General features: G+C 72.5%; 11 protein-coding genes (2 of these 11 cut by a window edge). 1 reads left to right on the top strand and 10 read right to left on the bottom strand.

All coding sequences use genetic code 11. The annotated features are described in order from the left end of the window. A protein-coding gene (locus AB5L52_RS44340) for an SDR family NAD(P)-dependent oxidoreductase (protein WP_369368684.1) crosses the window boundary here: on the bottom strand, nucleotides 1–17535 show its 5' portion. It extends 4764 nt beyond the left edge of the window; only the first 17535 of its 22299 coding nucleotides appear in the window; its start codon is at nucleotides 17533–17535; the stop codon falls past the left edge of the window. A gap of 332 nt (nucleotides 17536–17867) precedes the next feature. After that, nucleotides 17868–19298, bottom strand: coding sequence for a cytochrome P450 (locus tag AB5L52_RS44335; RefSeq protein ID WP_369368683.1), 1431 nt, complete (start codon nucleotides 19296–19298; stop codon nucleotides 17868–17870). Nucleotides 19299–19621: 323 nt separating this feature from the next. Between AB5L52_RS44335 and AB5L52_RS44330 the strand changes: the two genes are divergently transcribed. Then, a complete protein-coding gene (locus tag AB5L52_RS44330) occupies nucleotides 19622–20401 on the top strand; it encodes a VC0807 family protein (protein ID WP_369368682.1) in 780 nt (259 codons plus the stop codon). Between the two features lie 118 nt (nucleotides 20402–20519). On the opposite strand, the gene AB5L52_RS44325 is transcribed toward AB5L52_RS44330, so the two are convergent. The 8 genes from AB5L52_RS44325 to AB5L52_RS44290 all read right to left on the bottom strand — a co-directional run. Further along, complete coding sequence (locus AB5L52_RS44325) at nucleotides 20520–21728, bottom strand: NAD(P)/FAD-dependent oxidoreductase (protein WP_369368681.1); 1209 nt, start codon at nucleotides 21726–21728, stop codon at nucleotides 20520–20522. After that, a complete protein-coding gene (gene rfbB / locus AB5L52_RS44320) occupies nucleotides 21725–22747 on the bottom strand; it encodes a dTDP-glucose 4,6-dehydratase (RefSeq protein WP_369368679.1) in 1023 nt (340 codons plus the stop codon). Before rfbB ends, AB5L52_RS44325 begins: the two co-directional genes overlap by 4 nt. Further along, nucleotides 22744–23811 (bottom strand): glucose-1-phosphate thymidylyltransferase, encoded by a 1068-nt coding sequence (locus AB5L52_RS44315; protein ID WP_369368678.1) that lies wholly within the window; start codon nucleotides 23809–23811, stop codon nucleotides 22744–22746. The genes rfbB and AB5L52_RS44315 overlap by 4 nt, the downstream gene beginning before the upstream one ends. Before the next feature lie 46 nt (nucleotides 23812–23857). Beyond that, the gene (locus tag AB5L52_RS44310) at nucleotides 23858–24052 is read right to left on the bottom strand and encodes a ferredoxin (protein WP_351031981.1); all 195 of its coding nucleotides are present in this window, start codon (nucleotides 24050–24052) and stop codon (nucleotides 23858–23860) included. Nucleotides 24053–24136: 84 nt separating this feature from the next. After that, nucleotides 24137–25387: an activator-dependent family glycosyltransferase gene (locus tag AB5L52_RS44305; protein ID WP_369368676.1), complete on the bottom strand. Its 1251-nt coding sequence runs from the start codon at nucleotides 25385–25387 to the stop codon at nucleotides 24137–24139. After that, nucleotides 25384–36336, bottom strand: coding sequence for a type I polyketide synthase (locus AB5L52_RS44300; RefSeq protein ID WP_369368675.1), 10953 nt, complete (start codon nucleotides 36334–36336; stop codon nucleotides 25384–25386). Before AB5L52_RS44300 ends, AB5L52_RS44305 begins: the two co-directional genes overlap by 4 nt. A gap of 88 nt (nucleotides 36337–36424) precedes the next feature. Next, complete coding sequence (locus AB5L52_RS44295) at nucleotides 36425–52150, bottom strand: type I polyketide synthase (RefSeq protein WP_369369077.1); 15726 nt, start codon at nucleotides 52148–52150, stop codon at nucleotides 36425–36427. Between the two features lie 72 nt (nucleotides 52151–52222). Beyond that, nucleotides 52223–57671, bottom strand: partial view of a type I polyketide synthase gene (locus tag AB5L52_RS44290; protein WP_369368673.1) — the end only. Its footprint extends 19364 nt past the window's final position; the window shows 5449 of its 24813 coding nt (coding positions 19365–24813); its start codon lies off the right edge, out of view; it ends in the stop codon at nucleotides 52223–52225.

The raw sequence follows: 57671 nt of genomic DNA, 5'->3' as shown, positions 1-57671 counted from the left end.
CAGCCGGCCGCGGGCCGCGACCAGGCGGCAGGCATCGGCAAGGGACCACACGCCGGCTACGTGGGCGGCGGCGATCTCACCAATGGAATGCCCGAGCAGTAGGTCCGGGCGCACGTCCCAGGACTCCAGCAGCCGGAACAGGGCCACTTCGAGGGCGAAGAGGGCGGGCTGCGCGTACTCGGTGCGGTTCAGCAGGTCCGCGTCCTCGCCGAAGACGACCTCCCGCAGGCTGAACGGGAGTTCCGCGTCCACGGCGTCGAAGGCCTCGGCGAAGACGGGATACGTCTCGTACAATTCCCTGCCCATGCCCAGCCGTTGGGAACCCTGGCCCGCGAACAGGAAGACGGTACGACCACCGCCGGCGACCGCCGTGCCGGTGACCACATGGCCGACGGGCTCCTGGTCGGCCAGTGCCCGGAGGCCCCGCAGGGCCTGCTGCCGGTCGGCTGCCACAACGACCGCGCGGTGCTCCAGCGCGGAACGCGTCTTCGCGAGCGACCGTGCGACGTCGTGGTGCGACAGCTCGGGGTCGGACGACAGGAAGGTCGCCAGCCGCTCGGCCTGGGCCCTCAGCGCTCGGGGCTCCGCGGCGGAGAGGGGCAGGAGGACATTCCTGCCGTCGGTCTCGGTCTTCTCCGTATCCGCCGCCGTATCGGGGGCCTGTTCGAGGATGACATGGGCGTTGGTGCCGCTGATACCGAAGGAGGACACACCCGCACGCCGGGGCCGCTCCCCCGACTGAGGCCACTCCACGTTGTCCGTCAGGAGGCTGACCTCCCCCGCCGTCCAGTCGACATGGGAGGACGGCTCGTCGGCGTGGAGGGTGCGCGGCAGCACACCGTGCCGCATCGCCATCACCATCTTGATCACACCACCCACACCGGCAGCCGCCTGCGCATGACCGATGTTCGACTTCAACGAACCCAGCCACAAAGGCCGTTCACGATCCTGGCCATAGGTCGCCAGGAGCGCCTGCGCCTCGATCGGGTCACCCAACGGCGTACCCGTCCCATGCGCCTCCACCACATCCACATCGGCGGGCTTCAGCCCGGCACCCGCCAGCGCCTGCCGGATCACCCGCTGCTGCGACGGACCGTTCGGCGCCGTCAGACCATTCGACGCACCGTCCTGGTTCACCGCCGAACCCGCCACCACCGCCAACACCCGATGACCACGACGACGCGCATCCGACAACCGCTCCACCAGCAGCAGACCCACACCCTCCGACCACGCCGTACCATCCGCGCCATCAGAGAACGCCTTGCACCGCCCATCCACCGCAAGCCCCCGCTGCCGCGAGAACTCAAGGAAGGTCTCGGGCGTCGACATGACCGTCACACCACCGGCCAGGGCCAGGTCGCACTCACCCGAGCGCAGCGCCTGCGCCGCCAGGTGCAGGGCCACCAGCGACGACGAACACGCCGTGTCCACCGTCACCGCAGGACCCTCGAAACCGAAGGTGTACGCGATACGACCCGACGCCACACTGCCGGTGTTCCCCGTCATCAGATAGCCGCCGGAGTCGAGCTCGCCCGAGCGGAGGAAGGAGCCGTAGTCCTGGGCCATGGCGCCGGCGAAGACGCCCGTACGACTGCCACGCAGCGACGCCGGGTCGATGCCCGCACGCTCCAGGACCTCCCACGACGTCTCCAGCAGCAACCGCTGCTGCGGATCCATCGCCAACGCCTCACGCGGCGAAATACCGAAGAGAGCAGCGTCGAACTCGGCGGCGTCGTAGAGGAAGCCGCCCTCACGGACGTACGTCCGGCCGGGCATGCCGGGCTCGGGATCGTAGAGCGCCTCCAAGTCCCAGCCACGGTCGGCCGGGAACCCGCCAATCCCGTCACCGCCCTCGCTCACCAACCGCCACAGATCCTCCGGCGAACCCACCCCACCCGGGAACCGGCACGCCATACCCACGATCACCACCGGATCGTCGGTGATACTCGTCGGCGCGGGCAGTACGGCGGCGGTGACGGCATCGGGTCCGCCGTCCTCCATCAGCTCCGCGAGCACGAAACGGGCCACATCCGCCGGGGTCGGGTAGTCGAAGACCACGGTTGCGGGGAGCCGCATGCCGGTGGCCGCGTTCACGCGGTTGCGCAGCTCGACCGAGGTGAGGGAGTCGAATCCGAGGTCCTTGAAGGTCTGTTCTGCCTCGACCTGTTGGGTCGACGCGTGCCCGAGGACCGAGGCGGCCTGTGCCGAGACGAAGTCCCGCAGGAAGCGCTCACGGTCTACGACCGGCAGGGCGAGCAGGCGCTGCCGCAGGTCCGTGGCGTCGCCGCCCGCCCCGATCTCGGCCTTGCGACGGCCGCGGGCTCGAACCAGGGCGCGCAGCAGCGCGGGAACGTCCTCCGGCGTCCGTCGGCGCAGCGCCGCGACGTCCAGTTCGACCGGCAGTACGGCGGCCCGTTCCAGCGCCGCTCCCAGATCCAGCACGGTGTCCAGCAGTCCGAGGCCCTGTTCGGGAGCGAGCGGTAGCATGCCGTTGCGTGCGAGGCGCCGCAGGTCCGCCTCGGTCAGTTCGGCGGTCATGCCGGCGCCGGGTGCCCACGGGCCCCAGGCCAGGGCGGTCGCGGGCAGGCCGGAGGCACGGCGGATGGTCGCGAAGGCGTCCAGGAAGGCGTTGGCGGCTGCGTAGTTGGCCTGCCCCGCCCCACCGAACGTACCGGCGACGGAGGAGAAGACCACGAACGCGGACAGGTCCGCGTCACGGGTCAGCTCGTGCAGGTGCTCCACGGCATCGGCCTTCGGCCGCAGGACCCGCGATACGCGCTCCGGGGTCAGTGAGGAGACCACACCGTCGTCCAGGACACCGGCCGTGTGGACCACGGCAGTCAACGGGTGATCGGTGGGGACCGTGTCCAGCAGGGCGGACAACTCATCCCGGTCGGCGACGTCCACCGCCGCGACCTCGACCTGCGCACCCAACTGAGCAAGCTCTGCGGCGAGTTCGCGCGCACCGGGGGCTTCGAGACCGCGACGGCTGGCCAGCAGCAGATGCCGTACCCCGTGCTCGGTGACCAGGTGACGGGCCACCAGCGCACCCAGACCACCCGTACCACCGGTCACCAGCACCGTCCCCGCCGGATCCAGCGCCGTCGGAACGGTCAGCACCACCTTGCCCACATGCCGCGCCTGCGACAGATACCGGAACGCCTCAGGAGCCCTGCGCACATCCCAGCACGTCACCGGAAGAGGCTTGAGCACTCCTGCCTCGAACAGCGCCACCAGCTCGGCCAGCATCTGCCCGATCCGCGCAGGCGCCACATCCATCAGGTCAAACGCCCGATACATCACACCCGGATGCTCGGCAGCCACCGCCTCCGCATCCCGGACATCCGTCTTGCCCATCTCCAGGAACCGGCCACCACCCGGCAGCAACCGCAACGACGCGTCCACGAACTCACCCGCGAGCGAGTCCAGAACCACATCCACGCCACGACCACCGGTCGCCGCAAGGAAGGCCTTCTCGAACTCCGTGTCCCGGGACGACGCGATGTGACTGTCATCCAGACCGAGGCCGCGCAGCGTGTCCCACTTGCCCACACTCGCCGTACCGAACACCTCGGCACCCAAATGCCCCGCCAACTGCACGGCCGCCATACCCACACCACCGGCCGCCGCATGCACCAGCACCGACTCACCAGCCCGAACGCCACCAAGATCGGTCAGCGCGTAGAACGCCGTCAGGAACACGACCGGTACCGACGCCGCCTGAGCGAACGACCAACCCGCCGGAACCCGCGCCACCGTCCGCGCATCCGCCACCACAACCGGCCCGAACGCACCCGGGAACAGGCCCATCACCCGGTCCCCGACAGCCAGTCCCGTCACTCCGGGACCGACCTCGGCCACCACACCCGCACCCTCCAGACCGAAGTCCTTCGCGTCCCCGGGATACATACCGAGCGCGTTCAGCACATCACGGAAGTTGACACCCGCGGCACGTACGGCAATGCGGACCTGTCCCTCCGCCAACTCACTGTCGGCGAACGGCGTCAGAGCCAGCCCGCCCAGCGTGCCCTTCTCCACGATGTCCAGCCGCCATGCGGATTCCCCCGCAGGAGGCGTCAGCGCCGTGCCGTTCGTCGTGCGGGTCAGACGGGGCGCATAGGCCGTGCCGCCGCTCAGCGCCAGCTCCGGTTCGCCCGAAGCGAGTGCCGCCGGCACGAGGGCCCAGGACTCGTCCGCGCCGTCGACATCCAGCAGCGCGAACCGGTCCGGTGCCTCGGCGCGTGCCGCGCGCACCAGACCCCACACCGCCGCCAGGGCCGGGTCGGCGATCGCCTCGTCGAGCGCGACGGCTCCTTCCGTGACGACCACCAGGCGGGCGCCCTCGAACCGCTCCTCCGCCAGCCACTGCTGGACGCGGGCGAGCATGTCGGCCGAGACCGCGTGTGCGGCCTCGGCCGCATCGCCGGTCGGCCGCTCGACCCGCACCAGAACGTCTGCTCCGGACTCGACCGACGTGCCAGGCAGCTCCTTGGAGAGATCATGGGCGTACGCCGGGCCTTCGACGGCCGCTTCGATCGGTACGGGAACCCAGTCGACCTGGAAGAGGTTGTCGGAGTGGCCCGCACCGGCCGCCGTCGCGAGTTCGCCGGCCGCTTCCCGCAAAGTCAGCGACTCCACCGAAGCCACCAGACCACCCACCGGATCCGCCAGCTCCAACGCCACCGCATCCGGCCCCACCGGCACCAACCGCACCCGCAACACACGCGCACCCGACGCCCACAACGACACACCCGCCCACGAGAACGGCAACCGCACCCGCCCGTCCCCGAACACCGACGTGAACATCACCCCATGCAACGCAGCATCCACCAACGCCGGATGCACACCAAACCGACCCGCCAGATCCTCATGCCCCTCCGGCACACCAACCTCGGCAAACACCTCATCCCCACGCCGCCACACACCACGCAAACCCCGGAACACCGGACCATACGACAGACCCAGCCCCGCGAAACGCTCGTACACACCCTCCACCGACTCCACCACCGCACCCCGCGGCGGCCACACACCAAAATCGAAGGAACCCACAGGCGAGGCATCCGAAACGGCGGCCAGCACACCCGTCACATGAAGCACCCACGGATCGGAATCCAGAGCATCCTCAGCACGGGAGTGGATCTCCAATGTGCGCCGGCCCGCATCATCCGCCGCACCCACCCGCACCTGAACCCGGACCCCACCACGCTCCGGCACCACCAACGGCACCGCAACCGTCAGATCCTCAACCCGCTCACAACCCGCCAACTCACCCGCACGCAACGCCAACTCCAGGAACCCCGTCCCCGGAAACACCACCACACCCGCCACCACATGGTCCCGCAACCACCCCTGCGACACCAACGACAAACGACCCGTCAACAACAGACCGTCCCCACCAGCCAACTCCACCGCCGCACCCAACAACGGATGCCCCACCGAACCCAAACCCACCACACCCAGATCCCTGGTGTGCATCGCGGAGGCACTGGGCCAGAAGCGGCGTCGCTGGAACGCGTACGTCGGCAGCTCCACATGTGCCGCGGCAACGGCCGGGCCGGCGAAGACAGCGGTCCAGTCGAGCGCCGCGCCTCGCGTGAACAGCTCCGCCGCTGCAGCGAGCAACGAGTCGGCCTCGGGGCGGTCCTTGCGCAGGGTCGGGGTCAGGAGGAGGTCCTGGCCCACCTCGTCGAGGTTGCCCTGGGCGAGCGCGGTGAGCGTGCCGTCCGGCCCCAGTTCCACGAAGCGGGACACGCTCTGTTCGTCCAGGCGGCGGACCGCGTCGGCGAACCGCACGGTCCGGCGTACGTGCTCCACCCAGTAGCCCGCGGACGTCAACTCCTCATCCGCAGCCGCCTCGCCGGTCAGCGTGGACACGAACGGTATGCGCGGCTCGGCGTAGTCCAGGCTCTCGGCCACGGCTCGGAAGTCGTCGAGCATCGGCTCCATCAGCGGCGAGTGGAAGGCATGACTCACCCGCAGGGCCGTCACCTTGCGGTCCCGGGCGCGGAAACCGTCCGCGATCTCCTCGACCGCCTCGGCCTCACCCGAAATCACCACCGCACGAGGACCATTGACCGCCGCGATGCCCACCCGGTCGTCGAGCAGAGGCAGGACCTCGTCCTGGGACGCCTGCACGGCGACCATCGCCCCGCCGGACGGCAGCGCCTGCATCAGCCGCCCCCGAGCCACCACCAGACGGCACGCATCGGCCAGCGAGCACACCCCCGCCACATGCGCGGCGGCGATCTCACCGATCGAGTGCCCAACGAGAACGTCCGGGCGCACACCCCACGACTCCAGCAGCCGGAACAGGGCCACTTCCAGAGCGAAGAGGGCAGGCTGAGCGTACTCCGTCCGGTTCAGACGCTCCGCGTCCTCACCGAACACCACATCTCGCAGGCTGAAGGGGAGTTCCGCGTCCACCGCGTCGAAGGCCTCGGCGAAGGCGGGATACGTCTCGTACAACTCCCGTCCCATGCCCAGCCGCTGCGAACCCTGTCCCGCGAACAGGAAGGCCGTACGACCGCCGGTCTGTGCGGAGTTCCGTATGACATTGGGCTCGGTACGGTCCTCGGCCAGCGAGCCGAGAGCGTGCAGCAGCTGCGTACGGTCGGCGGCCAGGAGCACGGCACGGTGTTCCAGCACAGTCCGTGTGGTGGCCAGTGTCAGAGCGGTGTCGCTGAGGGACAGGTCGGGCCGGGCCTCGACGAAGGCTGCCAGGCGCTCGGCCTGAGCGACCAGTCCGCCGCCGACCGCGGACAGGATCCACGGCAGGACTCGTGGGAGCGCCGATGCCTTGTCGGTCTCGGTTTTCTCCGTGCCCGCCGACGTATCAGGGGCCTGTTCGAGGATGACGTGGGCGTTGGTGCCGCTGATACCGAAGGAGGACACACCTGCACGCCGGGGCCGCTCCTCCGGCTGAGGCCAATCCACGTTCTGTGTCAGCAGGGTGATGTCTCCGACCGTCCAGTCGACGTGGGAGGACGGCTCGTCGGCGTGGAGGGTGCGCGGCAGCACCCCGTGCCGCATCGCCATCACCATCTTGATCACACCACCCACACCGGCAGCAGCCTGCGCATGACCGATGTTCGACTTCAACGAACCCAGCCACAAAGGCCGTTCACGATCCTGACCATACGTGGCGAGGAGGGCCTGCGCCTCGATCGGGTCACCCAGCGGAGTACCCGTCCCGTGCGCCTCCACGGCGTCGACGTCGGCGGGCTTCAGCCCGGCACCGGCCAGCGCCTGCCGGATCACCCGCTGCTGCGACGGACCGTTCGGCGCCGTCAGACCATTGCTCGCACCGTCCTGGTTCACCGCCGAACCCGCCACCACCGCCACCACCCGATGACCACGACGACGCGCATCCGACAACCGCTCCACCAGCAGCAGACCCACACCCTCCGACCACGCCGTACCATCCGCGCCATCCGAGAACGCCTTGCACCGCCCATCCACCGCAAGCCCCTGCTGCCGCGAGAATTCAAGGAAGGTCTCGGGCGTCGACATGACGGTCACACCACCGGCCAGTGCCAGGTCGCACTCGCCGGAGCGCAGCGCCTGCGCCGCCAGGTGGAGGGCCACCAGCGACGACGAACACGCCGTGTCCACCGTCACCGCAGGACCCTCGAAACCGAAGGTGTACGCGATGCGACCCGACGCCACACTGCCCGTGTTCCCAGTCAGCAGGTAGCCGTCAGCACCTTCCGACGTGCCCCGCAACGAAGCGCCGTAGTCCTGGGCCATGGCGCCGGCGAAGACGCCCGTACGACTGCCACGCAGCGACGCCGGGTCGATGCCCGCACGCTCGAAGACCTCCCACGACGTCTCCAGCAGCAACCGCTGCTGCGGATCCATCGCCAACGCCTCACGCGGCGAAATACCGAAGAGAGCAGCGTCGAACTCGGCGGCGTCGTAAAGGAAACCACCCTCACGGACGTACACCCGGCCCGGCGTGCCCGGCTCCGGGTCGTACAGCGCGTCCAGGTCCCAGCCACGGTCGGCCGGGAACCCGCCGATCGCATCACCGCCCTCGCTCACCAACCGCCACAGATCCTCCGGCGAACCCACCCCACCCGGGAACCGGCACGCCATACCCACGATCACCACCGGATCGTCGCCCACACTCGCCGGCACGGGCAGCACGGCGGTCGAGGTGTGTCCCTCTCCGCCCAGTAGCTCCGTCTTGATGTGTTGGATCAGTGCGGCAGGCGTGGGGTAGTCGAAGATCAGGGTTGCGGGGAGCCGCATGCCGGTGACCGCGTTCACGCGGTTCCGCAGCTCGACCGAGGTCAGTGAGTCGAAGCCCAGTTCCTTGAAACTGTGGTCCGCCTGGATGTCAGCGGCGGAGGCATGGCCGAGTACGGCGGCTGCCGCGCCCTGGACCACGTCGGCCACGAGTCTGTCGCGGTCTGCCGGCAGTGCCGCCGTGAGCTGTGCCTTGAGGTCCTGGTGGTGGGCCCCGGCGGCGGTCACCGCCTTGCGGCGCGCACGCACACGGACCAGAGCACGCAGCAGCGCCGGTACCTCCTCCGCCGCGCGCCGCCGCAGCCCCGCGAGATCGAGGTCGATGGGCAGCATGGCGGCCCGCTCCATCGCAGGGCCCTGCCTCAGCACCGCGTCCAGCAGTCCGAGTCCGCGCTCCGGTGCGAGCGGGAGCATGCCACTGCGTTCCATGCGCCGCAGATCTGCCTCACTCAGCTCAGCCGTCATACCGGCACCCGGCGCCCATGGCCCCCAGGCGAGGGAGACAGCGGGCAGGCCGGAGGAGCGGCGAGTGATGGCGAAGGCGTCCAGGAAGGCGTTGGCGGCCGCGTAGTTGGCCTGCCCCGCGCCGCCCAAAGTGCCCATCACCGACGAGAAGACGACGAATGCCGACAGGTCCGCGTCGCGGGTCAGCTCATGAAGATGGACGACCGCGTCCGCCTTCGGCCGCAGCACCCGCGACACACGCTCCGGGGTGAGAGACGAGACCACACCGTCGTCGACGATGCCGGCCGTGTGGACCACGGCAGTCAGCGGATGCTCCGCGGGTACGGCGCCCAGCACGTCCGCCAGCGTCGCACGGTCCGCGACATCCAGGGCCGCGACCTCGACCTCCGCACCCAATTCGATCAGTTCTGCAGCGAGTTCACGTGCACCGGGGGCTTCAAGACCGCGGCGGCTGGCCAGCAGCAGATGCCGTACCCCGTGCTCGGTGACCAGGTGACGGGCCACCAGCGCGCCCAGACCACCCGTACCACCGGTCACCAGCACCGTCCCCGCCGGATCCAGCGCCGTTGGAACGGTCAGCACCACCTTGCCCACATGCCGCGCCTGCGACAGATACCGGAACGCCTCAGGAGCCCTGCGCACATCCCAGCACGTCACCGGAAGAGGCTTGAGCACCCCGGCCTCGAACAGCGCCACCAGGTCGGCCAGCATCTGCCCGATCCGCGCAGGCGCCACATCCATCAGGTCAAACGCCCGATACATCACACCCGGATGCTCGACGGCCACCGCCTCCGCATCCCGGACATCCGTCTTGCCCATCTCCAGGAACCGGCCACCACTCGGCAGCAACCGCAACGACGCATCCACGAACTCACCCGCAAGCGAGTCCAGAACCACATCCACGCCACGGCCACCGGTCGCCGCAAGGAAAGCCCCCTCGAACTCCGTATCGCGAGAGCTGGCTATATGCGCATCGTCCAGACCGAGCCCGCGCAGCGTGTCCCACTTGCCTGCACTGGCCGTACCGAACACCTCGGCACCCAAGCACCGCGCCAACTGCACCGCGGCCATACCCACACCACCGGCCGCCGCATGCACCAGCACCGACTCACCAGCCTGAACGCCACCCAGATCGGTCAACGCGTAGAACGCCGTCAGGAACACGATCGGCACCGAAGCCGCCTGAGCGAACGACCAACCCGCCGGAACCCGCGCCACCGTCCGCGCATCCGCCACCACAACCGGCCCGAACGCACCCGAGAACATACCGAAAACCCGGTCACCCACAGCCAGCCCGGTCACTCCCGGACCGACCTCGGTCACCACACCCGCACCCTCCAGACCGAAGTCCTTCGCGTCACCGGGATACATACCGAGCGCGTTCAGCACATCACGGAAGTTGACACCCGCCGCACGCACCGCGACACGGACCTGCCCCTCCGCCAGCTCACCGACGGCCACCGGCTTCAGAGCCAGCCCCTCCAGTGTGCCCTTCTCCACGATGTCCAGCCGCCACCCCGACTCCCCAGCAGGCAGAGCGAGTTCACCACCGGACGTGACCCGGCCCAGACGCGCGGCGAAGGCGACTCCGGAGCGCAGGGCGAGCTCGGTCTCGCCGGACTTCAAGGCATCCGCTGCGACCGCCCACGACTCGTCCGTGCCGTCCACATCCAGCAGCGCGAACCGCCCCGGATTCTCCGCACGAGCCGCCCGCACCAGACCCCACACCGCGGCCAGAGCAGGATCAGCTGACGTCTCGTCGAGTGCGACCGCTCCCTCGGTGACGATCACCAGACGGGACTCCTCGAACCGCTCCTCCGCCAGCCAGGCACGCACAAGTTCCAGAGCGCTCAGGACGACGGCGTGTGCGGCCTCCGGCTCACTGCCGACGGGACGCTCGACCCGCACCAGCACCTCACCAGCGACGGCCTCATCCGGCGCGGGCAGCCCATTGCTCAGCGCGGGAACCGGTCCGGCGGCGACCGGCACCCTCACCCAGTCGAGCTGGAAGAGTCCGTCTCGGGAACCGCCGTCCACCGACGCGCTCCCACCGGTCGCCTCGCGCAGCACCAGGGAGTCCACGGAGGCCACCGCGCCTCCGGTCGTGTCCGCCAGTACGAGCGCCACTGCGTCCGGCCCCACCGGAGCCACGCGCACCCTCAGCTCACGCGCACCCGAAGCCCACAGCGACACGCCGCCCCACGAGAACGGCAGCCGCAGGGAACCGTCGGCACCGAACACACCCCGCAGGACGGCGTGGAGAACGGAATCGAGCAGCGCCGGGTGCACCCCGAACCGGGCCGCGAGATCCTCGTGCGCCTCGGGCAGCGTCACCTCGGCGAAGACTTCTTCGCCACGACGCCACATCGCACGCAGTCCCTGGAACGCCGGCCCGTACGACAGCCCCAGCCCCGCGAAACGCTCGTACGCACCCTCGATCGGCTCAGCCACGGCACCTCGCGGCGGCCACACACCGAAGTCGAAGGGGTCGTTCGGCCGCGGAGCCACGTCCTCGCTGCTCACCACACCCGTGGCATGGAGGGTCCACGCCTCGTTCCCCGAGGCGTCGTCGGGACGGGAGAAGACACTGACGCCACGGCGGCCCGATTCGTCCGGGCCGTTGACCAACACCTGGACACGCACACCGCCGTGCTCGGAGAGCACCAGCGGAACGGCGATCGTCAGTTCCTCCACCCGATCGCACCCGACCTCGTCGGCACCACGGAGGACGAGTTCCAGGAAGCCGGTGCCCGGGAAGAGGACCGCGCCGGACACCACGTGGTCCCGCAGCCACGGGTGGGTTCGCAGCGACAGGCGACCGGTGAACACCACACCTTCGGAGTCGGCCGGCGCCAGGGCCGCGCCGAGAAGGGGATGATCAGTGGTGGAGAGGCCGAGCCCGGAGACATCGCCGCCGAGCCGGCCCCCAGCCGGGGTCGGCCAGTAGCCCTTGCGTTGGAACGCGTACGTCGGCAGCTCGACCGAACGGGCCCCGATCCCCGTGAACACCGCGCGCCAGTCCACTTCGGCACCCCGGGTGAACAACCCGGCGACCGTGGCCAGCACCGTACCGGCCTCCGGCCGGTCCTTGCGCAGAGACGGCAGGAACAGCGTCCCGTCATCGTCCATGTCCAGGCACGCCTGCGCGAGCGCGGTGAGGGTGCCGTCCGGGCCAACTTCCACGAACCGCGAGACGCCCTGCTCGGCCAGCGTGCGCACGGCGTCGCCGTAGCGGACGGCCTGGCGGACGTGCCGCACCCAGTAGTCGGGGGTCATGAGCTCGGCCGGTTCCGCGACCATGCCGGTGAGCGTGGAGACAATGGACAGTCGGGGTTCACCGTAGGTCAGGGTCGCAGCCACGGCACGGAAGTCCGCGAGCATGGGCTCCATCAGCGGGGAGTGGAAGGCGTGGCTGACCCGCAGAGCCGTGACCTTGCGGCCTTCGGCACGGAAGCGTCCGGCCACCTCCTCCACCGCTTCCGCCACACCGGCGATCACGACCGCCTGCGGGCCGTTGACCGCGGCAACACCCACCCGGTCATCGAGCAAGGGCAGCACCTCGTCCTCGGACGCCTGCAGCGCGACCATCGCCCCACCAGACGGCAGCGCCTGCATCAACCGGCCACGCGCCACCACCAGACGACACGCATCCGCCAACGACCACACACCCGCCACATACGCCGCCGCGATCTCACCGATCGAATGACCGGCCAGCACATCCGGGCACACACCCCACGACTCCAGCAACCGGAACAACGCCACTTCCAGAGCGAAGAGAGCGGGCTGGGCGTACTCGGTCCGGTTCAGACGGTCCGCGTCCTCACCGAAGACCACCTCCCGCAAGCCGAAGGGGATTTCCGCGTCCACCGCGTCGAAGGCCTCGGCGAAGGCGGGAAACGTCTCGTACAACTCCCGGCCCATACCAAGCCGTTGGGCACCCTGGCCCGCGAAGAGCAGAGCCGTCTTCCCGGCACGCGCGTCCGCGCCCCGGACCAGCCCCGGCACCTCCCGGCCCTCCGCCAGCGCACCCAGACCCGCCAGCAGCTCGTCCCGGTCCGCGGCAAACACAACAGCCCGGTGCTCCAGCACACTCCGAGTCATCACCGAGGCCAGAGCAACCTCGGCCACACGCACACCGTCACCCGCCGCCCCCTCCAGCCAGTCGCACAACCGCTCCGCCTGACCACGCACCGCCGACACACCCGCACCCGAAACCACCACCGGCACCACAGCAAGGCCCGGCCGCATCTCGGCCTCCGAACCCACGGGATCGGCCGACGCGACGGGGGCCTGTTCGAGGATGACATGGGCGTTGGTACCGCTGATACCGAAGGACGACACACCCGCACGCCGGGGCCGCTCCCCCAACTCAGGCCACTCCACGTTGTCCGTCAGGAGGCTGACCTCCCCCGCCGTCCAGTCGACATGGGAGGACGGCTCATCGATGTGGAGGGTGCGCGGCAGCACCCCGTGCCGCATCGCCATCACCATCTTGATCACACCACCCACACCGGCAGCCGCCTGCGCATGACCGATGTTCGACTTCAACGAACCCAGCCACAAAGGCCGTTCACGATCCTGACCATACGTGGCGAGGAGGGCCTGCGCCTCGATCGGGTCACCCAACGGCGTACCCGTCCCATGCGCCTCCACCACATCCACGTCGGCGGGCTTCAGCCCCGCACCGGCCAGCGCCTGACGGATCACCCGCTGCTGCGACGGACCATTCGGCGCCGTCAGACCATTGCTCGCACCGTCCTGGTTCACCGCCGAACCCGCCACCACCGCCACCACCCGATGACCACGACGACGCGCATCCGACAACCGCTCCACCAACAGCAGACCCACACCCTCCGACCACGCCGTACCATCCGCGCCATCAGAGAACGCCTTGCACCGCCCATCCACCGCAAGCCCCCGCTGCCGCGAGAACTCCACGAACATCTCCGGACCCGCCATCACCGTCACACCACCGGCCAACGCCAGATCACACTCACCCGAACGCAGCGCCTGCACCGCCAGGTGCAGGGCCACCAGCGACGACGAACACGCCGTGTCCACCGTCACCGCAGGACCCTCGAAACCGAAGGTGTACGCGATACGACCCGACGCCACGCTCAAGGTCGTACCGGTGAGGACGTAACCGTCGGACTCCTCGACGGCGTCGCGCAGACGGGCTCCATAGCCCTGTTCCACGAGCCCGGCGAAGACGCCGGTACGGCTGCCACGCAGCGACGCCGGGTCGATGCCCGCACGCTCCAGGACCTCCCACGACGTCTCCAGCAGCAACCGCTGCTGCGGATCCATCGCCAACGCCTCACGCGGCGAAATACCGAAGAGGGCAGCGTCGAACTCGGCGGCGTCGTAGAGGAAACCGCCCTGACTCACATACGTATGGCCAACCCTGCCCGGCTCCGGGTCGTACAGCGCGTCGAGGTCCCAGCCGCGGTCGGCTGGGAACCCGCCGATCGCATCACCGCCCTCGCTCACCAGCCGCCACAGATCCTCCGGCGAACCCACCCCACCCGGGAACCGGCACGCCATACCCACGATCACCACCGGATCGTCGCCCACACTTGCCGGCACGGGCAGAGCGGACTCGGTGGTGACGGTGCCGGAGAGTTGGCCGTCCAGGTGGCGGGCCACGGCCTCGGGGGTCGGATGGTCGAACAGCAGGGAGGCGGGCAGGCGTAGTCCGGTCGCGGACCTGAGCCGGTTGCGGAGGTCGACGGAGGTCAGGGAGTCGAAGCCGAGATCCTTGAAGGTGCGCCGCGACTCGACCTGGTCCGCGGAGTCGTGGCTGAGGATGTCCGCGGCGTGGGCGCGGACCAGCTCCAGCAGGGCGCCGTGACGCTCACGCGGGGAGAGCCCGGCCAGACGATCGTGCAAAGGCGAGGCCATCTCGGCGATGTCCTCAGTGTCGGTGACGAGCCCGTCCTCAGTGGCAACGGCCCCGTCCTCGGCGTCGGGAGCCGCAACGGAAGACATGGCCTCGGCGCCGACCGGCGTCGACGGGGCGCCGTCCGTCACCGCGTCGGACAGCCAGTGGCGGCGGCGCTGGAAGGCGTACGTGGGCAGTTCGGTGCGCCGGGCGTGGTGCGCGGTGAAGACGGGTGCCCAGTCGACGGGGAGGCCACGGGTGTGCAGGGCGGCGAGGGCGGTGAGGAAGGCGTGTGCCTCGGGGCGGTCCTTGCGGACGGCGGGAATCGCGAACGCCTCGTCGTCGTGCAGGCTCTCCTCGGCCAGGGCGGTGAGGGTGCCGTCCGGGCCGAGTTCGAGGATGCGGCGGACGCCCTGTTCCTCCAGGGTCCGGATGCCGTCGGCGAACCGTACCGGACGGCGGACGTGCTGCGTCCAGTAGTCGGGGGACGCCAGTTCCTCGGGCGTCGCGGGGCGGCCGGTGACGTCGGAGACGATCGCAAGCGTGGGCCGGCCGTAGGAGACGTCGGCGAGCACGGCGCGGAACTCGTCCAGCATCGGCTCCATCAGCGGCGAGTGGAAGGCGTGGCTGACGCGCAGCGCCGTCACCTTGCGGTCGCGGGCGCGGAAGTGCGCGGCCACCTCCTCCACGGCCTCGGCGGCGCCCGACACGACCACGGCACGCGGACCGTTGACGGCGGCGATGCCGATCTGGTCGTTCAGCAGGGGCAGCACCTCGTCCTCGGTCGCCTGCACGGCGACCATCGCCCCGCCCGTCGGCAGGGCCTGCATCAGCCGTCCCCGGGCGACGACCACACGGCAGGCGTCGGCCAGCGACCAGACCCCGGCCACATGGGCCGCCGCGATCTCGCCGACGGAGTGGCCGAACAGGATGTCGGGGCGTACGCCGAAGGACTCGGCGAGGCGGAAGAGGGCGACTTCGAGGGCGAAGAGGGCCGACTGCGCGTACTCCGTCCGCTTCAGGCGCTCGGCGGCAGCGTCCCCGGCCTTGTCCTCGCCGTCCCCGCCACCCTTGACGTCCTCGCTGTCCTCGCCGTCCTCGCCGCTGTCACCGTCCTCGCCGAAGACCACCTCACGCAGACTGAACGGGAGTTCCGCGTCGACCGCGTCGAAGGCCTCGGCGAAGACGGGGAACGTCTCGTACAACTCCCGCCCCATGCCGAGCCGTTGTGATCCCTGGCCCGCGAAGAGGAACGCGGAGCGGGCGTCTGCGGCCGGTTCGAAGGCTCCGGTGACGACGGCGCGTGACGGGGTGTCGTCGGCCAGGGCGGTCAGGCCGCGCAGCAGTTCTTCGCGGTGCGCGCCGAGTACGACGGCTCGGTGTTCGAAGCGGGTCCTGGTCTGGGCCAGGGAGTAGGCGACGTCCGCCGGGTCGGGAGCGGGGTCGGTCTCCAGGCGCGTGAGCAGTCGGCGGGCCTGGCCGCGCAGTGCCCTGGGGGTACGGGCGGTGAGGATCCACGGGAGCGGAACTCGGGCGGCACCTGTGGGAGCCGTGTCCGGCGTGGACTCGTCCGCCTCGCCGGACTCGTGCCCGGGCCATTCCTCCAGCACCACATGGCAGTTGGTGCCGCCCATGCCGAAGGAGCTGACGCCCGCTCGCCGCGGCCCGTCCGGGCTGGGCCACGGCTGGTGCGCGGTGGCGACCCGCAGGTTGAGGTCGTCCAGGGGGATGGCGGGGTTCGGGTTCTCGAAGTTGAGGCTGGCGGGGATCCGTCCGTGGCTGAGGGAGAGGACCGTCTTCAGGAGTCCGGCGATGCCGGCCGCGCCCTCCAGGTGGCCGATGTTGGTCTTGACGGAGCCGACGAGCAGGGGGGAGCCGTCGCTACGGGCGCGGCCGACGACCGTGCCCAGGGCCGCGGCCTCGACGGGGTCGCCGAGCCGGGTGCCGGTGCCGTGCAGTTCGACGTACTGGACGTCGGCCGGGTTCACGTCGGCCTGATGGTAGGCGAGGCGCAGCACTTCCTCCTGGGCCTCGCGCAGGGGGGCGGTCAGGCCGTCGCCGCCACCGTCGTTGTTGGTGGCGCTGCCGCGGATGACACAGTGGATGCGATCGCCGTCGGCCAAGGCGCGGGCGAGGGGCTTGAGGAGGACGAGGGCGCCGCCCTCTCCGCGTACGTAGCCGTTGGCGCGGGCGTCGAACGTGTAGCAGTGGCCGTCCGGGGAGAGTGCGCCGAAACCGGCGGAGGCCAGAGCGCTGTCGGGGGCGAGGGTGAGGTTGACTCCGCCGGCCAGGGCGAGTTCGGACTCGCCGCGTCGCAGGCTCTCGCAGGCAAGGTGTACGGCGACCAGGGAGGAGGACTGGCCGGCGTCCACGGTGAGGCTGGGGCCGCGCAGGCCGAGGACGTAGGAGAGGCGGTTGGCGATGACGCCGCGGTTCAGGCCGCTGAGGGTGTGCCGGCCGATGGCCTCGGGGCCGAGGCGGCGGGCGAGGGAGGCGTAGTCGTCCCAGATGGCGCCGACGAAGACGCCGGTGCGGCTGCCGCGCAGCCGGGCGGGGACGACGGCCGCTTCCTCCAGGGTTTCCCAGCCGAGTTCGAGGACCAGGCGCTGCTGCGGGTCCATCGCCGCGGCTTCGCGCGGTGAGATGCCGAAGAAGCCGGCGTCGAAGCGGTCCACGTGGTCGAGGTAGCCGCCGCGGGGGACGGTTCCGGTCCCGGCCCGGTCAGCGTGGGCGAGCGCTTCCCGGCGGTTCTCGGGGGTTTCGGTGACGGCGCTTTCGCCTTCGATCAGCAGGCGCCAGAAAGCGGCGGGGTCGGGTGCCTGGGGAAAACGGCAGGATATTCCGACGACCGCTATCGCGTTCTGCGTGGACGCCGTACTTTCCTGCTCGGACGGGATACGCGCCGTGGCCCCCGGGAGGGGTTCCGGACGCCTGGGGGACACCGGCTCCCGATGGGATTCCCGTCCCTCGACGGAGTCGGGTCCCTGAAGGGATTCCGACGCGTTTTCCCGTGCCTGTGCGTCTTCTGGCAACACGGCCACTGCCTCCGCCCTACGGATCCAGCATATTTTCTGGCCGCGCATTCCGGCCGGATCCGACTGCCGCGCGACCTGCGGGACAATCGATGGTTGCGATGCGATCGACGGTGACGATGCGATCGACGGTGTTACGACGTTTTCATACTGGTGGCTGACCGCGGGTGAGTCCCGTGGTCGGCTCGTGATCTAGGGAGACTTCTACTAGTCCGGCCCTGGTCAGCGGCCGTCGGCGGCTCTCAGCGCCTGCGGTGGGCGACCATCTCCAGGCCGCCGCGGGGCTGGAGGGTGAAGTCGCTGGTGACCCGGTTCGGCGGATCGCCGACGGGCTCGAACTCCCAGTGCCTGCTGAGGGTCGCCAGTGCCATGACGCCTTCCATCTGGGCGAAGACGTTGCCGATGCACTGGCGGGGTCCGGCGCCGAAGGGCAGGTACGCCAGTTTGGGGCGGCCGGGGGCCTTGGCGTGGCCGGTGAGCGGGTCGGACGGGTCGGGTTCCGGCAGGAACCGCTGGGGGGCGAACCGCTCCGGCTCGGGCCACCAGCTGGTGTCGCGGTGCAGGACGTACGGGCTGACCATGAGAACGCTGTTGCGCGGGATGTGGTAGCCGTTGGCCGTGTAGTCCTCCAGGGCGCGCCGTACGAGCACCCAGGCCGGCGGGTACAGGCGCAGTGCCTCCGAGTACACCGCGTCGGTGAACCGCAGGCGGGGCAGGTCCTCGACGGTGGGCAGCCGGTCCCCGAGGACCTCGTCGATCTCGGCGTGGAGCTTCTCACGGATCTCGGGGTGGGTGCCGAGCAGGTAGTACGCCCAGGTCAGTGAGCCGGATGAGGTTTCGTGCCCGGCCATCAGCAACGTGATGGCCTCGTCGCGCAGCTCCAGGTCGGTGAGGTGTTCACCGGTGTCGGCGTCGGTGACGGTGAGCAGCACGGACAGCAGGTCCTCACCGTCGCCGGAGCCCTTGCGCCGTTCCTCGATCATGCCGTAGACGATGTCGTCGACAGCCTTCAGCCCCTGCTTGAACTGGCGGTTGGCACGCAGCGGCAGGCGGAGCAGGATCTTGCCGATCGGGCTCAGCTCCCAGCGCAGCGGGCCGCCTTCGCGGGGGAAGGCGGTACGGATGCGGTCGGCGGCCTCGCTTTCGAGGGACACATCGAAGAGGGTGCGGGTGACCATGCCGAGGGCGAGCTCGTACATGGACTCGTGGAAGTTGAACCGCCGGCCGTCGCTGAACCCGGCCGAGAAGTCGTCGGCGATGGAGGCGAACGCGGATCCGTATCCGGCGATGCGCTGGCGGTGGAAGACGGGCTGGATGAGCCTGCGCTGCCGTCGGTGGTAGGTGCCGACGCTGGTCACCAGGCCCTTGCCGAGGACGCGTTCGAGGCTGGAGCCCCAGTCGTCGGGGCCGGGGCCGGTCTTCTGGGCGTCCTTGTCGAAGCGCCGGCTGGAGGCGATGATGACGTCCTGCACGACGTCGAAATCGCTGACGAGGAATGCGTCGGTCTTTCCCATGGGTACGCGGACGAGGGGGCCGTGCTTGTCGCGCAGGCCGGACAGATAGCGCGGGACGTTTCTGATGACCTCGCGCATCTCCTTCACTCGCATCGGACCGGGGCTGGGTATGGATTCGGTCGGTGCGGGCGACTCGGGAGTCGTTTGAACGTCGGTCACAGGTGTCTCCTGGGTCAGCGGAGGGTGACAGGTCTCCAACGCCGAGACAACTGCGCAGAGGGTTCGTTCCTGCGGCCGCGGCGGGAAAAGGGCATGCGCACGGGGGGATCTGGCGCCCGAAGCTAGCACCGGGAGAGCGGAGGGCAGCGAACCGTCGCGGAGTTCTAGGGAATTCCAAAGGGTTGGCCCGATGCAGTCGGCTGTCGCTGGGGCGAGGCGGGGGCGGCACGTAGGCTGGGCACGTGGTGACCCGCACTGCCTTGAGGGGTTGGCGTCCGGGTGGCCTGGCAATCGTTCCGTACGGCCCATCGGGCGGAGAACACATGACCAGCCGTGGAAGCACCGTCCCGGACCAGCCGTCCGACGACCCCGTCGGCGGCGGTGAGACCCCCCGTGACTCTCACCGCTCCGATTCCGGGAGTTCAGGGCCGCCTCTGCTGCTGACGGTGCTGGTGGATCTCGGCATCCCGATCGGCCTCTACTACGGGCTCACGGCGGCCGGGGTGAGCGATCTGATCGCGCTGACCGCCGGTGCGGTGGTTCCCGGCGTGGCGACCCTGGTGGGGTACGCGAGGACGCGTCGGATCGATGCGCTGGGTGTGTTCATGACGACCATGCTGGTGCTCAGCATCGTCGTGTCGGTGGTCGGGGGCAGTGCACGGTTGCTGCTGGTACGGGATGGCTGGCTGACGGCGGTGGCCGGGGTGGGCTTCCTCGTGTCGCTGCGCGGCAGGCGGCCGCTGGCGTTCGGTTTCTCGCGGCGGCTGCTGGAGCGGCGTACCACGGATGGCCGGAACTGGGACGAACTGTGGGAGGAGGTCCCCGGTTTCCGGCGGATCTGGCGGGTCACCACGGTGATCTGGGGCATCGGGCTGCTCGTGGACTCGGGGATCCGGACCCTGATGGCGTACACGCTGCCGGTGCATCTGGTTCCGGCTCTGAACGGTGCCCAGTACGGCGTCTTCACCCTGCTGATGCTGGTGATCGTCAACATCTACCACGCCCGCGCCGGGCTGTGGCCGATCCTCATGCCAGATCTGGACGACCCCATGGCCGACGACGGTTACGGCTCCCGGGCCCGCTCGGGACCGGACGTCGGCTGACCCTCACGCAGGCCAGGGCCTCTGCGGACCCGGCGCCGGCCGTCCTTGACGCACCTTGACGCACGCCCGGGTCGTCCGCAGCTCCTTCCACGGCCCCGCGTGCGCCTCACGCTTGCGGTCACCTGCCCGCCGTCGTCTGCTCCGGCCGACCCGCCCATGGCGCGCCGCGTTCCGCCAAGGCGCGCAACTCCTGTGCCGCACGCGCCAGGTTGACGGCGACAGCGCCCCGGACACGGCCCTCGACACAGGCCACGGCCGCGAACTTCCGCTCGGCGGGGCTGCCTTCGACGATGTGCCACCGGTCGGCCCCGCCGACCTCCCCGAACACCTGGATCTTCAGGTCGTGCTGGTCGGTCCAGAAGTACGGCAGCGGTACGAAGGGCCGAGCCCCGCTGCCGGCCAGCAGATTCCGGGCGACGGCGATGGCTTGTTCGGTGGCGTGCGTACGGTGTTCATGGCGCCGTCGCCGCCCGCCGCGCGCGTCGGGCCGGCTCGCCACGTCGCCCGCGGCCCACACACCGGGCTGGGCCGCGCACAGCGCGTCGCAGTCGACGCCGTCAGCGACGCGGACGCCGCTGCCGTGCAGCCACTCGGTGTTGGGGAGCGAGCCGGCCGCGGTCAGCACCACGTCGGCGGGCAGCAGCGTCCCGTCGTCGAGGCGTACGCCGGTGACGGCGCCGTTCGCGCCCTCCACCCCGCGCACCCGCCCCCGCCTGAGGCGCAGCCCCAGGTCGCGGTGCACGCCGGCGACCAGACCGGCCGCCTGCGGCCCGATGAGGCCAAGGAGCGGCACGGGCCGGGTGCCGACCAGGGTGACGTCGGCGCCCAGGCCACGTGCGGCGATGGCGGCCTCCGTGCCGAGCAGGCCGGCTCCGGCCACCACCAGGCGCGGCGCACCGGCGAGGGCTTCGCGCAGGGCGAGGGCGTCATCGAGGGTGCGCAGTTCGTGGACACCGGTCAGAGCGTCGGCGCCGGGCAGCCGTCGGGGCCGTACGCCGGTGGCGACGACGACGGCGTCGGCGTGGAGCCGGGTGCCGTCGGCGAGTTCGACGGCCCGGCCGGAGCGGTCCAGCCGGGCCGCTGGGGTGGCGGACCGCAGGTCGATGTCCAGGCGGTCGTAGACGTCGGGTCCGCGCAGCCGGATCCGTTCCGGCTCCCACCGGCCGGAGAGGATCTGTTTGGACAGGGGCGGCCGGTCGTAGGGCGCATGGGGTTCGGCGCCGACGACGGTGAGGCGGCCCTCGTAGCCCTGGCGGCGCAGGGTCTCGGCGGTGGTGACGCCGGCGGCGCCCGCGCCGACGACGACGATCTCGTTCAGGCCGGTCAACGGGTCACCCCGGCGGTCTGCTTCAGCGGCTCCCACCAGGCTCGGTTCGCCCGGTACCAGTCGATGGTCTCGGCCAGGCCGGTGGCGAAGTCCTTGCGCGGCCGGTAGCCGAGTTCGTCGCGGATCTTGGTCCAGTCGACGCAGTAGCGGCGGTCGTGGCCCTTGCGGTCCGGGACGTACTCGATGCGGTCGGGCCCGGCGCCGCAGGCTGTGAGCAGGAGGTCGGTGAGCTCGCGGTTGGTCAGTTCGGTGCCGCCGCCGATGTTGTAGATCTCGCCCGCCCTGCCGCGGGTGCGGACCAGTTCGACGCCCTGCACGTGGTCGTCGATGTGCAGCCAGTCGCGGACGTTGCCGCCGTCCCCGTACAGCGGGACCGTACGGCCGTCGAGGAGGTTGGTGACGAAGAGCGGGACGACCTTCTCCGGGTACTGGTGGTGGCCGTAGTTGTTGGAGCAGCGGGTCACCCGTACGTCCAGGCCGTGGGTGCGGTGGTAGGCCAGGGCGAGCAGGTCGGAGGAGGCCTTGGAGGCGGAGTAGGGGGAGTTGGGCCGCGGCGGGCACTCCTCCGTCCAGGCTCCGGTGTCGATGGAGCCGTACACCTCGTCCGTGGAGACGTGCACGAAGGTGCGGATGCCGTGGCGCAGCGCGGCGTCGAGCAGGGTCTGCGTGCCCAGGACGTTGGTGCGGACGAACTCGGTGGAGCTGAGGATGGAGCGGTCCACGTGCGACTCGGCGGCGAAGTGCACCACCTCGTCGTGTTCGGCCATGAGGCCGTCGACGAGTTCCTGGTCGCAGATGTCGCCCTTGACGAGGGCGAACGCGGGATGGCCGCGGACCTCGTCCAGGTTGGCCGGGTTTCCGGCGTAGGTGAGCTTGTCCAGGACGGTGACGGTCGCGCCGGCCGGGCCGTCGGGGCCGAGGAGCGTCCTGACGTGGTGGGAGCCGATGAAGCCGGCGCCGCCGGTCACCAGGACGCGGGTGGTGGCCGGGACGGCGGGTGCGCGGTACGGGTCGGTCATGACGAGATCTGCACCCGCCCGTGGTCTCCGATGACCAGCCGGTGGGTGGCGGGCACCCTGGGGCCGAGGGAGACGCGTACGTTGCGGCCGACCAGCGAGCCCTCGACCCGGCGGATGCTGTCGAAGGTTGACTCCCGCAGGATGATCGAGAACTCGATCTCGCTGTTGCGGATGACGCAGCCCTCCGCGATGGACGTCGAGGGGCCGATGTAGGAGTCCTCCACGAGGGTGCCGGGGCCTATGATCGCGGGCCCCACTATGCGTGAGCCGCGGATGACGGCTCCGGCGTCGATGTGCACCCGGCCGACGATCTCGCTGTTCTCGTCGACGTCCCCCTCGACCCGGTGCTCCAGCAGGTCCAGCAGTCTGCGGTTGACGTCGAGGATGTCCGCGGCGTTCCCGGTGTCCTTCCAGTAGCCGGTGATCACCGTGGTGCGTACGTCCCGGTCCCGCTCCAGCATCCACTGGATGGCGTCGGTGATCTCCAACTCGCCGCGCGCGGAGGGGCCGATGGCACGCACCGCCTCGTGGATCGCCGGGCCGAAGAGGAACACGCCGACCAGCGCCAGGTCGCTGCGGGGATGCTCGGGCTTCTCCTCCAGCCGCACCAGCCGCCCCATGTCGTCGAGTTCGGCGACACCGAAGGCGGTCGGGTCGGGCACGCGGGTGAGCAGGAGCTGGGCGTCCGGGCGCTCCTTGCGGAACTCGTCGACCGAGTCGGTGATGCCGCCGAAGACGAAGTTGTCCCCGAGGAACATGACGAAGTCGTCGTCGCCGAGGAAGTCCCGGGCGATGAGTACGGCGTGGGCCAGGCCGAGGGGGGCCTCCTGCCGCAGGTAGGTGACGTCGAGACCGAAGTCGGAGCCGTCGCCGACGGCCTGCCGGATCTCGTTCTCGGTGTCGCCCACCACGATCGCGACGTCGGTGATCCCGGCGTCGGCGATCGCCTCCAGGCCGTAGAAGAGGATGGGCTTGTTGGCGACCGGCACCAACTGCTTCGCCGAGGTGTGGGTGATCGGCCGCAGCCGGGTCCCCGCACCTCCGGACAGCACGAGAGCCTTCACGGTTTCCATCCCGCCTAACTGGTGTCGTCGGTGAGGGAGCCGGCCGTCAGGGCTGGATCTCGATGGCGCCGGAGGGGCAGATCAGTTCCGCCTCGTTCACGGCGGCGTACAGATCCTGCGGCGGCTCGGCCTGGAGCAGTTCCACAAGGCCGTCCTCATGGCTCTGGTCGAAGACGCCGTAGGCGGCCAGCACACACTGACCGGCTCCGACGCAGCGCTCGCGGTCCACGTTGATCTTCATGGTCTCTTGTCCTGTTCCTGTGGTGATCTGGTGTGCGGTGGTCTGGGGTTCCGGTGACGGGCCTGGGCGTGGCCGACGGGACGGTCAGCTGACCTCGGCCAGTCGTTCCAGGGACGCCACCACGTCCTTCGGGCTCGGCATGGCCTCGCATGCGGTGCGCAGCCGCCGGGCGGCGTCGGCGTACTCCGGCTGCCCGGTGAACTGCCGGATGTGGTCGCGGACCTTCTCGGCCGTGGCGTCCCGGTGGTGCAGATAGACGCCGGCGCCCGCGTGCTGGAGCGCCCGGCCGCGCAGCTCGTGGTCGGAGACCAGGGTGGAGAGCACCAGTTGGGGCACGCCGTGGGCCATGGCGGTGGCGAAGCTGCCGTATCCGCCGTGGTGGATGACGGCCGAGCAGGTCGGCAGCAGTGTGGTCAGGGCCACCGAGTCGACGGCCCGGGCGTTGTCGGGGATCGCGGTGAGCTTCTCCCGCTGCGCGGGCAGCAGCGCGGCGACGACCTCCACGTCCTCGTCGGCGAGGGCGTCGAGGATCTCCTGCACGGACACGTAGTCACCGCCGTAGTCCTCGGTGTTGGAGGCACCGAGGCTGAGGCATACCCGCGGCCGCTTGGGTGCCTCGCGCAGCCAGTCCCACACCACCGCACGGCCGTTGTACGGGATGTGCCGCATCGGCAGCTCGGGCGAGGCCGTCGGGAGGGTCAGGGACGCGGGCAGGGTGCTGATGGTGGCCTGGCCGTGCAGCATCTCCTCGTCGCAGGAGAAGCCGAACGGCTCCGACCTCGCCGCCAGCCACTCGGCGAGCGGATCCGTCCGCTCGGCCTCGGGCTGTTCCTCCATCAGTTCGAGGTACGTCTGCCGGGTGCGGCCCCATACGTCGGCACACCACATGAGGCGGACATGTGCCGCCCCGCTGATGCGAGCGGCGACGGCGCCCGCGTACGCCAGCGGGTCCCGTACGACGAGGTCGGGGCGCCAGCTCTGGGCGAAGGCCGCCAGGTCCTCGATCATGGAGTCGTTGTAGATGGCGAACGCGTAGGGCACGCTCAGCTCGTAGCGCTCCTTCAGTTCCGCCCAGTCCACGTCGGTGCGTTCGCAGCGGCTCCAGTTCGCCGTCCGGTAGTCCTGCGACTCGCGGTAGGCGGCCATGTCGTGGTGGATGGTGTGGTCGCTGCCGACGGGGACCGCGGTGAGACCGGCGCGCGTGATGGTCTCGGTGGCCATCGGCTGGCTCGCGACACGGACGTCGTGGCCGGCGGCGGTGAGCGCCCACGCCAGCGGAGCCATCAGGTACACATGGGATTTCTCGGACAGGGTGACGAACAGGACCCGCATCATGCTCCCTCGGTTCGGTGGTCCGGCCCTGGGCCGGCTGTGTGCGGCGGCAGCACCGTGTCGATCCAGGTGGTGAGGGCGCCCGCGGTGGTCGCGGCGTGCGACTCCATCATCGTGAAGTGGTTTCCGGGGACGTCGACCACGCTGTCCGCCCCGTCCCAGGAGCTCTGCCACTCCCCCGGCTGCAGCGGCCCCTCCGTGGCCGCGGTGACCGGCGGCTGACTCGGGCGCACCAGCAGCACGGGCGCGGACAAGTCGCCCGGATCCCACTCGCCGATCATGCGGATGTACCAGCTCATCGCGGACAGCCGGTCGGCGTCCATGTGCGCGAACATCGACTCCCGGTCGAACATCCCGCCCAGCATCTCGGCGGAGAAGCGGGTGAACGGCGAGTCCGCGCGCGGCATGTACGTGTCGAGCAGGGCCACGCCCAGGGGCGGCTGCCCGGACTTTTCCAGACGGCGGGCGGTGGCGAGCGCCAGGATGCCGCCGGAGGAGGATCCGGTGAGAACGAACGGCCTGCCGTCCGCGCACCGCAGTACCCACTCGGCCTGTGTCCTGGCCACCACGTCCAGGGACGCGGGCAGCGGCTCGCCGCGCCCGAATCCGGGCGTGGGCAGCGCCCATACGTCCCGCCGGCCGCGGAAGGCGGACGCGAAGCGCGCGTACTGGTGCACTCCGGCGAGCGCCACGTACGAGCTGAAGCAGATCAGCGCGGCGCCCTCGTCCCCCGCGGCCAGCCTGAGCCCGGCGGCCGGTCCGGTCAGGTCCGCCGGGGACTCGAAGACCGGCCGCAGCTCGGCGACCGCCTGGAGCAGGGCGAAGCCCTCGTCGATGCGGCCCTGTTCACAGGCGGTGCGGAACAGGGCGCCCACAGTGTCCTGCGGGCGGGCGGGCTGCTGCGCCGTCTCCCCGCCGGGCCGGTCCGCACCAGGGGCACTCCGGTCGCCGGAGGCCGCCCCGGCGAACCGTTCAGCCAGATCGGCGGCGAGGGACTGCGGGGTGTCGAGGTCGAAGACCAGCGTCGGGGGCAGCCGGAAACCGGTCAGGGAAGCGAGCCGGTTGCGCAGCTCCACGGCGGTCAGCGAGTCGAAGCCGAGCTCCGCGAAGTGCCGGTCGGGCAGCACCTCGTCGGTCGAGTCATGACCGAGCACGGCGGCGACCTGGTCCCGGACCGCGTCCAGCAGCACCGCGAGCCGTTCCGCCCCGGCGAGTCCCGCCAGCCGTCCGGCCAGCGACCGGCCACCGTCCGCCGGCGCGCCCGCGGCCACCGCGCGACGCACCGCGGTCCGCGAGGCTGCTGCCCGGGACTGACGTGCGACGGCGACCACGGCCGCGTCCGGTGCGGTCAGGGCCGCGTCGAAGAGGGCGAGGCCCGCTGCGGCGGTGAGCGGCAGCATGCCGTTGCGGGCCATCCGCTCCCGGTCGACGGCGCCGAGCCCGGCGGTCATGCCACTCTCGGCCGCCCACAGCCCCCAGGCGATCGACGTGGCGGGCAGCCCGCGCGCACGCCGGTGCCGGGCGAGCCCGTCGAGGAAGGCGTTGGCGGCCGCGTAGGCGCCCTGGCCCGCCGCGCCGAAGGTGCCCGCCGCCGAGGAGAACACCACGAACACCGACAGGTCCTGTCCCTCGGTCAACCGGTGCAGATGCCAGGCCGCGTCCGCCTTGGGGCGCAGTACGCCGTCGATCCGGGCGTCGGTCAGCGAGGTGAGCGTCGCGTCGTCGACGACACCGGCGACATGCACGACGCCGGTCAGCGGATGCTCCCCGGGGACACGGGCGAGCAGGTCCTCCAGCTGGGCCGGGTCGGCGACGTCGCAGGCGACGAGCGTCGCCTCGGCTCCGTGCGCGGCCAGCTCGGCGACCAGGGCCTCGGCCCCCGGCGTGTCCGCACCGCGCCGGGACGCCAGCAGCAGCCGGCGCGCCCCGTGCGTGGTGACCAGGTGGCGTGCCACGAGGGTGCCGAGGGCGCCGGTGGCGCCGGTGATGAGGACGGTGCGATCGGGGTCGAAGGATGCCGCCTGAGCGAAGTCCCCCTCCAAGGCGGGGGCTTGGGCCGCGAGGCCGGGCTCCAGCAGCGCTCCACCGCGTACGGCGGACTGCTGGAGAGCGGCGGCGATCGCGGCCGGGACGGCACGGAGGGCGCCGTCGTCACCGGGCGCGGTAGCTCCGTCGAGATCGAGGAGCTGCAACCGTTCGGGGTGTTCCAGCTGGGCGGACCTGACGAGTCCCCACAGTGCCGCCGCCGGGAGGTCGCTCACGTTCTCCGCCTCGGCGGTGGCCAGGGCACCCCGGGTGACCAGGACCAGCCGCGAACCGGAGAACCGTTCGTCGCCGACCCAGTGCCGGACGAGGTCCACCGCCGAGGCCAGCAGCTCCCTGGTGGCCTCGGGGGCGGGTGCGATGGAGGCGGTGCAGGCGGTGAGGACGACCTTGGGCGCGGCGGTTCCGGTGTCGAGGGCCGCCGCGAGCGAGGCGAGGTCGGCATAGCACTCCAGGTGGACCCCGGCCGCGTCCAGCGCCTCGGCGAGACCACCGTCGCCCTGCCCGAGCAGCGCCCAACGCACGGTTTCGGGGGCCGGGGCGGCGGGCTGCGGCTCGGCGCGCCGCCAGCGCTGGACCAGCAGGGGCGGCGCGGCGTCCACCGCATCGGTGTCCCGCGCGTCGGGGATCTGTCCGGCGGACACCCTGCGCAGCACCAGCCCGTCCGCCGTGGCCACCGGTCGGCCGTCGCAGTCGGCGACGGACACCGTGTACTCGTCCGGGCGGCCGGTGGGCGCCAGATGGACGCGCAGCGCGCTCGCCCCGGTCGCGTACAAGGAGAAACCGTTCCAGGCGAACGGAAGGGTCGCCGCGGCCCCCTCGGTGTCCAGCGCCCCGACGAGCAGGGTCTGCACGGCGGCGTCCAGCAGGGCGGGGTGCAGCCCGTAGCGAGCCGCCTCGGCGCGGTGGCCCTCCGGCAGCGCGACCTCCGCGAACAGGTCCCGGTCGCGTCGCCATACGCGGCCGAGCCCCCGGAATGCAGGCCCGTACGCGAACCCTCCGGCGGCGAACAGCTCGTACCAGTCGCCCTCGCCCGCCGCGCCCGGTACGACCGGCACGGCATCCGGCGGCGGCCAGGCACCGGCGTCCTGCGGCACGGGTCCGCACTCCTCGGCGAGCAGCCCCTGCGCATGACGGGTCCACGACGGGTCGGCAGCGGCGTCGGCGGCCCTCGAATGCACGCTGAACGGCCGCCGCCCTTCCTCGTCCGGTCCGCCGAGGGCGAGTTGGAGCTGTACGGCGCCGCGCTCGGGCAGCACCAGCGGGGTCTCCAGGGTGAGCTCGGCGACATGACCGAGGCCGACCTGGTCACCGGCGTGCACGGCCAGTTCGAGGTAGGCGGTGGCGGGCAGGATGGTCCGGCCCAGCACACGGTGATCGGCGAGCCACGGGTGGGCACGGGACGACAGTCGCCCGCTGAGCACCAGTCCACCCGTCTCGGCGACCCGCACGGCCGCCGACAGCAGCGGGTGTCCGGCGCGCTCAAGACCCGCAGCGGTCACATCACCGGGCTGATCGGAGGCGTCCAGCCAGTAGCGACGGCGCTGGAAGGCGTACGTCGGCAGCAGAACCGGTCGGGTCTCGGGCAGTTGAACCCGCCATTCGACGCGAACTCCGTCGACGTACAGCCGCGCCAGTGCACCGATCAACGAGGTCGCCTCGGGGCGGTCCTTGCGGAGCGCGGGTACGAGGAGGGCCGTCTCGGGGTCGTCGAGGGCCGTCTGGGCCAGGGCGGTGAGGGTGCCGTCGGGGCCGAGTTCGAGGTAACGGGTGACGTTCTGGGCGGCGAGAGCGCGGACGGCGTCGGCGTAACGGACGGTCTCGCGCACATGCCGCACCCAATAGTCCGGCGACATCAGCTCCTCGGCGCTGGCCGCCTCGCCGGTCACCGTGGAGACGACAGGCAGCTTCGGAGGCTCGTACGTCAGACTCTCCGCGACCTTGCGGAAATCCGCGAGCATCGGTTCCATCAGCGGAGAGTGGAAGGCGTGGCTGACGCGCAGCGCGGTCGTCTTGCGGCCTTCGGCACGGAAGTGGGCGGCCACCTCCTCCACCGCTTCCGCCACACCGGCGATCACGACCGCCTGCGGGCCGTTGACCGCAGCGATACCCACACGGTCGTCGAGCAGGGACTGCACCTCGTCCTCGGACGCCTGCAGCGCGATCATCGCCCCACCGGACGGCAGCGCCTGCATCAACCGGCCACGCGCGACGACCAGCCGGCAGGCATCCGCCAGCGACCACACACCCGCCACATGCGCCGCCGCGATCTCACCGATCGAATGCCCGGCCAGCACATCCGGCCGCACACCCCACGACTCCAGCAGCCGGAACAACGCCACTTCCAGCGCGAACAGGGCAGGCTGGGCATACTCGGTCCGGTTCAGACAGTCCGCGTCCTCACCGAAGACCACCTCCCGCAGACCGAAAGGCAGTTCCGCATCCACCGCGTCAAAAGCCCCGGCGAACACCGGATACGCCTCGTACAACTCCCGGCCCATACCCAGCCGTTGGGAACCCTGGCCGGCAAACAGAAACGCCGTGTGCGCGTCGCGCCGGGCCGTGCCCGTCGCGGCGTTCAAGGCTTCCTCCTCTCCGGAAGCGACCGACTCAAGACCACGCAGCAGCTCCGTACGGTCGGTGCCCCAGACCACGGCCCGGTGCTCGAACAGCGATCGTGACCGCACCAGGGAGGCGCCGACCTCCACAGCGCCCAGCGTCTCGTCGCCGGTCACGCACTCCGCGAGCCGCGCCGCCTGGGCCCGCAGCGCCGCGGCCGTACGGCCCGACACCACCCACGGCACCACACCGCCGTCAGCCGGTGCGTGCACCGGCTGCGGCTCCGCCCGTACCGGCGGCTCCTCCAGCACCACATGCGCGTTCGTGCCACTGATACCGAACGACGACACGCCCCCACGGCGTGTCCTCCCCTCGGCACGCGGCCAGTCGGCGCTCTCGGCCAGCAGCTCCACGGCACCGGCGGTCCAGTCCACGTGGGACGAGGGCTCGTCCGCGTGCAGGGTGCGCGGCAGCACCCCGTGCTGCAGAGCCAACACCATCTTGATCACACCGGCCACACCGGCGGCCGCCTGGGTATGCCCGATGTTCGACTTCACGGCCCCCAGCAGGAGCGGCCGGTCACGGTCCTGACCGTAGGTGGCGATGATGGCCTGGGCCTCGATCGGGTCACCCAGCGTCGTGCCCGTGCCGTGCGCCTCCACCGCGTCCACATCGGCGGGCTTCAGCCCCGCGTCGGCCAGCGCCTGACGGATCACCCGCTGCTGCGAAGGACCGTTCGGCGCCGTCAGACCGTTGGAGGCGCCGTCCTGGTTGACCGCGCTGCCGCGGACCACGGCCAGGACGCGCCGTCCGTTGCGGCGCGCGTCCGACAGCCGCTCGACGAGCACCAGACCCGCGCCCTCGGAGAACCCGGCCCCGTCCGCGGCGTCCGAGAACGCCTTGCACCGGCCGTCCGCCGCAAGCCCACGCTGCCTGCTGAAGTCCAGGAACAGCCCCGGTGTCGACATCACCGTCACACCACCGGCCAGCGCCAGATCACACTCCCCCGCCCGCAGCGCCTGCACCGCCAGATGCAGCGCCACCAGGGCCGAGGAGCACGCCGTGTCCACGGTCACCGCGGGGCCCTCCAGGCCCAGCGTGAAGGAGACGCGGCCGGACATCACGCTGGCGGAGTTGCCCGTGCCGAGGTGGCCCGCGACCTCGTCGGCCGTGGCCGGGTCGAGCGGGCGCGAGGCGTAATCCTGGTAGTTGGTGCCGGCGAAGACGCCGGTGCGGGAGCCGCGCAGGGTCGTCGGGTCGATCCCGGCCCGCTCGAACGCCTCCCACGCCAGCTCCAGCAGCAACCGCTGCTGCGGGTCCATCGCCAGCGCCTCACGCGGCGAGATCCCGAAGAAGCCGGGGTCGAAGTCGGCGACGCGGTCGAGGAATCCGCCGGCGCGGGTGCTGGCCCGGCCGGGGAGGCCGGGCTCGGGATCGTAGAGGCTGTCGAGGTCCCAGCCACGGTCGTCCGGCCATGCGGAGATGGCGTCGGTGCCGTCCGCGAGCAGCCTCCAGAACTCCTCGGGGGTGTTGGCCCCGCCGGGGAAACGGCAGCTCATCGCGGTGATGACGATCGGGTCGTCGTCGGTGGCGCGCGGCGCGGGCAGCGCGGCGGCCGGGGAGTCGGCGGCGGCCGGGGCGAGGGCGGCGCGGAGGTGTTCGGCGAGGGCGGTCGGGGTGGGGTAGTCGAAGACGAGGGTGGCGGGCAGGGGGCGGCCGAGGGCGCCGCTGAGGGCGTTGCGGAGTTCCACGGCGGTGAGGGAGTCGAAGCCGAGTTCGCGGAAGGAACGGGTGGGTTCGACGTCCTGGGGGCCGCTGTGGTTGAGGACGACCGCGACATGGGCGCGGACGAGTTCCTCGAAGGCGGCCCGCTGTTCGGGGTCGGCGAGTGCGGCGAGTTGCCGGGTGAGGTCGCCGGTGTCGGGCGTGTCGCTGTCGGGGGTGTGCCGGGGGTCGTGGTCCGGGGTGCGGCGGGCCGCCAGGGCGCGCCGGGCCTCGGGCAGGGCGTCGAGGAAGGGACGGGGCCGGGCCGTGGTGTAGGCGTGGGCGAACAGGTCCCAGTCGATGTCGGTGACGGCGAGCGTGGTGTCGTCGTGGTCGAGTGCTTGCTGCAGGGCGCCGAGGGCCAGGTCGGGGTTCATGGGGCGCACGCCGTGCCGCTGGAGGCGTTCGCCGACTGAGCCCTCGGCCATGCCGCCGTCGGCCCAGGGCCCCCAGGCGATGGCGGTGGCGGGCAGGCCGCGGGAGCGGCGCTGCTGGGCGAGGGCGTCGAGCAGGGCGTTGCCGGGGGCGTAGTTGGCGTGGCCGGGGGCGCCGATCGTACCGGCGGTGGAGGAGAAGAGGACGAACGCGGACAGGTCGAGGCCCGCGGTGAGGGCGTCGAGGTTGCGGGCGCCGCCGACCTTGACGCGCAGGACCTCGGCAAGCAGGTCCGGGGTGAGGGTGGTGATGACGCCGTCGCACAGGACGGCGGCGGTGTGGAAGACGGCGGTGAGGGGCCGTTCGTCCGGGATGGCGCCCAGCACGGCGGCGAGCTGGTCGCGGTCGGCGATGTCGCAGGCGGCGATCTCGACGTGTCCGGCGCCGAGTGCGGTGAGCTCGGCGCGGAGTTCGGCCGCGCCGGGGGCGTCGGAGCCGGTGCGGCTGACCAGCAGCAGGCCGGGGGCGCCCTGGCGGGCGAGGCTGCGGGCCACCTGGCGGCCGAGGGCGCCGGTGCCGCCGGTGACGAGGGTGGTGCCGGTGGGGGTCCAGTCGCGGCGCGCGCCCAGCCCGCCCGTGGCGGCGCGGTTGAGGCGCCGGGCGAGCAGGCCGGTGTCGCGGAGGGCGAGCTGGTCCTCCTGGCCGACGCCGGCGAGGGCGGCGGTGAGCCGTTCGGCGGCGGCCGGGTCGAGGGTGGCGGGCAGGTCGAGCAGGCCTCCCCAGCGCTGGGGCTGTTCGAGGGCGACGACCCGGCCGAAGCCCCAGACGAGGGCCTGCTGCGGGGCGTCGACGGTCTCGGTCGCGCCGGTGGCGACGGCGCCCCGGGTGGCGAACCAGACCGGTGCCTCCCGGCCGAGGTCGTCGAGCGCCTGGACGAGCAAGACGCTGGCGGCGAAGCCACGGGGCAGGCCGGGCAGGCCGTCGTGTTCCTCCTCGTCCAGGGCGAGCAGCGACAGTACGGCCCGGGGCCGGTCCTGTCCGGTGGCGCGCAGGAGTTCGGCGATGCGCTCGCGGTCGTCGTCCGGGGCGACCGGGACGACGACCGGGTCGGCGCCGGCGTGGGTGAGGGTGTCGACGACAGCGGTGGTGAGGGCGTGGCCCGGGTGGTCCGGGTCCTGGTGGGCGGCGGGCAGGGCGACGAGCCAGCCGCCGCGCAGCACGGGCGCAGGGGTCGCGGGCAGGGGTTTCCAGGTGACGCGGTAGCGCCAGGCGTCGACGACGGCGTTGTCCCGGCTGCGTCTGCGGTAGTCGCTCAGGGCGGGCAGGACCGTGGAGAGGGTGTCCTGGTCCAGGTGGAGGGCGGCGGCCAGCGAGCCGGTCTCGCCGTTCTCGACGGACTCCCAGAAGCGGGCGTCGAGGTCGGTACCGGGAGCCGTCGCGGGATCTGTGAGCTGGGCGGGCGTGGGCCAGTAGGTGCGGCGCTGGAAGGCGTACGTGGGCAGGTCGACGCGGGTGCCGGTGCCGGCGAGGGCCGTCCAGTCGACCGGGGCGGCGCCGCGGACGCTCAGCTCGGCCAGGGAGGCGAGGAAGCGGCGCGGTCCGCCTTCGCCGCGGCGCAGCGTGCCGGAGACGACGGTGCCGGTGCGGCCGTCCTCGTCCAGGGTGTCGCGGACGGCGGCGGTGAGCACGGGGTGCGGGCTGGATTCGACGAAGGCGCGGAAGTCCTGCGCGGCCAGGGCGCGTACGGCGTCGGCGAACCGGACGGTGCGGCGCAGGTTGTCGTACCAGTAGGCGGCGTCGAGGCCTTCGGTGTCCAGCCAGTCGCAGGTGACGGTGGAGAAGAACAGCACCTCGGCGGTGCGCGGCCGCACGGGGGCGAGGTCGGCGAGGAGCCGATCGCGTATCTCCTCGACCTGGGCGGAGTGGGAGGCGTAGTCGACGGGGATCTGCCGGGCCTGTGCGCCGGCGGTGGTGAGGTCGGCGACCAGGTCGCGTACGGCGTCGGCGTCGCCGGAGACGACCACGGAGGCGGGTCCGTTGACCGCGGCGACCGAAAGCCGCCCCGCCCAGCGTGCCAGCCGCTCCTCGACCTCGGTGACGGGCAGCAGCACGGAGGCCATGCCGCCGTGTCCGGCGAGCGCGGTGATGGCCCTGCTGCGCAGCACGACCACGCGTGCGGCGTCGTCCAGGGTGAGGCCCCCGGCGACGCAGGCGGCGGCGATCTCGCCCTGGCTGTGGCCGACGACGGCGTCGGGGCGTATGCCGCGGGACTGCCACAGCCGGGCCAGCGACACCATCGTCACGAACAGCAGGGGCTGGACCACGTCCACGCGGTCGAGGGTGGGGGCGCCGTCGCGGCCGCGCAGGACGGCTTCGGCGGACCAGTCGACGTACCGCTCGACGGCGGCCGCGCACGCGGTGAAGTGCTCGCGGAACTCGGGGTCGGCGTCGAGGAGTTCGGTGGCCATGCCGGGCCACTGGGGGCCCTGGCCGGGGAAGACGAAGACGGTACGGCCGTCCACGTCGGCCAGGCCCTGGACGAGTCCGGCCGCCGGGGTGCCCGATGCGAGGGACTCCAGACCGCGCAGCAGCTCCGCGCGGTCGTCGGCGAGGAGCACCGCGCGGTGTTCGAAAGCGGAACGGCCGGCGGCCAGCGACCAGGCCACGTCGTGCGGGGTGAGCGCCTCGTCGGCACGCAGCCGGGCGTGCAGGGCGGCGGCCTGGGCGCGCAGCCCGGCGGCGCTGCGCCCGGAGACGACATACGGCAGTGTGGTGTGCGGCCGCGCGACGGGCCCGTCGCCGGGCTCGGCCGGTTCGGGGGCTGGCTGTTCGGAGGCGGGCTGTTCGAGGATGACGTGGGCGTTGGTGCCGCTCACGCCGAAGGAGGAGACGCCCGCCACGCGCGGCCGGTCGACGGCCGGCCAGGGGCGCGCCTCGGTCAGCAGCTCGACGCGGCCCGCCGTCCAGTCGACGTGGCTGGTGGGCCGGTCGACGTGGAGGGTGCGGGGCAGCACGCCGTGCCGCATGGCCAGCACCATCTTCATGACGCCGGCGACCCCGGCGGCGGCCTGGGTGTGCCCGATGTTGGATTTGACGGAGCCCAGCCACAGCGGCTGTTCGCGGTCCTGCCCGTAGGTGGCGAGGAGGGCCTGTGCCTCGATCGGGTCGCCCAGCGTCGTACCGGTGCCGTGCGCCTCCACCGCGTCGACGTCGGCGGTGGACAGCTGGGCGTCGGCGAGGGCCTGCCAGATGACGCGCTGCTGGGCGGGGCCGTTGGGGGCGGTCAGGCCGTTGGAGGCGCCGTCCTGGTTGACGGCGCTGCCGCGGACCACGGCGAGTACCGGGTGCCCGAGGCGGCGGGCGTCGGCGAGCCGCTCCACCAGCAGCATGCCTGCGCCCTCGGCCCAGCCGGTGCCGTCGGCGGCCTCGGCGAACGCCTTGCACCGGCCGTCGGGGGCGAGGCCCCGCTGCCGGCTGAACTCCAGGAAGAGGCCGGGTGTCGTGAGCACGGTGACGCCGCCGGCGAGTGCCAGGTCGCACTCCCTTGCGCGCAGTGCCCGTACGGCCAGGTGCAGGGCGACCAGGGAGGAGGAGCAGGCGGTGTCGACGGTGACGGCGGGACCCTCCAGGCCCAGTGTGTAGGAGATGCGGCCGGAGACGACGCTGGCCGCGTTGCCGGTGCCGACGTGCCCTTCCAGGCTCTCCTGCGAGGCCAGCAGCAGCGCCGGGTAGTCCTGGCCGTTGGTGCCGGCGAAGACACCGGTGCGGGAGCCGCGCAGGGTCGTCGGGTCGATACCGGCCCGTTCGAACGCCTCCCAGGAGATCTCCAGGAGCAGCCGCTGCTGCGGGTCCATCGCCATGGCCTCGCGCGGCGAGATGCCGAAGAAGGACGCGTCGAAGTCTCCGGCACCGGCGAGGGCGCCGCCGGAGGTGCTGTACGTCTTTCCGGGGCGGCCGGGTTCGGGGTCGTAGTGGTCGGCGAGGTTCCAGCCCCGGTCGGTGGGCCACTCGCCGACGGCGTCCCCGCCGGAGCCGAGCAGCCGCCACAGCTCCTCGGGCGAGTCGGCGCCGCCGGGGAAGCGGCAGCTCATCGCGACGATGGCGACCGGTTCCCGGGACGCGGACTCCGCCTCGCGCAGCCGCTTGCGGGTCTCGTGCAGGTCGCCGGTGACCTTCTTGAGGTAGCTGAGGAGCTTTTCCTGCTCGTTCACGCGTACTCACCCACCTTGAAGGTCGTGTCGGGCCGGCAGTGGCCGTGGTGGTCTTGCCGGTGAGGGGATGCCGGGGTCGTCCTGCCGGTCATGAGATGCCGAGGTCGTTGTCGATGAGGGCGAAGATCTCCTCGGCACCGGCGGACTCGATCCGGTCCTGGAGGTCCCCGTCCCCGTCGGCGTCGTCCGGCCGCTCTCCCGCCGGTTCGCCCTGGCCGTTCCAGCGGGCGGCGAGCGCGAGCAGGCGGGAGGCGATCCGGCCGCGCTGCGCGTCGTCCTCGGCGAGCCCGGTCAGGGCGGCCTCCAGCTGGTCGAGGGCGTCCAGTGCGGGCGCGCCGCCGCCCTCCGTGACGGTCAACGACCGCAGGTGGCGGGCGAGGACACGCGGGGTGGGCTGGTCGAACAGGAGCGTGGCAGGCAACTGGAGCCCGGCCGCCACCCCGAGCCGGTTGCGCAGTTCCACCGCCATCAGCGAGTCGAAGCCGAGTTCGTTGAAGGCGCGGTCCGCGTCGACCGCGTCGGCGGAGCCGTGCCCGAGCACGGTGGCGACATGGCCGCGGACCAGCTGGATCAACAGCCGCTCCTGTTCGGCCTCGCCCAGCCCGGCGAGCCGGGTGCGCAGCGCACCGCCCGCCTCCTCGGCGTCACCGTCCTGCGCCGCGGCCTGCCGCAACAGCGCCTGGACTTCGGGCAGTTCGGCAAGCAGCGGAGCGGGCCGTACGGCGGTGAAGCCGGGCACGAAGCGGTCCCAGGCCAGTTCGGCGACGGTCAGACCGGCGTCCGTTCGGGCCACCGCCCGGTCGAGGGCGGCGAGGGCCGCGTCCGGGTCGAGCGGTACGACACCGCCGCCTCGCAGCCGTGCCTCGGCCTCGGGACCGGCGGCCGCCATCCCGCCGCCGGCCCACGGGCCCCAGGCCACGGAGGTGGCGGGCAGTCCCTCGGCGCGGCGCCGGGCGGCGAGCGCGTCGAGGTAGGCGTTGGCGGCGGCGTAGTTGCCCTGGCCCGCCGAGCCGACCGTGCCGGCGAACGAGGAGAACAGGACGAACGCCGACAGTTCACGGTCCCGGGTGAGCCGGTCGAGGTTGCGGGCGGCGGCCAGCTTCGGCCGCAGCACCGCCTCCAGACGCTCGGGGGTCAGCGACGCCAGCAGTCCGTCGTCCAGCACGCCGGCGGCGTGCACCACGGCGTCGACGGGGTGCTCGGCCAGCAGCGCGGCCAGGGCGTCGGTGTCGGCGGTGTCGCAGGCGGCCACTGTCACCTCCGCGCCCAGAGTGGCGAGTTCGGTCCGCAGGGCCTCGACGCCCTCGGCGTCCGGGCCGCGGCGGCCGACCAGCACCAGGTGCCGGGCGCCGCGCTCGGCGAGCCGGCGGGCGACCCGGGCGCCGAGCGCACCGGTGCCGCCGGTGACCAGCACGGTCTCGCCCGCGCAGTTCCACTCGGCTGTCCCGGCCCCGGACGGCCTGGCGTGCACCAGGCGGCGGGCGAAGACCCCGGCGGCCCGTACGGCGGTCTGGTCCTCTCCCGTGGCGCCGGACAGCAGTGCCGCGAGGCGTTCGGCACTGCGGCCGTCGAGTTCGGCGGGGAGGTCGACGAGACCGCCCCAGCGCTGCGGCTGTTCGAGCGCGGCGACCCGGCCGAGGCCCCAGGCGGCGGCCTGCGCCGGGGAGGTGACGCTCTCCCGTTCGGTGGCGGCGACCGCGCCGATGGTGGCGCACCACAGCGGGGCGCCGATCTCCAGGTCGCCGAGCGCCTGGGTCAGGGCGAGCAGCGCCGCCAGACCGGCCGGGGTGGCCGGGCGGTCCGCGGTGGCCGTGGGCTCCTCGTCGAGCGCCAGCAGTGACAACACGCCCTGCACAGTGTCCCGTTCGGGCAGCTTGCGCAGTTGCTCGCCGAGCGCGGCCCGGTCGGTGAGAGCGCAGTCCACGACGAGCGGCACGACGTGCGCGCCGTGCGCGGTCAGGCCCTCGACGAGCGTGTCCGTCCAGGGATCGTCGGCCCGGGACGCGGGCAGCACCAGCAGCCAGAGGCCCGACAGCACCGGCGACGGGCCGTCCGGCACCGGACGCCAGGCCACCGTGTAGGCCGAGGAGTCGACTGCGGCACGCTCACGGCGGCGGCGCCGCCAGGAGGACAGCGCGGGCAGCAGTTCGCTCAGCGGGGTGTCGTCGCCGAGGTCGGGGCGCTCGGTCAGCTCGCCGAGGTCGCCGCGCTCGACGGCGGCCCAGAACTCGTCGTCGACGTGGTCGCCGCCTCCCGGCACGTCGGCCCCTGCGGGCCTGGCCGCCTCCAGCCAGTAGCGGCTGCGCTGGAAGGCGTACGTCGGCAGCTCCACCGTACGGGCCGGGCCGGTCAGCCCGGTCGGCGCGGCGGCGAGCCCGCGCACGTGCAGGGCCGCGGCGGCCAGCAGGGCGGCGACCGGCTCCGGTCGGCCCCGGCGCAGCACGGGTACGGCGACGGGGGGCTCGGCCGGCCGATCCGGTCCGTGGTCCGCGGTCTGCTCCAGGGTGTCGAGGGTCATCGCGGTCAGCGAGCCGTCCGGGCCCAGTTCCACGAAGGTGCCGACGCCGTCCTCCTGAAGGCGGCGTACGCCGTCGGCGAAGCGCACGGTCTGCCGCACGTGCCGTACCCAGTGTTCGGGCGAGGTCAGTTCGGCCTCCGTGGCCCGGTTCCCCGTCACGTTGGAGACGATCGGGATCGCGGGCGCCGCGTACCGCACGCCGCGCGCGACCTCTTCGAACTCCGCAAGCATCGCGTCCATATGCGCCGAGTGAAACGCATGGCTGACCCGCAAACGCCTAGTCTTTCGGCCCAGCGCGGCGAAATGCCCGGCGATGTCCGAGACGGCGTCCTCGTCACCGGAGACCACCACCGCGGCGGGCCCGTTGACAGCGGCGACGCCGGCCCTCTCGTTCAGCAGGGGCAGCACCTCGTCCTCGGACGCCTGTACGGCGGCCATCGCACCGCCCTCGGGCAGCGCCTCCATCAGCCGGCCACGGGCGGCGACCAGCGCGCACGCGTCCGGGAGCGACAGCACACCGGAGACGTGCGCGGCGGACAGTTCGCCGATGGAGTGTCCCATCAGCGCGTCCGGCGCCACCCCCCACGCGCGCACCAGCTCGTACAGCGCCACGTGCACGGCGAACAGCGCGGGCTGGGTGTAGGCGGTACGGTCCAGCAGCCCGGCCCGCTCCGTGCCCTCCTCGGCCAGTACGACATCGGCCAGCGGCACGTCGAGGTGCGGCCCGAAGGCGTCGCAGACACGGCGGAAGGCATCGGCGTACACCGGGAACCGGTCGAGGAGATCCCGGCCCATACCGGGCCGCTGCGAGCCCTGCCCGCTGAACAGGAACGCCGTACGGCCGAACGGCCCGGTACGGCCCCGCACCACGGCGGCGGCGTCCTCACCACGCCCGAGCGCGGCCAGCCCGGCCAGGAGTTCTTCCCGGTCCTCGGCGACCACCACGGCCCGGTGTTCGAACAGCGCGCGACCTGTGGCCAGCGAGTGCGCCACATCGGCGGGCGCCGACTCGGGACGCAGGGTCAACCGGGCGCGCAGCCGTTCGGCCTGCCCGTGCAGAGCAGCGGCCGATCGTCCGCTCAGCGGCCAGGCGACCGGCCCCGCGGCCTGCGGCTCCACGGCGGTCTGGTCGTCGGGGCCCTCCTCCAGGACGACATGGGCGTTGGTACCGCTGATGCCGAACGACGACACCGCCGCGCGGCGCGGCCGTCCCGCCCGCGGCCAGGGCTCCGCCTCGGCCAGCAGCTCGATCCGGCCCGCCGTCCAGTCGACATGGGTGGTCGGCCGGTTGACATGCAGGGTGCGTGGCAGCATCCCGTGCCGCATCGCCAGCACCGTCTTGATGACGCCGGCGACACCGGCGGCTGCCTGCGTGTGCCCGATGTTGGACTTCACCGAACCCAGCCACAGCGGCCGTTCACGGCCTTGTCCGTAGGTGGCGAGCAGCGCCTGCGCCTCGATCGGGTCGCCCAGTTTGGTGCCGGTGCCGTGCGCCTCCACCGCGTCCACGTCGGCCGGAGTGAGCCCGCCCGCCGTCAGCGCGGCGCGGATGACCCGCTGCTGCGAGGGTCCGTTGGGGGCGGTCAGGCCGTTGCTGGCGCCGTCGGAGTTGACGGCGCTGCCCCGGACCACGGCGAGCACCGGGTGTCCGTTGCGGCGGGCGTCGGAGAGCCGCTCCAGCAGCAGGATGCCCGCACCCTCGCCCCAGCCCGTGCCGTCGGCGTCGTCGGAGAAGGCCTTGCACCGGTTGTCACCGGCGAGACCGCCCTGCCGGTCGAACTCGGCGAACGCGCCCGGCGTCGCCATCACCGTCACACCGCCGGCCAGCGCCAGATCGCACTCACCCGACCGCAGCGACTGCGCCGCCCAGTGCAGTGCCACGAGCGAGGACGAGCAGGCGGTGTCCACGGTGACCGCCGGCCCCTCCAGGCCCAGCACATAGGCGACCCGGCCGGAGGCCACGCTCGCGGCGTGCCCGGTCAGCAGCTGACCCTGCGCGTCCTCGGGCACGGCGTGCGCCGCCGAGCCGTAGCCCTGGTAGTTGGTGCCGACGAACACCCCGGTACGGGAGCCGTGCAGGCCGCGCGGGTCGATCGCGGCCCGCTCCAGCGCCTCCCAGGAGATCTCCAGCAGCAGCCGCTGCTGCGGATCCATCGCGAGGGCCTCACGGGGCGAGATCCCGAAGAAGTCCGCGTCGAAGTCGGCGGCGTCGTAGAGGAATCCGCCCTCCACCCCGTCCACCTGCCAGCCGCGGTCCGCGGGCGGCGCGCCGATCGCGTCCACGCCGTCGGCGAGCAGCCGCCAGAACTCCTCCGGACCGCGCACACCGCCGGGGAACCGGCAGCCGATCGCCACGATCGCGATCCGCGCGTCGTCGCCGGCCTCTTCCGGGCTACGGACGGCCCGGAGCTCTTCGGTACCGGTCGCGAGCCCGGCGGTGTCGAGGAGTTCGGCGCCGATGTGCCGGGCGAGCGCCTGCGGCGACGGATAGTCGAACACCAGGGTCGCCGGCAGCCGCAGTCCGGTCGCCGCGTTGAGGCGGTTGCGCAGCTCCACGGCGGTCAGCGAGTCGATGCCGAGGCCGCGGAAGTCCCGGCCGGCCTCCACGGTGTCCGGGCTCGCGTGTCCCAGGACCAGCGCGGTCTGGTTGCGTACGAGGTCCAGGACGGCCGTCTCCCGCTCGGCCTGCGCAAGCGCCGCGAGCCGGGCCCGGAAGCCATCCCCCGCACCGCCGCCGTCGGCCACCGACGCCGTGCGCCTGGCCGGGGTGACGGCGAGGCCGCGCAGCATGGCGGGCAGCGCTGCGACGGCCTGCCGGTCGCGCAGCACACGACGGTCGAGCGCGATGGGGACGAGGATCGGCTCGGTCCGCCGCAGCGCCGCATCCATGGCACCGAGGCCCTGCTCCGCGGCGAGCGGCAGCATGCCGCCGCGTGCCATGCGCCGCAGGTCCGCCTCGGTCAGCTCGGCGGTCATGCCGGCGCCGGGCGCCCACGGACCCCAGGCCAGCGCGGTCGCCGGCAGGCCGGAGGAGCGACGAGTGCCGGCGAAGGCGTCCAGGAAGGCGTTGGCGGCCGCGTAGTTGGCCTGCCCCGCGCCACCGAACGTACCGGCGACGGAGGAGAAGACCACGAACGCGGACAGGTCCGCGTCGCGGGTCAGCTCGTGCAGGTGCTCCACGGCGTCCGCCTTCGGCCGCAGCACCCGCGATACGCGCTCCGGAGTGAGGGAAGAGACCACACCGTCGTCCAGCACACCGGCCGTGTGCACCACGGCCGTCAGCGGGTGATCGGTGGGCACTGCGTCCAGCAGGGTGGCGAGTTGACCGCGGTCGGCGGCATCCACCGCCGAGACCTCGACCACTGCACCCAACTGGGTAAGTTCTGCGGCGAGTTCGCGCGCACCGGGGGCTTCGAGACCGCGACGGCTGGCCAGCAGCAGGTGTCGTATCCCGTGCTCGGCGACCAGGTGGCGGGCCACCAGCGCACCCAGACCACCCGTACCACCGGTCACCAGCACCGTCCCGCCCGGATCCAGCGCGGTCGGAACGGTCAGGACCACCTTGCCCACATGCCGGGCCTGCGACAGATACCGGAAGGCTTCAGGTGCGCGCCGCACATCCCAGCAGGTCACCGGAAGGGGCTTGAGCACTCCCGCCTCGAACAGCGCCACCAGCTCGGCCAGCATCTGCCCGATCCGCTCCGGACCGGCATCCCACAGATCGAACGCCCGATACGTCACCCCAGGGTGGTCGGCGGCCACGGTCTCCGCATCCCGGATGTCGGTCTTGCCCATCTCCAGGAACCGGCCACCGCCCGGCAGCAACCGCAACGACGCGTCCACGAACTCACCCGCGAGCGAGTCCAGCACGACATCCATGCCACGACCACCGGTCGCCGCAAGGAAAGCCGCCTCGAACTCCGTATCGCGAGAGCTGGCTATATGCGCATCGTCCAGACCGAGCTCGCGCAGTGCGTCCCACTTGCCGACACTCGCCGTACCGAACACCTCGGCACCCACATGCCCCGCCAACTGTACGGCCGCCATACCCACGCCACCGGCAGCCGCATGCACCAGCACCGACTCACCGGACTGCACGCCACCCAGATCGGTCAGCGCGTAGTACGCCGTCAGGAACACGATCGGCACCGAGGCTGCCTGAGCGAACGACCAACCCGCCGGGACCCGCGCCACCGTCCGCGCATCTGCCACCGCCACCGGCCCGAACGCACCCGGGAACAGGCCCATCACACGGTCGCCGACGGCCAGCCCGGTCACACCCGGACCGACCTCGGTCACCACACCCGCACCTTCCAGACCGAAGTCCTTCGCGTCACCGGGATACATACCGAGCGCGTTCAGCACATCACGGAAGTTGACACCGGCCGCGCGTACGGCGACACGGACGTGCCCTTCCGGCAACTCGGCTTCCGCCTCCGGAGCCGGTGTGAGGGCCAACCCCTCCAGCGTGCCCTTCTCCACGATGTCCAGACGCCACGCGATCTCGCCCGACTCCCCCGTCGGTACGGCGAGTTCGGAGTCAGAGGTCGTACGGGCAAGCTGCGGGACGAGGGCGACGCCTCCGCGTAGGGCGACCTCCGCCTCACCGGAGGCCAGCGCGGCCCCGACCCCGGCCCAGGATTCCTCCGTACCGTCCACGTCCAGCAGCGCGAACCGCCCCGGGTTCTCCGCACGAGCCGCCCGCACCAGACCCCACACCGCCGCCAGAGCCGGATCCGAAGCCCTGTCGCCGAGCGCGACCGCCCCTTCGGTGACGATCACCAGACGGGCGCCCTCGAAGCGCTCCTCCGCCAGCCAGGCACGCACCAGTTCGAGCGCGTTCGCCGTGGCCGTGTGAGCCGCCGGGGCCAGGTCGCCGGGCTGGGCTCGGACACACACCAGCGCATCGGCTCCGGCCTCGACCCCGCTCGTCGGCAGAGACGTGGGCAGGGCCGACGGTGTCGCGTACGCCACGCCGTCGGTCGCCGTGTCGAGCTGGAGTGGTGTCCAGTCGACCCGGTGCAGCAGCTCGGCATGACCGGTTGTCGCCGTGTCGGTGGGCGGCGCCGTCAACGGGCGCAGCGTGAGCGACTCGACGGTGGCGACGGGTGCGCCGGAGGCGTCGGCGAGGTCGAGGGCGACCGCGCCGGAGCCGGTGACACGCAAACGGGCGTGGAGGCGGGACGCGCCGGTCGCGTGGAGGGTGACACCCGCCCATGAGAACGGCAGGCCCGGGCCGGACGCGTCGTTGCCGTCCGTGGTCGTCGGGGCCAGGCCGAGGGCGTGCAGGACCGAGTCCAGCAGGGCCGGGTGGACGCCGTAGCGGCGGGCGTCCGGGGCGGACTCGTCGGGCAGGGCCGCCTCGGCGAAGAGGTCGTCGCCGTGCTGCCGGACGGAGGTCAGCCCGCGGAACAACGGCCCGTAGGACAGGCCGGTGTCGGCCAGTCGCTCGTAGAGGGTGTCCGTGGGCGCCTCGGCCGCGTCGGCGGGCGGTCGCATGCACGCTTCCGTGGCCGGCGCGACGGCCTCGGGCAGGAGGGTTCCGCTCGCGTGACGGGTCCACGGCTCGTCATCGAGGTGGTCCGTGTCAAAGCCGCCGGCGGTCCGGGAGTGGATGCCGAGTTCGCGGCGGCCGGTGGAGTCCGGGGCGCCGACGGTGACCTGGAGCTGGACGGCTCCCTGGTCGGGCAGCACCAGGGGGGTCTGCAGGGTGAGTTCCTCGACCTGGCCGCAGCCGACGTGGTCCGCCGCATGGAGGGCGAGCTCCAGGAAGGCGGTGCCGGGCAGCAGGATCGAGCCGGAGACGACGTGTTCCGCCAGCCACGGCTGGAGCTGGACGGAGAGCCGTCCGGTGAAGACCGCGGCCCCGCTGTCCGCGAGGGTGACGGCGGCGCCGAGCAGCGGGTGACCGGCGGCAAAGAGACCTGCCGAGCGGAGGTCACCCAGGTGGGCGCCGGTCGTACGCGGCCAGTAACGGCCGTGCTGGAAGGCGTAGGTGGGCAGCTCGACGGGGCGCCCGGCGGGGAAGAACGTGGGCCAGTCGACTTCGGCGCCGTGTACGAAGAGGGTCGCGGTCGCCGCCAGCAGCGTCCGCGGCTCCGGACGATCCGGGCGCAGGGACGGGACCGCCACCGGTTCGCCGTCGGTGAGCGAGGCGTGGGCCAGCGCGGTGAGGGTGCCGTCCGGTCCCAGCTCCAGGAACCGGGTGACGCCCTCCGCCTCCAGAGCGCGTACGGCGTCGGCGAAGCGGACCGTCCGGCGGACGTGGCGGACCCAGTACTCCGGGGAGCACAGTTCCTCGGCGGTGGCGGTCTCACCCGTCAGCGTGGAGACGAGGGGCAGGTGCGGTCGGTCGTACGACAGTCCCTCCGCCACCGTGCGGAATTCGGCCAGCATCGGCTCCATCAGCGGGGAGTGGAAGGCGTGGCTCACCCGCAGGGCGGTGACCTTGCGGTCCTGGGCGCGGAAGTGCGCCGCGATCTCCTCCACCGCTTCGGACGCTCCCGCGACGACCACGGCCCGGGGGCCGTTGACGGCGGCGATGCCCACCCGGTCGCCGAGCAGGGGGAGGACCTCGTCCTCGGTGGCCTGCAGCGCCACCATCGCGCCGCCCGCGGGGAGTGCCTGCATCAACCGGCCACGGGCCGCCACCAGTCGGCAGGCGTCGGCCAGCGGCCACACGCCGGCCACGTGCGCGGCCGCGATCTCACCGATCGAGTGCCCGGCGAGCACGTCCGGGCGCACACCCCACGACTCCAGGAGCCGGAACAGGGCGACTTCCAGGGCGAAGAGTGCGGGCTGGGTGAACTCGGTGCGGCCGAGCAGCTCGGTGTCGTCCCCGAACGCCACCTCACGCAGCGGGCGTGGCAGTTCCGCGTCCAGATGCGCGCAGGCGGCGTCGAAGGCATCGGCGAACACCGGGTACGTCTCGTACAGTTCCCGGCCCGTACCGAGGCGTTGGGAACCCTGCCCCGCGAAGAGAAACGCCGTGCGGCCCTCGGCCGGGGCGCGGCCGGTGACGACGGTGGGGCCGGGCTCGTCCATGACCAGGGACGCGAGGGCGGACAGCAGTTCCTCGCGGTCGGCGCCCAGCACGACGGCCCGGTGTTCGAACGTCGTGCGGGTGGTGGCCAGGGAGAGGCCCAGTTCTGCGGCGGTGAGACCGGGCTGGGCGTCGGCGTGGGCGAGGAGCCGTTCGGCCTGCTCGCGCCGGGCGTTCTCGGAGGCGCCCGAGATCACCCAGGGCAGCGCACCGCCGGTCCCAGTGCCGGTTTCCGCAACAGCCGTGGGCTCGGTGTCCCGCGGCTGCTCGACGATCACGTGCGCGTTGGTGCCGGAGACACCGAACGCGGAGATTCCCGCGCGGCGCGGCCGGTCGGTGCCGGGCCACCCCGTGCTCTCAGTGAGCAGTTCCACGGCACCCGCGGTCCAGTCGACGTGCGTGCTGGGGACCTCGGCGTGCAGGGTGGGCGGCAGCACGCCGTGCCGCATGGCCAGCACCATCTTGATGACACCGGCGACCCCGGCGGCGGCCTGACTGTGCCCGATGTTGGACTTCAACGAGCCCAGCCACAGGGGCTGTTCACGGTCCTGGCCGTAGGTGGCGAGGAGTGCCTGTGCCTCGATCGGGTCGCCCAGCGTCGTACCGGTGCCGTGCGCCTCCACCGCGTCCACATCGGCCGGTGCCAGCCCGGCGTCGGCCAGTGCGGCGCGGATGACCCGCTGCTGGGCGGGCCCGTTGGGGGCGGTCAGGCCGTTGCTGGCGCCGTCCTGGTTGACGGCGGAACCGGCCACGACGGCGAGCACCGGATGTCCGTAGCGGCGCGCGTCGGAGAGCCGCTCCACGACGAGGACACCCACGCCCTCCGCCCAGCCGGTGCCGTCGGCGTCGTCGGAGAACGCCTTGCACCGCCCGTCCGCCGCCAGACCGCGCTGGCGGCTGAACTCCAGGAAGGCGCCGGGTGTCGACATGACGGTGACGCCGCCGGCCAGGGCCAGGTCGCACTCGCCCGCCCGCAGCGCCTGCACGGCGAGGTGGAGTGCGACCAACGAGGAGGAGCAGGCGGTGTCGACGGTGAGGGTCGGACCTTCGAGGCCGAGGACGTAGGCGATACGCCCGGAGACCACGGCGGCGGCGTTGCCGGTACCGAGGTAGCCGTCGCCCGCGTCGGGCGTGCTGAGCAGCAGCGCGGGATAGTCCTGTCCGTTGGAGCCCATGAACACGCCGGTACGGCTGCCGCGCAGGCTGCCCGGGGAGATGGCGGCGCGCTCCAGCGCCTCCCAGGAGGTCTCCAGGAGCAGCCGCTGCTGCGGGTCCATGGCGACGGCCTCGCGGGGCGAGATGCCGAAGAACGCCGGGTCGAAGTCGCCGACACCGGTGAGGAAGCCGCCGTGCCGGGCGTAACTGGTGCCGGGGCGGCCGGGCTCGGGGTGGTAGAGGGCGTCGATGTCCCAGCCGCGGTCGGTGGGGAACTCGGCGACGGCGTCCCGTGCCCCGGCCACCAGGTCCCACAGCTCGTCGGGGCCCGTCACGTCGCCGGGCAGGCGGCAGCCCATGCCGACGATGACGATGGGGTCGTCGACCGCTCGGTCCCTGCGCCCCGCGCCGTTCGCGGTGTCGGTCCGGCCGGTCGCAGGGCCGCTGTCGGGCTCGTCGAACAGCAGGCCGTGCACGAAGGTGGCGAGGTCGACGGGGGTGGGGCGGTCGAAGACCAGTGTGGCGGGCAGCGCGAGGCCGGTCTCCGTGGTCAGGCGGTTGCGCAGTTCGACGGCGGTGAGGGAGTCGAAGCCCGAGTCGCGGAAGGCGCGCCGGGTCTCCAGCAGCCCGGCGTCGGTGTGTCCGAGAACGGCGGCGGCGTGGGTGCGGATCAACTCCAGGAGTGCGCGAGTGCGTTCGGCGGCCGGGCGGCCCGCGAGGCGTTCGCGCAGTGCCGCACCCGCTCCGGCGTCGCCCGCTCGGGCCTGTCCGTCGGTCAGCGCGTTCCGCGCCTCGGGCAGATCGTTGAGCAGGGGGCTGGGGCGGGTGCTGGTGAAGCCGGGGGTGAACCGGGACCAGTCGACGTCGGCGACGACCTGCCCGGTGACGTCCTGCTGCAGGACACGGCGCAGCGCGGCCAGGGCGGTGCCGGGGTCGAGGGCGGCGAGGCCGCGGCGGCGCAGGTACTCCTCTGCCCCGTCCTCGGCGGCCATGCCGCCCTGGCCCCACGGTCCCCAGGCGACGGAGGTGGCGGTGGCGCCGCGGGCGCGCCGTTGTTCGGCCAGGCCGTCGAGGTAGGCGTTGGCGGCGGCGTAGGCGGTCTGGCCTCCGCTGCCCCACACCCCGGCGATGGAGGAGAACAGCACGAACGCGTCCAGCGGCCGGTCGCCCTGGGCGCGCAGCACGGCGTCGAGGTGGGCCGCGCCGTACGCCTTGGCGGCGAGGACCGAACGCAGACGGTCGGCGTCCAGGTCGGGCAGCGGCAGCGAGTCGGTGACGCCCGCCGCGTGGACCACGGCGTCGACGGTGTGGCGGGCGAGCAGCCGCTCGACGGCCGCACGGTCGGCGACGTCGCACGCCTCGACGCTCACGCGGGCGCCGAGCGCGGTGAGTTCGGCGCTCAGCTCGGTCGCGCCGGGGGCGTCGGGGCCTCGGCGGCCCGTCAGCACGAGGTGCTCCGCGCCCTGCTCGGCGGCCCAGCGGGCGACGTGGGCGCCGAGCGCGCCGGTGCCGCCGGTGATCAGCACGGTGCCGCGGGGCTGCCAGCCGCTCACGGCGGTCTGCGGCGCGACCGGGTCGTCGGCACGCAGCAGGCGTCGTACGAAGACACCGGACGCGCGCACGGCGATCTGGTCCTCGTCGCCGGTCGCGGCCAGCACCGCGGCGAGCCGTCCCGCGGCACGCCGGTCGACGGTCCTCGGCAGGTCGACGAGGCCACCCCACCGGTCGGACAGCTCCAGCGCGGCCACCCGGCCCAGGCCCCACTGTGCGGCCTGCGCCGGGTCGGGGGCGGCGTCGGAGCGTGCGGTGGCCACCGCGCCCCGTGTGGCCAGCCACAGCGGGGCGGTCACCTGGGCGTCGCCGAGCGCCTGCACGAGCCGTACGGTGCGGAGCAGGACGTCCGCCGGGGACGGGTCGGCGTCGGGGGCAAGGTCCTCGTCGGCGGGCAGGGCGAGGACGCCCGCGAGGGTGCCGGTGTCGGCGAGGCGGGCGGCCAGCGCGGCGCGCTCCTCGTCGGGGGCGTACTCCCACGGCACCGGTTCGGCGCCGCGCGCGGCCAGCGCCTCGGTCACCGTACGGGCCAGGGTGTGGCCGGCCGTGCCGGAGGGGACGACGACGAGCCAGCGGCCGGTGAGCGGGTTGTCGGCGGCCGGGTCGACGGGCTGCCAGCCGATCCGGTAGCGCAGCCGGTCCACCCGGCCGAGCTCGCGCCGTCCGCGCCGCCACGACGACAGGGCGGGTACGAGGGGGCGGACGAGCCCCTCGTCGACGTCCAGGGTGTCGGCGAGGGCGGTGATGTCCTCGTCCTCGACGGCCGTCCAGAAGCCCGCGTCCCCGCCATCGGTTTCCGTGGTCGGCGCCATGCCGGGCGGGGTCGGCTCCAGCCAGTACCGTTCGCGGCGGAACGCGTACGTCGGCAGTTCCACGGTCTGCGCGCCGGTGCCCGCGAAGACGGCGCGCCAGTCGACGGGCGCGCCGTGGGCGAAGGCGCCCGCGACCGCGGCCATCAGCGCGGCGGGCTCGCTCCGGTCCTTGCGCAGGGTGGGCACGGCCGGCGGCCCGTCGCCGTCCAGGCAGCCCTGGGCGAGGGCGGTGAGGGTGCCGTCGGGTCCCAGTTCGACGAAGCGGGCGACCCGGCGCTTTTCCAGCAGCCGTATCCCGTCGGCGAACCGGACGGGCTCGCGGACGTGCCGGACCCAGTAGGCGGGCGAGCACAGGTCGGCGGGGCGGGCGGTGTCGCCGGTGACGTCGGAGACGATCGTCAGCCGGGGCGGGTGGTAGGTGGCGCTCTCGGCGACCGCGCGGAACTCCCGGAGCATGGGCTCCATCAGCGGCGAGTGGAAGGCGTGGCTGACCCGCAGGGCCGTGACCTTGCGGTCCTGTGCGCGGAAGTGCGCGGCCACCTCCTCCACGGCGTCGGCGGCACCGGAGATCACCACCGCGCGGGGGCCGTTGACGGCGGCGATGCCGACCCGGTCGTTCAGCAGGGGCGACACCTCCTCCTCGGTCGCCTGGAGCGCGGCCATGGCGCCGCCCTCCGGGAGCGCCTGCATCAGGCGGCCGCGCGCCACCACCAGCCGGCAGGCGTCCGCGAGGGACCACACCCCGGCGACATGGGCGGCGGCCAGCTCGCCGACGGAGTGGCCCAGCAGGAACTTCGGGGTGAGGCCCCACGCCTCCAGGAGCCGGAAGAGGGCGACTTCGAGCGCGAAGAGGGCGGGCTGGGCGTATTCGGTGCGATTCAGCCGTTCCGCGTCATCGCCGAAGACGATCTCCCGCAGACTGAACGGCAGTTCGGCGTCCACCGCGTCGAAGGCCTCGGCGAAGGCGGGGTACGTCTCGTACAACTCCCGGCCCATACCGAGCCGTTGGGATCCCTGACCGGCGAACAGGAAGGCCGTGGCACCCCGCACGGTACGGCCGTGTACGGTCGCGGGGCCCGGGGCGCCCTCGGCGAGCGATGCCAGTTCCCGTACGGCGGTCTCGTGGTCCGGGGCGAGGACCGTCGCCCGGTGCTCCAGGGCGGCCCGGGTGGTGGCGAGCGCGTGGCCGACGTCCAGCGGACGGGGCGGCTCGCCCTCCTGCCGCAGGCGGGCCAGCAGCCGCGCGGCCTGTGCCCGCAGCGCCTCCTCACTGCGCGCGGACACCGGCCACGGCACGACGGGGAGCGTCCGCGGCGGGGCGGCCGGCACCTCGGCGGCGTCGGCGGGTTCGGCCGGTTCGGGCGCCGGGGCCTGCTCGATGACGACGTGCGCGTTGGTGCCGCTGATGCCGAACGAGGACACTCCGGCGCGACGCGGCCGGTCCGCCTCGGGCCAGTCCACCGGCTCGGTGAGCAGCCGTACCGCCCCCGCCGACCAGTCGACGTGCCGGGACGGCTCGGAGACGTGCAGGGTGCGCGGCAGCACCCCGTGCCGCATCGCCTCGACCATCTTGATGATGCTGCCGACGCCGGCGGCCGACTGGGTGTGCCCGATGTTCGACTTCAACGAGCCCAGCCACAGGGGCTGTTCACGTTCCTGGCCGTAGGTGGCGAGCAGGGCCTGCGCCTCGATGGGGTCACCGAGCGAGGTGCCGGTACCGTGCGCGTCGACCGCGTCCACGTCGGCGGGAGCCAGGCCCGCGTTGGCGAGGGCGGCGCGGATGACCCGCTGCTGCGAGGGGCCGTTGGGGGCGGTCAGGCCGTTGGACGCGCCGTCGGAGTTGATCGCCGTGCCACGGACCACGGCCAGCACCGGGTGGCCCAGACGGCGGGCGTCGGACAGCCGCTCCACCAGCAGCATGCCGGCACCCTCGGCCCAGCCGGTGCCATCGGCGTCGTCGGAGAACGCCTTGCACCGGCCGTCGGCGGCCAGCCCGCGCTGCCGGCTGAACTCGTAGAACATCGCCGGGGTGGCCATCACCGCCACACCGCCCGCGAGCGCCATGTCGCACTCGCCGCGGCGCAGCGCCTGGCACGCCCAGTGCAGGGCGACCAGCGAGGAGGAGCAGGCCGTGTCGACGGTGACGGTGGGCCCTTCGAGGCCGAGCGTGTAGGCGATGCGACCGGAGGCGACCGAGGTCGCGTTGCCCGCCAGCAGCAGGCCCTGCACGCCCTCGGGGAACTCGCTCACACCGGCGCCGTAACCGGAGGTCGCCGCGCCGACGAAGACGCCGGTGCTGGTACCGCGCACCGCGCCGGGGTCGATCCCCGCCCGCTCGAACGCCTCCCAGGAGATCTCCAGCAGCAGCCGCTGCTGGGGGTCCATCGCCAGCGCCTCGCGCGGCGAGATCCCGAAGAAGTCCGCGTCGAACCGGGACGCCTCGTGCAGGAAGCCGCCGCCGAGCGCGTAGAAGGTGCCGGGGTGGTCGGGGTCGGGGTCGTAGCCCGCCTCGACATCCCAGCCGCGGTCGGCGGGGAACCCGGAGATGGCGTCCCCGCCCTCGTCGACGAGCCGCCACAGTTCCTCCGGGCTGTCCACACCGCCCGGATAGCGGCAGCTCATCGCCACGATCGCGATCGGTTCCCGGTCGCGCGTCTCCACCTCGCGCAGCTGCCGGCGCGTCTGCCGCAGCTCGGCGGTCAACCTCTTGAGGTACTCGACGTACTTGTCGTCCATCTTTTCGCTCTTGTCGCTTTCAGCCACCAACGTCACATCCCTGAGCCGATGCCAACGGTTTCCCGCGGCTGATCACGACATCCCGAGTTCTTTGTCGATCAGGTCGAACAGCTCGTCCGCCGTCTCGACGGAGTCGAGTTCCCCGTCGTCGAGGTCGGCGAGTGCCGCTCCGGAATCCACGGAGCCGGTGCCGTTGTCGTGTCCGGCACCGCTGCCCTTCGTTGCCATGTCCTGCCACTTCGCCGTCAGCCCCTGCAGCCGGGAAGTGATCGTCGCGTGGTCGTCCCCGCCGATCGCGGCGGCGCCGAGCGCGGCCTCCAGCCGGTCCAGTTCGGCCAGGAGCGGCGCCGCCGTCCCGGCTGCGCCCGGACCTTCGCCCGCACCCGTGCCGGACGCCTCCGGCAGGGTGATCTCCTGAAGTAGCTGACCTGCCAGCACCGTCGGTGTCGGATGGTCGAACACCAGCGTGGCCGGCAGCCGCAGCCTGGTGGCGGCGTTGAGCCGGTTGCGCAGTTCGACGGCGGTGAGCGAGTCGAAGCCCAGCTCCTTGAACGCCTGGTCCGGTTCGATCTCGTCCGCCGAGGCGTGGCCGAGGGTCGCCGCCGCCTGGGCGCAGACCAGGTCGACGAGGTACTGCTCCCGGTCGGCCGGTGCGAGCGCCGCCAGCCTGGTACCGAGGTCCTGCTGCTCCGCGCCGGCCCCGGCCCTCGTCTCCGCCGCCCGTCGCGCAGGCGCCCGCACCAGGCCGCGCAGCAGCGGCGGTACGGCCTCGGCGTGTGCCCGCAGCGCCTGGAGGTCCAGGTTGACCGGCAGCAGCAGCGCCCGGTGTCCGGGGGCCGCGGCGGCCACGAGCCCGGCGATGTCGAGAAGTTCGAGACCCTGCTCGGCGGTGAGCGGTTGCATGCCGCCGCGTGCCATGCGCCGCAGGTCCGCCTCGGTCAGCTCGGCGGTCATGCCGGCGCCGGGTGCCCAGGCTCCCCATGCAAGGGACACCGCGGGCAGTCCGGCGGCCCGGCGCAGGGCCGCGAAGCCGTCGAGGAAGGCGTTGGCGGCCGCGTAGTTGGCCTGCCCCGCGCTGCCGAACGTGCCGGCGACGGAGGAGAAGGCCACGAACGCGGACAGGTCGGCGTCGCGGGTCAGCTCGTGCAGGTGCTCCACGGCGTCGGCCTTCGGCCGCAGGACCTCGGCCAGCCGCTCGGGAGTCAGGGACGCGATGACGCCGTCGTCGACGATGCCCGCCGTGTGGACCACGGCGGTCAGCGGATGCGCGCCCGGGACGGTGTCGAGCATGGCGGACAACTCGTCCCGGTCGGCGACGTCCACCGCCGCGACCTCGACCTGCGCACCCAACTGAGCGAGTTCTGCGGCGAGTTCGCTCGCGCCGGGGGCTTGGAGACCGCGGCGGCTGGCCAGCAACAGGTGTCGTACCCCGTGCTCGGTGACCAGATGCCGGGCCACCAGCGCACCCAGACCACCCGTGCCACCGGTGACCAGCACCGTCCCGTCCGGGTCCATCGGTACCGGAACGGTCAGGACCACCTTGCCGACATGCCGGGCCTGCGACAGGTACCGGAACGCCTCGGGGGCTCGCCGTACATCCCAGCAGGTCAGGGGAAGGGGCTTGAGCACGCCCTCCTCGAACAGCCCGACCAGGTCAGCCAGCATCTCGCCGATCCGCTCCGGACCGGCGTCCCACAGATCGAACGCCCGATACGTCACACCCGGATGCTCGGCAGCCACCGCCTCCGCATCCCGGACGTCGGTCTTGCCCATCTCCAGGAACCGGCCGCCGCCCGGCAGCAACCGCAGCGACGCATCTACGAACTCGCCCGCGAGCGAGTCCAGTACGACGTCCACGCCACGACCGCCGGTCGCCGCGAGGAAGGCCTTCTCGAACTCCGTGTCCCGGGACGAGGCGATGTGACTGTCGTCCAGGCCGAGCTTCCTCAGCGTGTCCCACTTGCCGGCACTCGCCGTACCGAACACCTCGGCACCCACATGCCCCGCCAACTGTACGGCCGCCATACCCACGCCACCGGCCGCCGCATGCACCAGTACCGACTCACCGGGCTGCACGCCGCCCAGATCGGTCAGCGCGTAGTACGCCGTCAGGAACACGATCGGCACCGAGGCCGCCTGAGCGAACGACCAACCCGCCGGAATCCGCGCCACCGTCCGCGCATCCGCCACGGCGACGGGCCCGAACGAGCCGGGGAACATGCCCATCACCCGGTCGCCGACAGCCAGCCCGGACACGCCCGGACCGACCTCGGTCACCACACCCGCACCCTCGCCGCCGAGCAGGCCTGCCTCGCCCGGGTACATGCCGAGCGCGTTGAGCACGTCACGGAAGTTGACTCCGGCCGCGCGTACGGCGACACGGACCTGCCCCTCCGTCAACTCGGCTGCGGCCTCCGGGAAGGGGGTCAGGGCGAGATTGTCCAGAGCGCCCTTCTCCGTACTGTCCAGATGCCAGGCAGACTCACCCGCCGGGAGCGCAAGCCCGCCGCCGGCCGGGACACGGCCCAGGCGCGGCGCATGGGCAACGCCGTCGCGCAGCGCGATCTCCGGTTCTCCCGACGCCAGCGCCTGGATGAGCGCGGCGCGGGACGCGTCGGTGCCGTCCGTGTCGACCAGCGCGAAACGGTCGGGCGCCTCGGCGCGCGCGGCTCGTACCAGGCCCCAGACCGCGGTCAGGGCGGGATCGGGAGCCGTTCCGCCGAGCGTGACCGCCCCTTCGGTGACGATCACCAGACGGGACTCCTCGAAGCGCTCGTCGGCGAGCCAGGACTGTACGGCGTCCAGGACACGACCGGTGGCGGCACGGGTCGCGTCCGCCGCACCCGCCGCGCCCTCGCTCCCACCGTCCAGACCGGGGCCGGCGGCGAACAGTACGGTTGCGGGCACGGTGGCCGGCAGCTCCCTCAGGGCCGGGTACGTCGGTGCGCCGGGAGCGAGGTCCGCGTCGCCGACCACCGCCGCCCCGCCGTTCGAGGAGACGTTCCGCTCCGGCGCTGACACCTTCGTCCAGTCCACCTGGAAGAGGCCGTCCCGGTGGCCGTCGGCCTCGGCGCGGGCCGCGAGGTCGCCGGAGACCTGGCGCAGCAGCAGCGATTCGACGGAGGCGACCGTGCCGCCCGTCGGGTCGGCCAGGTGCAGGGCGACCGCTTCCGGCCCTGCCTGCACCATGCGTACGCGCAGTGCCCGCGCGCCTGACGCACGCAGCGATACTCCGCTCCAGGAGAACGGCAGCCGTCCCTGCCCTGCCTCGGCCAGCGACACGAACATCATCGCGTGCAGCGCGGAGTCCAGCAGCGCCGGGTGGACTCCGAAGTCGCCCGCCAGCCGCTCGTGGTCGTCGGGCAGTCCGACTTCGGCGAAGACCTCGTCGCCGCGCCGCCAGACCGCGCGCAGGCCCTGGAACACCGGCCCGTAGGCGAATCCGGCCTCGGCGAAGCTGTCGTAGAAGCCCTCCATGGGGACGGCCTCGGCGTTCGGCGGCGGCCATGCCGACAGGTCGGGAGCCGCGGTGTCGGCCGACGCGGGCCCGGCGGCCAGTGAGCCGCTGGCGTTCAGCGTCCACGGGTCGGTGTCGAGCGCGTCCTCCGCACGGGAGTACACCTCCACGGTGCGCGTCTCGGACTCGTCAGGTGCGCCGGCCCTGACCTGCACCAGCCGTCCGGTGCGCTCGGGCACGATCAGCGGGGCGGCGATGGTCAGTTCCTCGACCCGGTCGTAGCCGAGCTGTCCGGCGGCGCACAGGGCGAGTTCGAGGAATCCGGTGCCCGGGAAGAGGACCGTGCCGGTCACGGCGTGGTCGCGCAGCCACGGGTGCGTCCGGAGCGAGAGCCGCCCGGTGAACAGCGCCTCCTCGCTCCCGGCCACGCGTACGGCGGCGCCCAGCAGCGGGTGCCCGGCCGAGCCGAGGCCCGCCGAACCGAGGTCGCCGAGGGTGACGCCGGTGAGGTTGGGCCAGTACCGGCGGCGCTGGAAGGCGTAGGTCGGCAGGTTCACCGTCGTTTCCCGGTCGCCGCCGGTCAGCGCCCGCCAGTCGGTGCCGGCGCCGTGGACGAAGAGAGTGGCGAGTGCGGCGAGCGCGGTCGGTGCCTCCGGTCGGTCCTTGCGCAGCACCGGTGCGAGCACGGCTGCCCCGGAGTCGTCGAGGGACGCCTGGGCGAGGGCGGTCAGGGTGCCGTCCGGGCCGAGTTCGAGGTAGCGGCCGACGCCCTGCTCGGCGAGGGCGCGGACCGCGTCGGCGAAGCGGACCGCCTGGCGTACGTGGCGCACCCAGTAGGCCGGGGACATCAGCTCGTCGGCGGTGAGGGCGGCGCCGGTCACGGTGGAGACGATCGACAGCTCCGGACGCTCGTACGTCAGGCTCTCGGCGACCTTGCGGAAGTCGTCGAGCATGGGCTCCATCAGCCGGGAGTGGAAGGCGTGGCTCACCCGCAGGGCCGTGACCTTGCGGTCCAGCGCGCGGAAGTGGGCCGCGATCTCCTCCACCGCCTCCGACGCACCCGCGACGACCACGGCCCGGGGGCCGTTGACCGCGGCGATGCCCACCCGGTCGTCGAGCAGGGACAGCACTTCGCCCTCGGCGGCCTGAAGCGCGACCATCGCGCCGCCGGACGGCAGGGCCTGCATCAGCCGACCGCGCGCGGCCACCAGACGGCACGCGTCCGCCAGCGACCACATTCCTGCCACGTGCGCCGCGGCGATCTCACCGATCGAGTGCCCGGCCAGCACGTCCGGACGCACACCCCACGACTCCAGCAGCCGGAAGAGGGCGACTTCCAGGGCGAAGAGGGCAGGCTGGGTGAACTCCGTGCGGTTCAGCAGCTCGGTGTCGTCCCCGAACACCACCTCCCGCAGCGGGCGCGGCATTTCCGCGTCCAGGTGCGCGCAGGCGGCGTCGAAGGCATCGGCGAAGACCGGGTACGAGTCGTACAACTCCTGGCCCATGCCAAGCCGTTGAGAGCCCTGTCCCGCGAAGAGGAAGGCCGTCTGGGCGTCGCGTCGGGACGTTCCCGTGACGGCGTTCACGGCCTCCTCCCCGGAAGCGACCGCTTCAAGGCCTCGCAGCAACTCCGTACGGTCGGTGCCCCAGACCACGGCCCGGTGCTCGAACAACGACCGCGACCGCACCAGAGCAGCGCCCACCTCCGCGACGCCCAGCGCCTCGTCACCGGCCACGAACTCCGCGAGGCGCGCCGCCTGGTGCCGCAGCGCCGCGGCCGTACGGCCCGACACCACCCACGGCACCACACCACCACCGCCGACCGGCACACTCGTCGACTCGGTCTCCTCCTGGACAGGCGCCTCCTCCAGCACCACATGCGCGTTCGTGCCACTGAGGCCGAACGACGACACACCGGCTCGGCGTGTCCTGCCCTCGGTCCTCGGCCAGTCAGCGTTGCCGGTGAGCAGGTCGACCGCTCCGGCGGACCAGTCGACGTGGGACGAGGGCTCGTCCGCGTGCAGGGTGCGCGGCAGCACCCCGTGCTGGAGAGCGAGCACCATC

It is taken from the genome of Streptomyces sp. CG4, assembly GCF_041080655.1.
Classification (GTDB): domain Bacteria; phylum Actinomycetota; class Actinomycetes; order Streptomycetales; family Streptomycetaceae; genus Streptomyces.
The sequence above is the reverse complement of the archived record's forward strand: the minus strand, read 5'-3'. Positions and strand labels throughout refer to the sequence as shown.

Coding starts and splice junctions, on each gene's coding strand:
- AB5L52_RS44305 (WP_369368676.1), bottom strand. CDS start 25,387: ATGATGCGGGTCCTGTTCGTCACCCTGTCCGAGAAATCCCATGTGTAC.
- rfbB (WP_369368679.1), bottom strand. CDS start 22,747: ATGACCGACCCGTACCGCGCACCCGCCGTCCCGGCCACCACCCGCGTC.
- AB5L52_RS44295 (WP_369369077.1), bottom strand. CDS start 52,150: ATGGACGACAAGTACGTCGAGTACCTCAAGAGGTTGACCGCCGAGCTG.
- AB5L52_RS44330 (WP_369368682.1), top strand. CDS start 19,622: ATGACCAGCCGTGGAAGCACCGTCCCGGACCAGCCGTCCGACGACCCC.
- AB5L52_RS44310 (WP_351031981.1), bottom strand. CDS start 24,052: ATGAAGATCAACGTGGACCGCGAGCGCTGCGTCGGAGCCGGTCAGTGT.